This window comes from Massilia jejuensis (assembly GCF_042656795.1).
Classification (GTDB): domain Bacteria; phylum Pseudomonadota; class Gammaproteobacteria; order Burkholderiales; family Burkholderiaceae_D; genus Telluria; species Telluria jejuensis.
The window spans coordinates 1-57,671 of sequence record NZ_JBHSMS010000036.1 but is presented as its reverse complement, the minus strand read 5'-3'; the positions used below and the strand labels follow the sequence as shown (position 1 = coordinate 57,671).

Annotated in this window: 38 protein-coding genes (1 of these 38 running past the window's edge); 25 read left to right on the top strand and 13 right to left on the bottom strand. The window is 65.9% G+C overall.

Annotated features, from left to right (window positions below; genetic code table 11):
• A protein-coding gene (locus ACFPOU_RS10915) for an anti-sigma factor (RefSeq protein ID WP_379720647.1) crosses the window boundary here: on the top strand, nt 1-188 show its final stretch. 517 nt of this gene lie to the left of the window's left edge; the window shows 188 of its 705 coding nt (coding positions 518-705); its start codon lies off the left edge, out of view; it ends in the stop codon at nt 186-188.
• Between the two features lie 51 nt (nt 189-239).
• Here ACFPOU_RS10915 and ACFPOU_RS10910 read toward each other — a convergent pair whose 3' ends face one another.
• Complete coding sequence (locus tag ACFPOU_RS10910; RefSeq protein ID WP_379720644.1) at nt 240-815, bottom strand: PEP-CTERM sorting domain-containing protein; 576 nt, start codon at nt 813-815, stop codon at nt 240-242.
• Between the two features lie 22 nt (nt 816-837).
• Nucleotides 838-2,400, bottom strand: coding sequence for a DUF4331 domain-containing protein (locus tag ACFPOU_RS10905; protein ID WP_379720641.1), 1,563 nt, complete (start codon nt 2,398-2,400; stop codon nt 838-840).
• A gap of 361 nt (nt 2,401-2,761) precedes the next feature.
• Here ACFPOU_RS10905 and ACFPOU_RS10900 point away from each other — a divergent pair, with 361 nt between their 5' ends.
• The gene (locus ACFPOU_RS10900; RefSeq protein ID WP_379720638.1) at nt 2,762-3,157 is read left to right on the top strand and encodes a response regulator; all 396 of its coding nucleotides are present in this window, start codon (nt 2,762-2,764) and stop codon (nt 3,155-3,157) included.
• Between the two features lie 65 nt (nt 3,158-3,222).
• Here ACFPOU_RS10900 and ACFPOU_RS10895 read toward each other — a convergent pair whose 3' ends face one another.
• Together ACFPOU_RS10895 and ACFPOU_RS10890 are read right to left on the bottom strand one after the other, a co-directional pair.
• On the bottom strand, nt 3,223-4,404 hold the full coding sequence (locus ACFPOU_RS10895; protein ID WP_379720635.1) for a GAF domain-containing sensor histidine kinase: 1,182 nt from the start codon (nt 4,402-4,404) through the stop codon (nt 3,223-3,225).
• 80 nt (nt 4,405-4,484) lie between these two features.
• Nucleotides 4,485-5,531, bottom strand: a complete 1,047-nt coding sequence (locus tag ACFPOU_RS10890; protein WP_379720632.1) for a M29 family metallopeptidase — start codon at nt 5,529-5,531, stop codon at nt 4,485-4,487.
• Nucleotides 5,532-5,739: 208 nt separating this feature from the next.
• Between ACFPOU_RS10890 and ACFPOU_RS10885 the strand changes: the two genes are divergently transcribed.
• From ACFPOU_RS10885 to ACFPOU_RS10860, 6 genes are all read left to right on the top strand, one after another.
• Nucleotides 5,740-7,221 carry a hypothetical protein gene (locus ACFPOU_RS10885; RefSeq protein WP_379720629.1) on the top strand — a complete coding sequence of 494 codons (1,482 nt, stop codon included), beginning with the start codon at nt 5,740-5,742 and terminating at the stop codon, nt 7,219-7,221.
• Nucleotides 7,161-8,702, top strand: a complete 1,542-nt coding sequence (locus ACFPOU_RS10880; protein ID WP_379720626.1) for a hypothetical protein — start codon at nt 7,161-7,163, stop codon at nt 8,700-8,702. Before ACFPOU_RS10885 ends, ACFPOU_RS10880 begins: the two co-directional genes overlap by 61 nt.
• A gap of 15 nt (nt 8,703-8,717) precedes the next feature.
• The gene (locus ACFPOU_RS10875) at nt 8,718-9,155 is read left to right on the top strand and encodes a hypothetical protein (protein WP_379720623.1); all 438 of its coding nucleotides are present in this window, start codon (nt 8,718-8,720) and stop codon (nt 9,153-9,155) included.
• A gap of 30 nt (nt 9,156-9,185) precedes the next feature.
• On the top strand, nt 9,186-12,821 hold the full coding sequence (locus ACFPOU_RS10870) for a tubulin-like doman-containing protein (protein ID WP_379720620.1): 3,636 nt from the start codon (nt 9,186-9,188) through the stop codon (nt 12,819-12,821).
• 27 nt (nt 12,822-12,848) lie between these two features.
• A complete protein-coding gene (locus ACFPOU_RS10865; RefSeq protein WP_379720617.1) occupies nt 12,849-13,667 on the top strand; it encodes a hypothetical protein in 819 nt (272 codons plus the stop codon).
• A gap of 76 nt (nt 13,668-13,743) precedes the next feature.
• A complete protein-coding gene (locus ACFPOU_RS10860; protein WP_379720614.1) occupies nt 13,744-14,097 on the top strand; it encodes a hypothetical protein in 354 nt (117 codons plus the stop codon).
• A gap of 33 nt (nt 14,098-14,130) precedes the next feature.
• Here the strand turns inward: ACFPOU_RS10860 and ACFPOU_RS10855 are convergent, their stop codons facing one another.
• The gene (locus tag ACFPOU_RS10855) at nt 14,131-16,215 is read right to left on the bottom strand and encodes a tetratricopeptide repeat-containing diguanylate cyclase (RefSeq protein WP_379720611.1); all 2,085 of its coding nucleotides are present in this window, start codon (nt 16,213-16,215) and stop codon (nt 14,131-14,133) included.
• Between the two features lie 261 nt (nt 16,216-16,476).
• Here ACFPOU_RS10855 and ACFPOU_RS10850 point away from each other — a divergent pair, with 261 nt between their 5' ends.
• Together ACFPOU_RS10850 and ACFPOU_RS10845 are read left to right on the top strand one after the other, a co-directional pair.
• Nucleotides 16,477-18,033, top strand: coding sequence for an ATPase domain-containing protein (locus tag ACFPOU_RS10850; protein ID WP_379720608.1), 1,557 nt, complete (start codon nt 16,477-16,479; stop codon nt 18,031-18,033).
• On the top strand, nt 18,030-19,259 hold the full coding sequence (locus ACFPOU_RS10845) for a sensor histidine kinase (protein ID WP_379720605.1): 1,230 nt from the start codon (nt 18,030-18,032) through the stop codon (nt 19,257-19,259). The genes ACFPOU_RS10850 and ACFPOU_RS10845 overlap by 4 nt, the downstream gene beginning before the upstream one ends.
• 19 nt (nt 19,260-19,278) lie before the next feature.
• Here ACFPOU_RS10845 and ACFPOU_RS10840 read toward each other — a convergent pair whose 3' ends face one another.
• The 4 genes from ACFPOU_RS10840 to ACFPOU_RS10825 form a co-directional block, all read right to left on the bottom strand.
• Nucleotides 19,279-20,157: a transposase gene (locus ACFPOU_RS10840; RefSeq protein ID WP_379720602.1), complete on the bottom strand. Its 879-nt coding sequence runs from the start codon at nt 20,155-20,157 to the stop codon at nt 19,279-19,281.
• A 311-nt stretch (nt 20,158-20,468) separates the two neighbouring features.
• Nucleotides 20,469-22,139: an ABC transporter ATP-binding protein gene (locus tag ACFPOU_RS10835; protein ID WP_379721228.1), complete on the bottom strand. Its 1,671-nt coding sequence runs from the start codon at nt 22,137-22,139 to the stop codon at nt 20,469-20,471.
• Nucleotides 22,140-22,245: 106 nt separating this feature from the next.
• Nucleotides 22,246-24,009, bottom strand: coding sequence for an ABC transporter ATP-binding protein (locus ACFPOU_RS10830; protein WP_379720599.1), 1,764 nt, complete (start codon nt 24,007-24,009; stop codon nt 22,246-22,248).
• A gap of 100 nt (nt 24,010-24,109) precedes the next feature.
• Nucleotides 24,110-24,925 (bottom strand): phasin family protein, encoded by an 816-nt coding sequence (locus ACFPOU_RS10825; RefSeq protein ID WP_379720596.1) that lies wholly within the window; start codon nt 24,923-24,925, stop codon nt 24,110-24,112.
• Nucleotides 24,926-25,120: 195 nt separating this feature from the next.
• Between ACFPOU_RS10825 and ACFPOU_RS10820 the strand changes: the two genes are divergently transcribed.
• The 4 genes from ACFPOU_RS10820 to ACFPOU_RS10805 all read left to right on the top strand — a co-directional run bounded on the left by ACFPOU_RS10820 (nt 25,121) and on the right by ACFPOU_RS10805 (nt 28,435).
• Nucleotides 25,121-26,395, top strand: a complete 1,275-nt coding sequence (locus ACFPOU_RS10820) for an amidohydrolase family protein (protein ID WP_379720593.1) — start codon at nt 25,121-25,123, stop codon at nt 26,393-26,395.
• Nucleotides 26,396-26,457: 62 nt separating this feature from the next.
• Entirely contained in the window at nt 26,458-26,982 is a 525-nt protein-coding gene (locus ACFPOU_RS10815) for a GNAT family N-acetyltransferase (RefSeq protein ID WP_379720590.1), read from the top strand.
• 93 nt (nt 26,983-27,075) lie between these two features.
• On the top strand, nt 27,076-28,068 hold the full coding sequence (locus ACFPOU_RS10810) for a diacylglycerol/lipid kinase family protein (protein WP_379720587.1): 993 nt from the start codon (nt 27,076-27,078) through the stop codon (nt 28,066-28,068).
• 34 nt (nt 28,069-28,102) lie between these two features.
• Entirely contained in the window at nt 28,103-28,435 is a 333-nt protein-coding gene (locus ACFPOU_RS10805; RefSeq protein WP_379720584.1) for a response regulator, read from the top strand.
• 68 nt (nt 28,436-28,503) lie between these two features.
• Here ACFPOU_RS10805 and ACFPOU_RS10800 read toward each other — a convergent pair whose 3' ends face one another.
• On the bottom strand, nt 28,504-30,348 hold the full coding sequence (locus ACFPOU_RS10800; protein WP_379720581.1) for a glycoside hydrolase family 13 protein: 1,845 nt from the start codon (nt 30,346-30,348) through the stop codon (nt 28,504-28,506).
• A 582-nt stretch (nt 30,349-30,930) separates the two neighbouring features.
• On the opposite strand from ACFPOU_RS10800, the gene ACFPOU_RS10795 reads away from it, so the two are divergent.
• The 3 genes from ACFPOU_RS10795 to ACFPOU_RS10785 all read left to right on the top strand — a co-directional run bounded on the left by ACFPOU_RS10795 (nt 30,931) and on the right by ACFPOU_RS10785 (nt 37,382).
• Nucleotides 30,931-33,774 carry a TonB-dependent receptor gene (locus ACFPOU_RS10795; protein WP_379720578.1) on the top strand — a complete coding sequence of 948 codons (2,844 nt, stop codon included), beginning with the start codon at nt 30,931-30,933 and terminating at the stop codon, nt 33,772-33,774.
• Between the two features lie 90 nt (nt 33,775-33,864).
• Nucleotides 33,865-35,379, top strand: coding sequence for a tryptophan halogenase family protein (locus ACFPOU_RS10790; protein ID WP_379720575.1), 1,515 nt, complete (start codon nt 33,865-33,867; stop codon nt 35,377-35,379).
• Between the two features lie 164 nt (nt 35,380-35,543).
• Nucleotides 35,544-37,382 (top strand): DEAD/DEAH box helicase, encoded by a 1,839-nt coding sequence (locus tag ACFPOU_RS10785; RefSeq protein WP_379720572.1) that lies wholly within the window; start codon nt 35,544-35,546, stop codon nt 37,380-37,382.
• A gap of 58 nt (nt 37,383-37,440) precedes the next feature.
• Here the strand turns inward: ACFPOU_RS10785 and ACFPOU_RS10780 are convergent, their stop codons facing one another.
• Nucleotides 37,441-38,286, bottom strand: coding sequence for an alpha/beta hydrolase (locus ACFPOU_RS10780; protein ID WP_379720569.1), 846 nt, complete (start codon nt 38,284-38,286; stop codon nt 37,441-37,443).
• A gap of 349 nt (nt 38,287-38,635) precedes the next feature.
• On the opposite strand from ACFPOU_RS10780, the gene ACFPOU_RS10775 reads away from it, so the two are divergent.
• From ACFPOU_RS10775 to ACFPOU_RS10765, 3 genes are all read left to right on the top strand, one after another.
• Entirely contained in the window at nt 38,636-39,967 is a 1,332-nt protein-coding gene (locus tag ACFPOU_RS10775) for an MFS transporter (protein ID WP_379720566.1), read from the top strand.
• Nucleotides 39,968-40,047: 80 nt separating this feature from the next.
• Nucleotides 40,048-41,679, top strand: a complete 1,632-nt coding sequence (locus ACFPOU_RS10770) for an alpha-D-glucose phosphate-specific phosphoglucomutase (RefSeq protein WP_379720563.1) — start codon at nt 40,048-40,050, stop codon at nt 41,677-41,679.
• Nucleotides 41,680-41,702: 23 nt separating this feature from the next.
• On the top strand, nt 41,703-43,370 hold the full coding sequence (locus tag ACFPOU_RS10765; RefSeq protein WP_379720560.1) for an alpha-amylase family glycosyl hydrolase: 1,668 nt from the start codon (nt 41,703-41,705) through the stop codon (nt 43,368-43,370).
• On the opposite strand, the gene ACFPOU_RS10760 is transcribed toward ACFPOU_RS10765, so the two are convergent.
• Entirely contained in the window at nt 43,309-45,195 is a 1,887-nt protein-coding gene (locus ACFPOU_RS10760) for a sensor histidine kinase (protein ID WP_379720557.1), read from the bottom strand. The two genes, ACFPOU_RS10765 and ACFPOU_RS10760, sit on opposite strands and share 62 nt — an antisense overlap.
• A gap of 187 nt (nt 45,196-45,382) precedes the next feature.
• On the opposite strand from ACFPOU_RS10760, the gene ACFPOU_RS10755 reads away from it, so the two are divergent.
• The 4 genes from ACFPOU_RS10755 to ACFPOU_RS10740 all read left to right on the top strand — a co-directional run bounded on the left by ACFPOU_RS10755 (nt 45,383) and on the right by ACFPOU_RS10740 (nt 53,949).
• The gene (locus ACFPOU_RS10755; RefSeq protein WP_379720554.1) at nt 45,383-47,236 is read left to right on the top strand and encodes a glucokinase; all 1,854 of its coding nucleotides are present in this window, start codon (nt 45,383-45,385) and stop codon (nt 47,234-47,236) included.
• A gap of 489 nt (nt 47,237-47,725) precedes the next feature.
• A complete protein-coding gene (locus ACFPOU_RS10750; protein WP_379720551.1) occupies nt 47,726-50,569 on the top strand; it encodes a M16 family metallopeptidase in 2,844 nt (947 codons plus the stop codon).
• A 256-nt stretch (nt 50,570-50,825) separates the two neighbouring features.
• Nucleotides 50,826-52,271 carry an ATPase domain-containing protein gene (locus tag ACFPOU_RS10745; protein ID WP_379720547.1) on the top strand — a complete coding sequence of 482 codons (1,446 nt, stop codon included), beginning with the start codon at nt 50,826-50,828 and terminating at the stop codon, nt 52,269-52,271.
• On the top strand, nt 52,261-53,949 hold the full coding sequence (locus ACFPOU_RS10740; RefSeq protein ID WP_379720543.1) for a response regulator: 1,689 nt from the start codon (nt 52,261-52,263) through the stop codon (nt 53,947-53,949). The genes ACFPOU_RS10745 and ACFPOU_RS10740 overlap by 11 nt, the downstream gene beginning before the upstream one ends.
• 146 nt (nt 53,950-54,095) lie before the next feature.
• Here the strand turns inward: ACFPOU_RS10740 and ACFPOU_RS10735 are convergent, their stop codons facing one another.
• Nucleotides 54,096-56,906 carry a TonB-dependent receptor gene (locus ACFPOU_RS10735; RefSeq protein ID WP_379720540.1) on the bottom strand — a complete coding sequence of 937 codons (2,811 nt, stop codon included), beginning with the start codon at nt 56,904-56,906 and terminating at the stop codon, nt 54,096-54,098.
• A gap of 225 nt (nt 56,907-57,131) precedes the next feature.
• Here ACFPOU_RS10735 and ACFPOU_RS10730 point away from each other — a divergent pair, with 225 nt between their 5' ends.
• Nucleotides 57,132-57,611 (top strand): Lrp/AsnC family transcriptional regulator, encoded by a 480-nt coding sequence (locus tag ACFPOU_RS10730; RefSeq protein WP_379720537.1) that lies wholly within the window; start codon nt 57,132-57,134, stop codon nt 57,609-57,611.
• The last annotated feature ends 60 nt before the right edge of the window (nt 57,612-57,671 follow it).

Here is a 57,671-nt window from a genome sequence, read left to right as displayed (position 1 = left end):
CCGGCAAGCCGCGTTCGCTGGGCGTGCTGGGCGCGCGGCGGACGTTGACGCTGCCGCTGCCGGCCAGCGCGATCGGCGACGACGTGGCGGTGTTGGCGGTCAGTCTCGAGCCGGAAGGCGGCTCGCCCAATCCGGACGGCCCGAGCGGGCCGATCCTCTACAAGGGAAGCTGGGCACACGTGCTGTAACGGTGGAGGGCGCTGCCGCGCCAGCTTGCGGCAGCGCCTCCCGTCAAGGCGTCAGGATGCCTTGCGCACGGCGCGCCTGCGTACGCCCGCCAGCATGCCGATCCCGAGCAGCAGCGTCGCGATCGATGCCGGTTCCGGCACCTGCGCGGCGTCGAGGCCGATGTCGTCGAGCACCAGGTCGCCGTCGGCCGTGAAGCGCAGTTCGGTCAATCCCGTCCACATCGGCAGCGTGGCCGTGCCCAGGTCCGCCAGCGCCAGCATGGTGTCGCGCCGGCTGCTGTCGCCGAAGATGCCGGTGATGCTCAGCGTCGCGCCGGCCTCGGGGTCGAGCGCTCCCGCGACCAGGCTGGAAAAGCTGAACGGGCCGCCGCCGTCGGCCCTCAGGCTGACCGTGCTGCCGTCGATCAGGACCAGCGCGCCCGAGAACGCGCTGCCCAAGCCGTCGATCGTCAGGAAGCCGGCTGCCTCGCCGTCCAGCCGGAAACCGGCCTCGCGGTAGACGGCGCGGCCGCTGCCGTTATCGATGTCGATGAGGGAGGGATTGTCGAAGTTGACGACGGCGGCGCCGGCGACCGGGCTTGCGCCCAGGACCAGCGCCGCTGCCAGTGCACCTAATAGTTTTTTCATGTCGGTCTCCGTGAGCGGGCGCTTACTGCGCGCCCGGCAGTGGCGTGTTCAGGTAGGGGAAGCCGGCCAGGAAGGGCTGGACCGCCTGGTCGACCGCGTCGTGCAGGCGGAAGGCGGTGCTACCCAGCGGCACGGCCGACGGGTTGCAGGCTGCGCCGAAACCGAGCGCATTATTGTTCCCGTTGGCCATGCACAGGCCGCCCATGGCCACCACCAGCGAGATGTCGACCACGTCGTCCTTTGGACGGCGCCCATTCGGATAGCCCGCATTGTCGGAACCGCCGGCAAGGAGGTTGCCGACGATGCCGAGCCGGTTTTGCCGGGCAAACGGCACGGCGGCAATCGAGGTGTTCAGGCGCAGCATTTCCGAGGGCGTGGGATTGAGCGGGCGGTTGACGCCGGCGATCCCGGTCAGGAACGCCGTCACCAGGTCCTGGCGCGGCAGGTTGCGGGGCATGGCGCTGCCGGCCTGCAGGCCGAGGCCGATCTCCACCACTTTCGGCAGCGTCGGGTTGGTGACGTAGGTGGCGAACTGCCCGTCATTCTGCGGCAGCGAGCTGTTGAAGCGGTCCTTGTCGGGCAAGCCGATGATCACTTCGTTCACGAGCGGCATGCCAAGGCGCGACACCTGGACGAAAGCGCCGCCGTAGCTGACCGTGGTCTGGTGCCCGGAAGGCGGATTGGCATTGACCAGCTGGCTCTGGCGGACGCTGGCCGTGGTCCAGGTGCCGATGACCGGGTCGGCCGTGGTCTTCGACAGCAGGCAGCTCTTGTGGACTTCGACCGCGAGCGAGGTGACGTTCTTGTTGGCCAGCGGGTTCGGCGCGGCGTTGATGAGGGCCGGATCGGTGATCACGTTCAGGGGCGCGTTGATCAGGTCGAACAGCGTGCCGAGGTTGACGGCGAAGCCTTCGCGCCGCTGTCCCACGAAGACGCGTCCCGGGACCGAGCAGCCCGGAATGGCGACCGGGTGGATATGTTGGGCCGCATAGGCGGCATACTGCGGAATGGTCTTGGTGCCGATGTTGTCGACCGGCTTGTCGAAACTGGTGGCGCCGCTGCCCACGCGCGCGAGCGCGGCCGACTGGCCGCTACGGCGGTCGCCCCGGATCAGGTTCACGGTAAAGCGCTCGTTGACGTTCAGGACCGGCGAATTCGGGCCCTGCACCTGGCCCGCCTGGGTCAGTGGAATCGGTACGTTCTGGGTGCCGATCTGCAGCGCGATGCGGTTGAAGATGTTCTGGAAGCGGAACTGGAAGGTCAAGTCCTCCTTCGCATCGCCGTTGTTGTCGACGTGGATTTCGTAGATGGCATTCGGGTCCATCTTGAAATAGTTCGGCCCGCCGAACGGATCCTGCAAAGGCTGGTAGTTGGCGATCAGGGTGACATAGCCGGCGCGACCTTGTTCATAGCTGTTGAACGCATACAGATCGGTGCCGTCGACTTTCGGCTGGGTGGTGATGAACGGCGCCTCGCGGTGGCTCGAAGCCTGGGCGGGGAAGGCGGCCAGGACGGCCAGTAGGGGACAGCTTGCGGCAACGAGTAGTTCGCGGAACTTTGCACGGCGTACGGCGTGGTCAACCATGATGCGTCTCCTTGATGACTTGGTTATCAAAACAATCAAATATCGATGATGTACGCGCCCATAATGGGAAATCAGGCAGTTATATTTGCCAAATATGCGTCCTGGAGAACGTCAGGCATAAAGCATGCCACCGATGTGTTCGCCTATGAAATCGAGATCGGCATGCTAAAAAATGTAAGAATGTGTAAGATCCATCGACATGTTGCAGCAAGAAAATTTGCGCGGATCTGGAGGGAATCTATTCTTCCTGAGGGAAACTAGATGGGATGGCGCGCTTTGCCGGTTCGCGCATGGATTGCGTGTTTGAATAGGCGCAATGTCAATTTATGACACATTGCTTTTATTCATGTAGGATGCGCCGATGCTGAAAAAAGCCCTGATCGTCGACGATCTACCCTTCGATGCCGAACTAACATGCCGTGTCCTGCGCAGCTGTGACTTCGCGCATGAAGTCGTCGTTGTCTCGGACGGCGAACAAGCGCTGCGCGAACTGCACAAGACACACGACTACGATGTCGTCCTGCTCGACCTGGCGCTGCCCAAGGTCGACGGCTTCGAAGTGCTGAAAGAAATCTCTTCCAAACCCTTTCTGTCGGATATCCCCGTCATTGTCCTGTCGAGCTCGCGAAACGAGTCGGACCGCGTGCGCACGCGGGTGCTGGGGGCGGGCGATTTTGTCGAGAAAGCAATCGATTACGCCGTGTTCAAGGCCGACCTGACGCGCGCCTTGTCGCTGTATGGATTCGGCTTCGCCTGATCGAACGACGCCGCGCAAGGGCGCCGTCGTTCAGGTGCCCGCATCGCCGGCAAACGGCGAGACGATCAGCCCGCGCGCACGGGCCCCAGCCGGAACAGGAACACCGTCCTGCCGCCGCGCGAACTGACCTCGATCGATCCGTGATGCGCACGCGCGATCCGGTCGACGATGTACAGGCCCAGGCCCAGGCCTTCGCTGCCCGTACGCGAGGCCGCGCGCCAGTAAGGCTTGAACAGTCCATCGATCACGCCCTGTGCCAGTTCGCGTCCCTCGTTCGCCACCGACAGCACGAATTCCTCCCCGGCCAGCGCGGCCGCCACCTGGACCGGCGCCTGTTCGCTGCCGTGCACCAGCGCGTTCTTCAGCAGGTTCGACAGCAGCTGGGCGATGCGTTCGGGGTCGCAGCGCAAGTGCAGGCCGGGCGCGATCGCGGCCTTGATCGCGCGCTGCGGATACAGTCCGCGCATCTCGTCGACCACCTGTTCCAGCGTGGGTGTGAGGTCGGCTTCGCGCAGGCGCATCGGAATGCCGCTGCCCATACGTCCGCGCGTGAAGTCGAGCACGTCGTCGACCAGCGCGGCCATGCGGGTGGCACTGCGGCGGATGCGCTCGACGATGGTGCGCGCTTCGGGATTCGGGTGCTGGCGCGTGAGCAGGTCGGTGCCGAGCAGGATCGAGCCGAGCGGAGTGCGCAGGTCGTGGCCGAGGACGGCGATGAACTGCTCGCGCAGCTCCGCCGTCGCGCGCTCGCTCAGCAAGTCCGCCTGCGTGGTGACCAGCTTCTTGTCGGCTTCCAGCTGCTTCGACACCAGTTCGGCAAACAGGTGCATGGTCGATACCGTGACGTTGTCGGACAGGCGTGCCGGTTCCGGGTCGAGTCCGCACAGGGTGCCGAAATAGCTGCCGTCGTTGCGGAAGATGGGAATCGAAAAATAGCTCTGGAAACCGTTGATGCGCGGCGTGTCGTGTTCGCGGCAGGCCTCGCTTGCCTGCACGTTGTCGATGATGACGGCGCGGCCGCTGTCGCGCACCTCCTCGCACAAGGTGGTTTTCACATCGAGCCGGCTGCCCTGCGCGAGGCCGACGTTGAGCTTGTCGAGGACGGCGCAGGCGACCCAGTCCTCGTCGGTGACATGGGCAATGCAGACGAAACGCAGGCCCGTCATGGCGGCGACCGTTTCCAGAATCTTCGGCACCGCGCTGATTGCCTGGATCTCGTCCACGCGGCGCAAGAGGTCCTCGTCCATCCCATCCCCAACTGATTTTTATGAGCATTCAACTGCCTAGAATGCCATATTACCACCATGCAGTCATCAAATTCAACAAATTAAATGGTCCAGATTCCGTCCGCATACACCCGTTCGTCGCCCAGATACACCGCATCCGTCACGACGAACACATCGATGTGGTAGCGCGCATCCTTCCTCTTGAAGCCCGGCTTCGGATACACCCCGTGTTTCGCGCCCAGCGACAGGTGGATGCCGCACATCCGTTCATAGGTGCCGATGTCGTCGACCCGCAGCTCGCGCGTGAACGCGCGGTTCATGCCGAAGCCCAGTTCGCGCACCCAGACTTCGCCCTCGTCACGCCGGATGTTGTCGAGCACCTGCTGGAACTCGGGCGTCGCGTTTTCGGTACCGACCACGCGGCCACGCTCGACGACGATCGTCACCGGCATCAATGGCCGGTTCGACAGGTAGGAGGTATCGCCGAACACGTGGATCTGCGCGCGGCCATTGACCGCTTCCAGGTCGAGCGCCTCGGTAAACACTTCGCCGATCGGAAACTGGCCGCCGACGTTGTTCATCCCGCTGTAGTCGCCCACGTTCAGCTTGGCCGGCTCGAGGGGCGACGCGAATACCAGTTCCTCGCCGCCGCCGCAGACGCGCGCGTGCGGGGTGGCGTCGATCCGGCTTTTAAGGGCGCGGCCGACGCCGCGGAAGTAGCTCGGGTCATAGGCCAGCGCGGCGATGTAGTGCTCGCCCTGGATGCCCGGCATGCGCGACAGGTGCACGTGCTCGACCACCTTCAGGCCCAGTTTGAAAAGTTCGACGCGGATGCGGAAGGCCTCGAGCCGGAAATTGGTCGACTGCACCAGCACCACCAGGTCTTGCGGCGCCAGCGCGCGAAAGCGCGCCAGCACCCCGGCGGCGTCGGCGCGGTCGAAGTCGATGAATTCGGCCTGCGGCAAGTTGCGCCGGTAAGCCTCGACCAGGGCGCGCGCCAGGCCCGTGCGCTGGTCGAAGACCACCAGCGCGCGCTGCGCCGGGCCGTGTTCGATGGCGATCGCAAGCACGTTCGCCAGGTGCGCGGCGGCGGCGTCGACGGCATGCGCGGGCAGGTCGGGCGTGGGGGGCAGGGCAAGAACGGTCATGGGGAGGCAAGGGCGCGGATGAGGCCGACATTATACGGTCCTGTATTGGAATTGCCTCTAAAGGCGCGGATTCCGATCCCAACAGTGCCGCAGCGCGCTACCGGCCGAACGGCGCGCCGCAAACGGGCCGGGGCAGTTATGATTTAGACAGCTATGACGATCCGCGCCACGAGCGCGGCAAGCCGATTTCAATCAATTGCGGAGCACGATGACCTACCAATGGGAGACGCCGACCAGCACCTGGCTGGAAGACGACACGAGCGGACAGTTTGCACTCCAGGCGACCGAAGGCCTGGGACGCATCGACTGGCAGGCGCATGCGCGCGGCCGGCTGCCCGATTGCGCCCACTTGCTCGGCGCCTCGCTGCCGACGGCCTGCGCCTGCGCGGCCATCTATCCCGAAGGGTTTGCGTTTTGCCCGACCTGCGGCGCGCCGCTCGAACGCCTGCTTGGCCGCGCCCGGCACCAGCCCGACTGGTGGGGCGCCCCTAACGACCAGGCACTGCCGCGCCACGTGCCGCACGGCCTGCCCGTCACCTCGCTGGCGCTGGGCGACCGCCTCGAAGGCCGTCCCGCCGCGCCCCATGTCAACCGTGCCGAGCTGGCCATGCCGGCGCCGCCGAATGCCCATTGCGAATTCATCGCCGGCAGCTACGGCTTTCCCGAGCAGCGCCTGCTCGCCTTGGCGCCGGCGCGCGGCGTGCTGCAATACTGGGATCCGCTGGCCCAGCTCTGGCATGTGATGGGCGCCGAGGAAGCGGGCAGCGAACTGCGCTTTTCCGCGGGTGGCTACGGCTGGCTCCCGGCCGTCAATCCTGCGCGCGGCGAAGTCGGCATCGTGCCGCTCGATAGCGGCCTGTCGCGCCTGTGGATCAATCCGCTCAACGAAAGCTACCGCCTGGAAGTGCTGTTTGGCGGGCGCCTGGCCTCGAGCCCGGGCGTGATGCGGCGCCAGGTCGGCTGCCTGTACGTGGAGGACGGCGTACTCAACCTGCTCGATGCGCAGCTCGACTTCGTCAACGGCACCACTTTCGAATGCGCGGATGCGCCGACCACCGGCTGGATGCGTCCGATCGGCTACGACAACCGCCTGTTCTGGCTGCACGCGCAGGGCCAGCTGGTCTGGCGGCCGGGCGAATCGCCGCGCTGGACGCCGTGGCCGCGCGGCTGGACGCCGAAGCTCGATTTCGGCGGCCCCACCCAAAGCCGGGACGGGCGCCTGTGGCATATCGGCCATGACGGCCAGGCCTATTCCTTCCTCGAGCTCGGGGCCGACAATCCGCAGGTCGAGCCGATCGACGGCGCGCGCCTGGGCTTTGCCAACTTCCTGTTCCGGCGCGGCCATCCGGTGCTGGACCAGCCCTGGTCGGCCGAGCACATCGAAGACGCGGTTGCCGACGATTCCCTGGTCTTGCCGCTGCTGCGCAGTTTCAATAACAACCGCGCCCAGCCCAGCGGCCTGGTGCTGCGCTTTCACGCCTACACGGGCCGCGCCGAGGAAGCCCTGGCCGGCCGCACGATCGCGAAGACGACGATCGAATGGATCGGCAAGCGCAACGTGATCCTCGACGAGGTGGCGCGCCTGGCGCGGCCGCTCGACTGCGTGCCCTTCGTCTACGACGGCGCCCTATGGCTGCACCACCCGGACTGGAACGCGGTGCGCGGCTGGCGCCTGGAAGCGCTGTCGTGACGGCCGTGCCGGTGCGTTGCCTGTGCGCCCTCGCGCTGCTGTGCGGCTCCGGTGGCGCCGCGGCCGCGCCGCACGTGTTCCTGGTCCAGAACTCGGGCTGGATGGAACCCTTCTACAGCGATCCGGCTTCTCCATTCAAGCCGCTGGTGACCGAACTGGCGCTGGCCGTGGCGCGGCCGGGCGAGGCGCTGGTGCTGGCCGCGTTCAACCAGTCGCAGCCGAACGCGCCGTCGCCGCGGGCGCTGGTCTCGACCACGGTCGGTGGGGACACGCGCGCTGCCGTCACGCGCGCGCTGGCAGGACTCGATACCGCGCGCAAGCCGGGCGGCGCACTGGCCGACACCGACCTCGGCGAAGCGGTCGGTGCCGCCATGACGCAGGCACTGGGCGGCAGGGACGGCATCGTCTGGCTGGTCACGAACAACCGCAACAGCCCGAACAACGACCAGGCCACCGCCGCGCGCAACCGCGAGTTCTATCGTCTGATCCACGACGGCGGCAAGATCCGCACCGCGCTGGCCTTCCCGCTGCGCATGCCGGTCAAGGGCGAGCATTTCCGCGCCAACGGCCTGATGGTGTATGCGTTCGCGATCGGAGAGGGCGGGGCGCGCGCGCTGGACGGCTTGCTGGCCTCGGGCGCCGTGCGCAAGATCATCACCGGGCCGCCGGCGCGCCTCAAGCCCCTGGACCGCGACACCGTGCGCCTGGTGCCGAGAAAAGTCGAGAACGCGCCTGGCGTCACCTTCGCCATGGGCAGCAACGGCGTGCTGCGCGCCGACGTGGCGCCGCACGCGAGCTCGCCGACGGCGAAGATCGGCTGGAACATCGAAAACACGATGTACCCGTACACGATCGTCAGCGCTTCCTTGAGCGCGCGTTCCAGGCTCGGCGGCGAGAACCGCACCGTCACGCTGGGCAGCACGCGCGTGCACGGACTTGCCCCGAACCAGCCGCAGCCGCTGGGCTCGACCCTGCAGCTGCCGGTGGCCCAGCTACCCGGCAAATGGTCGGTGGCGGCCCTGCAATCCGCCGGCTCGGCCTATGTGCTGCCGGGGACGATCGAAGTGCACCTGGCCGAGCAGAAGCTGGCCTTGTCGAGCGGCTTTCGCGAGCGCATGGCGGAACTGTTCCCGGGCGACCCGCTGCCCGATATCTTCACGCCGCCCGCGCGGATCGCCGCCTCGACCGCCGTGCTGCCGATCGAGGTGCGCGTGCATTACGGCAGCGGCCCGCTGCTGGCGGCCGGCGCCGGCTTGCTGGCGCTGCTGGCGGCCGGCCTGGGCGCGGCCTACGGCTGGATGCGCCCGCGGCGCGCGCTCGTCACCGTCGAGGACGAGCAGCGCACCATGCATGCGCGCACCGGCACCGTGCAACCGATTTACGACAAGGCGGGCAATGAAGTGGCCCGCCTGAAGACCACCCTGTTCGGCCACCAGCTGATTGACCTGCGCGAAGGCGCGCAGGTCCGTCTCGGCCGCTGACCCCAAGGAAAACATATGCAAGCCCAAAACACCGCCCAGGCCGACCCGGGCTTCAAGCTCCCCGCCGACAAGGCCGCGCCCGACGATCCGCTGCCGAAAACCAGGCCCGAGACGGCGAGCAACCCGGTCGAAGTCATGCCCGGCGCGCCGGTCCCGGCCACCGACACCTCCACGCGCGACCTCGCCATCGGCGGCGCCGTCTTCCTGGTGCTGCTGGTCGTGTACTTCTTCGTCCGCAACGCCTACGTGCACCACATGGTCGTGCGCCGCGTGGCGCCGTCCACCGCCGGAAGCGCCGGCTGGCTGCTGTTCGTCGGCCTGAGCTTCCTGTCGGCAGCCGTGGTACTGGCGGTCATCAATGCCAGCAGATACCTGACCCTGGGCGTCACCGCGCCCCTGGTCGCGGTCGGCCTGGTCGCACTCGTTGCCGCCCTGGTCGTCGGCCGCCGCTAGGCGCAGCTCACAGAACTCGAAAGAACCACCATGGCAGATTTTCCCACGCTCGATCAAATGAACCGCAAATCCGAACTCAAGGTCGACCTGCGCCCGACGCTGTTCATCGGCGCCGGCGGCACCGGCATGGAAGTGATGATGCGCATCCGGCGCCGTATCCTGTCGGCGGTCTGGAACCGGCACCACCCGACCCGCGTCGAATCGATCGCCGATTTTCCGGTGGCGCGCTTCCTGCACTTCGACCTCGATTCGAATTCGATCATCGACGAAGGCAAGTCGCAGCGCACCGATCCCTGGTACGAGCTGGTCAAGCTCACCGACGAGGAGCGCCTGGTCGAGCCGCTCGACCTGCCGCAATACCACGAGTCCGACGACAGCCTGGCGCGCTTTCCCCTGATCGAAAAATGGATGCCGCTGCGTCCGAAGAAACTGCGCTCGCTCGGCATCGATCCCTCGAAAGGCGCGGGCCAGATCCGCGCGGTGGCGCGCCTGTACCTGTTCGACAAATACCCGAAGCTGCGCGGCCGCATCAAGGGCGCGCTGAACTACCTGGGCAGCAACGCCGGCATCGAGCGCAAGGAGAATTACCAGCGCCTCGGCCTGCAGGTGGACACCTCGAAGTTCCGCATCGTCGTCATCGCCTCGAACGCGGGCGGCACCGGCGCCGGCAGCGCCATCGACCTGGGCTGGATGGCGAAAGCCATCGCGCGCCAGGAAGTGGCCGACAGCCAGGTCGACCTGGTGATGTTCATGCCGTCGGGTTTCGCCAAGGCGAACAAGGAGCGCACCGAGGCCAACGCCTACGCCACCATGATGGAGCTGGAAACGACCATGCGCGACATGAACGCGCAGGTCAAGTGGATGGACCCGGACAGCATCACCGGGCGCGGCGCGCCGTTCGACGACGTCTATTTCGTCGACACCGCGAACCTGGCCAACAAGGCCACCCAGGACGTCAAGGACGTGTACCAGATGGTGGCCGACACCTTGTTCGAGGATTTCGCCTCGGCCGACTTTGCCAACCGCAAGCGCTCGGTGGCGGTGAACCAGCAGCAGCACAAGCTCGGACCGTACAACCCGCGCGTGCCGGAAGGGCGCTTCGGCGACATGCGGCTGTCGTACTCGAAGGTATATTCGGCCTTCGGCCAGGCGGTGCTCGATACCCAGCAAAGCCTGCGCGAAGACATCCGCGCCTACGAGCTGGCGGCATTGATGGTCAAGGAATTCTTCGGCCTCGTCGGGCGCGACGGCGCCCTGGCGCGCCGTGCGGGAGACCAGGAGCGCGACGCCTTCATGCGCGAGCACATGGACATGCGCGAACTGCCCTTCGACGAATTCCCCGATTTCAAGAAGGGGACGGTGGACGTGGCGCCGTTCCAGGAATACGCGCTCACGGGCCTGCTCCTGCGCGACAAGGAAGGACGCTCGCTGCTCGAACGCGTCGAAAGTAAAGTGCAGCTCGAGATGGACCGCATCATGGCCGCCTTCGACGTGCCGCAGTGGCGCGAGCGCGTGGCCGAGCTGCTGCCGAACCTGGAGCGCGACGCGATCCGCGAAGCCGGCGCCAGCGCCGAGACCAGCGAGGACCGCATCAAGCGCCACACGATCGAACTGACCGGGCGCCTGAAGACGCGGGTGCGCGAGCGCCTGTATGCGCTGCTCGACGACCGCAAGCAGGGCGGGCTCGAATTCGTGCTCTCCCTGCTCGAGCAGGTGAAGGCGCGCCTGCTGCAGCGCGATCTCGCCAATGCCGAGCGCAACGGCCGCCGCTACCGCGACATCCGCGACGCGCTGCGCACGCGCCAGGTCGAGGAGTCGCTGGGCAACCTGTCGCAGGCGTCGAGCCGCCTGTTCGGGAAAGACGCGCAGGCGCGCGAAGTGATGGCGCACCTCAAGCGCGACATCGCCGACTACCTGCGCTTCCACCTGCTGGCGGTGGCCGCCGGCCAGTCGATCGAAGTCATGCGCGGCATGTCGGCCTGGCTGGGCGAGCCGCAGTCGACCGACGAGCAGGGCAATGCGCAATGGAGCGGCATCGCCGGCGAATTCCAGGAAGGCAGGAAGCATGTGCAGGAGATCCTGCGCGCGGTCGACGGGCGCATCAGCCAGCTGCGTGCCGACGCGCGCCAGGAGCACGCCACCTACATCAAGCTGGCCGGCGACATGCAGCCGGCGCCGGTACGCCTGACAAGCGACGTCAGTGAATGGAGCGAGGAAGTGCTGCTCGAATTCGGCGGCTCCGGCAAACTGTTCCCGCAACTGGGCGACGAGCGCACCCGCGCGGACTTGTTGTTAAAGCTGTTCCGCCGCGCCCAGACCCAGCTGTCGAACACCGAGCTGCAGGGCGAGCCGGGCGACCCGTTATTGGACCGCCTGAACGCGATGACGCCGCAGGAGCGCCAGCGCGTCTTCGCCGAATGGCTGCGCAGCGCCATGCCGTGGGTGAACGCGCGCTTCTCGGCCGAGTTCACGCCCAATGCCGACCAGTTCAAGTGCTTCATCGGCGTCGGCGACGCGGCCGCCTGGCGCAAGATGGAAGGCGAGATCCGCGCCTCGGTGCCGACCGGGTATTTTCACGGCGACCTGGTCTCGGTCGTGAACACCGGCATTCCCGGGCGCGCGGTCTGCTATATCGAATTGTCGGGCTTTCCGATGACGATCCTGCGCGGCCTGCCGACCTGGCGCGCCTCGTACCAGATCGAGAACCCGAAGATCCCGACCCACCTGCACTTCGATTCGACCCGCTTTCGCCATCCGATTTCACCGTCGATGGACGAACTGAACCGCCTGGCGGACGATTACGAATGGTTCCTGCAGGCGATCGCGCTGGGCGTCATCCGCCGCAAGGCCGACCAGGGCGACCGCGAGGCGGCCTTCCAGCCGCGCGGCCAGTACCTGTTCGAGGTCGAGCCGGGTTCCGGCGAATGGCTGCAGATCGGGAATGAATATGCGATCCGCTCGAACGGCTTGCCGCCGTATTACCGCGAGCAGGTGATCGCGGCCGTGCGCAACCGTTTGACGGCGCTCGGTCCGCACCAGCTGTTGCTGCTCGCCGCGCTGATGCGCCACTACCAGCTGCGCGTCTACGAGCCGCGCCTTGAAACGGACGAGACCGGCGCCCAGCTGCCCTCGCCCTCGCTGCCGAACATTACCGCGCGCCGCCTGTACGAAGCCTGGCTGCGGCGCGCCATGGCGGCGGACCCGACGCTGTCGAACGGCGCCGTGGACGCGGCCCTGGCCGGGATCGCCGCCTGGACCGAACCGGTGCCCGATTCCGCGCTGGACGCCTATGCCTGGGAAGTCGAGCGCCCGATCGACAAGCGCGTCGTCAAGCCCGAGATCCTCGCGAACGAGGCGCGCGCCGCGGCGGCGCTGGAGGTGCGCGCGCTCGGCACGCCGGCCACCCCGGCGCCGGCCGCGATCCCCGACCCGGCGCCGGCGCCGCTGTACAAGCTCTTCGTGGCGGGCGTCCAGCGCGGGCCATTCACGCTCGACGAGGTGGCCCGGCAACTGGCGCGCGGCGAGATCGAAGCCGCCACGCGCGCCTGGGACATGGCGCAGGACCCGAAATACGGCAAATGGGGCCTGGTGTCGGACATTGCCGGCCTCCAGCCCCGGGCGCCATCGATTCCCGATCCGGACGACGGCGTCCCGGATCCGCAATAACAGGGGCGCTTCGTGCAAGAGAACCCGATGGTCCGCTGCATCCACGCCGCGTGCGGGCACGCTTTGCCGCGCCGCGTGAACTTTTGTCCGTATTGCGGGACTGCCCAGGCAGCAGGAAACACCCGGGCGCAAGCGGCGCCGCTGCCGGCGCCGTCGGCTGGCATCGCGGTCGACAGGCAGGTGCCTGCCGAAGCGGTCGTCGCGGTCGCGTCGGAAGCCAGGGCAGCGATACCGGCGCCGGCGGCGCGTGCCGAGACGGTGCCTCCTTCCACCGCCGAGCGAACGCCGGCCGCCGACCAGGCCACGCCGGCGCCAGCGCCACCGCCGCCACGTCCGCAATCGCCATTGCCCGGGGCCACGCCCGCGGCTGGCGCGCCGCGGCCGGCGCGCCGGCCGGTGCGCCTGCGCTGGTGGCTGCTGGCGCTGGCGGCGCTGTGGGCGATCTGGCTGATTGCCAAGCCGTCGAACCGGCGCATCGAGGCGCATATGGCGAAGGCGATCGCGCTGGCCGCCGAGTGCAAACCGCGCGAGGCACAGAGCGAACTGATCGCGCTGCGCGGTACGAAGGCCACGCCTGAGCAACTGCGGAAAGTGCAGACATCGCTCAACGAAGCCAGCGCCGCCTGCACCCGCAAGCGCCAGCGCGACAAGGCCTGGCGCGAAGCGAAGAGCGCGGTCGAGTCGGCGATGTCGGCTTCCGCGTTCGAGCGGGCCCGCTCGCGCCTGCGCGCCTTTACCAAACGCTGGGGCGAGGACGACGCCACGCGCGCGATGAAGGAAGATATCGACGCTCGCCAGCCTGAACATCCGCGCGCCGACGAGGTCGAAGCGGGGATGACGTACTGATTCGGGCAAGCACGCCGGCAGACAGGCGCCGCGCACACGGTGTATGCTTTCGGAAACACAATCGTAGGAGCCAAGCATGAAAACGATGACCATGTTCAGTGCGCTGCTGGTACTGGCCCTGGCCGCCGGCTGTACGCGCGACGAGGATGCGGTGGGGCCGGCGCAAAAGGCCGGCAAGGCGATCGACGAGGCCGGCGAAAAGGTCGCCGAGGGCCTGCGCGCACCGCTGGAGAAGGCCGACGAGGCTGCGAGAAAGCTGGCCGAGCGCGCCGAGCAGGAGCGCCGCGCGCTCGCCGAACGCACCGAGCAGGCACGCGAGCAGATCAAGGACGCCACCGAGGAAGCCGGCCGCGGCCTGGAAAAGGCCGCCGGCAAGGTCGGCGAGAAGGTCGAGCAGGCCGGCGAGAAGATGCAGGAAGCGGCGCGCTGAGGCGCCGTCGATGCTACGGCTCAGCGCAGATGTTCACGCGCTGGCCCGCAAATCCGGATATCCTCCCGTCACGATCGACAGGTCCACGAAGCCCGCGCGCCAGGCCTGCTCCAGGTTCTGCTCGATCTCTTCCATCGACGTGCGCCCGAAGTTGGCAAAGCCGCGCACGCCATAGGCGCGGTTGCGCCCATGTCCCTTGGCCATGTATAGCGCCATGTCGACCAGGTTGACCGCGCGTTCCCAGGGCAACGCCTCGCCGTCCGGCGCGAGCGGGTAGGGCGCGAAGCCGATCGACACGTTCACCGACAGCGTCGTGCCCTGGAATTCGATGCTGGTCTCGCTGATACCGCCCAGCAGGCGGCGCGCGACCTCGTCCAGGCCGGCGCGCGGGATCGCCGGCAGGAAGGCCAGGAATTCCTCGCCGCCCCAGCGCACGATCATGTCGGTCTCGCGCAGGATCTCGCGCAGGCTGGCGGCGATCTTGATCAGCACCGCGTCGCCGGCGCCATGGCCCCAGGTGTCGTTGATGTGCTTGAAATGGTCGACGTCCATCAGGAACAGCGCGCTGACCATTTCCTCGCCCGAGGTGCCGGCGCCGCGCTTCTCGTCGACGCGGTGCCCGCGCATGAACTCCTGGAAGTGGCGGCGGTTGTACAGGGAGGTGAGCGGATCGCGCACGCTCTGCTGCTTGAGTTCCTGGTTTTTCAGGAACAGCTGCGCATTCGCGTGGCGCACCTTGCGGTAGAGGAGGCCGACCACGAGCGATGCCAGTCCGAAGACGACGGCCAGCAGCCACCAGATGCGCTGCTGCAGGCGGCGGTTGTCGATCTCGGCCGACTTGACCTGGTTCTCGCGCTCGAGCAGCACGATCTGGCGCTGCTTCTTGTCGGCGTTGTATTTTTCCTGGAGTTCGAGCAGCGCCTGCTGGCGGCGCTTTTCGAACAGTTCATTCGACAGCGTGCGTTCGCGGTGATAGGCCACGACCGCGCCGGCATAGTCGCCCGCGCGTTCGAGCGCGCTGCCGTATTCGGCCAGGACTGCCTGCAGCTCGGGTTTGTCGCCCGTTGCCTGGAACACGTCGAGGCCGGCCTCGAAGCTGCGCTTGCCTTCCAGCAGATTGCCGGTCGACAGGTAGGCCTGGCCCAGGTTCACGCGCGCCGTGGCCAGCGCCACGTTATCGAAAATTTCCTGCGCCGCTACGATCGCCTGCAGCGAATACAGCTTCGCATTGCGGTAGTCGCGCATCTTGAGGTAGCAATCCGACAGGTTGACCAGCGAGCGCGCCACCAGCGAGCGGGCACCGATCTTGCGCTGCAGTTGGAGCGCCATCGACTGCGCCGCGAGGGCCCGGTCGAGCTGGCCAGTGTCGACCGCCAGGCCGTATTCGGTGCTTTTCAGCGTCGCCATGCGGCCCGGCGAATCGATCTGCCTGGCCGCCTCGGTCGCTTCCGCCAGGGCCTCGAAGCCCTTGTCGAATTCGCGCATCTGGCCATACAGGCGCGCCAGCGAATTGAGCACGATGACCAGGTGCACTGGCTCGCCGTGCTGGCGCGCGTAGGCCAGGATGGCCTCGGTCTTTTCGAGGGCGCGCGGAAAATTGCCATCCTCGGCGAACGACTCGGCCGACGACACGCCGGCGCGCACGCGCAGTTCGACGTCGGTGGTGGTGTCGGCCAGGCGCTCGGCTTCCCAGATCAGCGCATGCGACAGGGCCAGCTCTTTTTGCGCGTATTTGATATAGCCCTTGCGCAGCAGGCCCTTGGCCAGCGCGCCGTTGTCCTTCGCGGCGCGGCCGAATTCGATCAGCTCGTCGCAGGTGGCGAGCGCCTTTTCCTGGCGGCCGACGCCCTGGTAGGACATGCACAGCTGCGCCAGCATCTCGCCCTTGTCCTCGACGCTCGACGCACGCGCCTCGCGCTCGACGGCCAGCAGCATCGGCAGCGCGCGCTCGGGAATGAAGCGGTTGATTTCGCGGATCTCGGCCAGGCGCTCGCCCAGGGGCGCGGCAGCCTGTCCCCAGGCACAGGAGGCCGGCAGCATGGCCGCCGCCAGCAATAGCGAGGCCAGCAGCGTCGGCGTGCGACGGCGTGGCTGTCTGATCGTGCTTGCTGCCGGCATAAATGATCTTTCGAGGGAGTGGTCGGTATCGCGTGTCAACGCGCGCCCATCTGTCATTATATTCTTGTTGCAAGAAAGAAATTCCCTTTTTTTCTAACGGCTATCGCAAAAAGCGACCGCGAAACGGCGCTGTTAGCGGTCAGTTATTGTCTGTTTGCATGCATATGAGGGCTGCCCGCCTGACGGCTTCATCGCAAGCGCCTGGCGCGCGCATGGTAAGCTGACCGCCTATATAAAAAGGCAAGCTATAAGGGCAAGATGATGAACGGATTGGTAAAGACCGGCATTGCCGGACTCGACGAGGTACTGCACGGCGGCATCCCACGCAACAATAACCTGATCGTCGAGGGTCCGCCGGGTTCCGGCAAGACCACGCTGGGCCTGGGCTTCATTTATCACGGCGCACTCGATCACGACGAGCCGGGCGCCATCGTCTCGTTCGAACTCGACCCGGCCAAGCTGCTGCGCGACGCCGCCGGCTTCGACTGGGACCTGCAGGGCATGATCGACCAGGGCAAGATCAAGATCATCCAGACCAGTCCGGCCGTGCTGCTGAGCGAGTTCCGCAGCGCCGACGGCGCTTTCGCCGCTTCGCTGGTGGAGATGGGCGCCAAGCGCCTGCTGATCGACGGCCTCACGCCGCTGCGCCTGTACGCGGAGGTGAACGACATGCCCTTCCGCGAAGACGTGCACCTGCTGATCGAAGGCTTGACGCGCCTGGGCGTGACCACCATGGTCACCGCCGAAAAGGACGAGTCGATCACCGGCGTGCTGGCGCACGAGCGCTTCGTGTTCGACACCATCATCTCGCTCACGCGCGAAGAGCAGCGCCGGCGCGTGCAGCGCCGGCTGACGGTGATGAAGTCGCGCGGCCAGGACTTCATCGGCGGCAGCCACACGATGCGCATCGAGCCGGGCGTGGGCGTGCACGTCTACCGCCGCGCCCAGTCGCGCCCGCTCACCTCCGAGATCCAGCCGACCTCCGAAGAGCGCCTGTCGACCGGTTCCCCGGCCATCGACAAGATGATGGACGGCGGTATTTATAAAGGGTCCGTGACGCTGGTGAGCGGTATTTCCGGCACCGGCAAGACGGTGCTGAGCGTGCAGTTCCTGACCAACGCCATCCGTGAAGGCCACAAGACGCTGCTGGTGAGCCTCGACGAGCACCAGGCCCAGCTCACGCGCAACGCCAAGTCGCTCGGCTTCGATATCCAGGCCGCGGTCGACGCCGGCGACATGTTCATCCATTACGAGTCGCCGCTGGAACTGGAACTCGATGTCCACTTCGACCGCATCGTCAAGCTGGTCGAGGAGCACGGGATCGACTGCGTCGTCTTCGACTCGATCGCCGTCTACGAGATGACCAGCCGCAACGAAGTGGCCGACTACCTGTACGCGCTGGCGACTTTCTTCAAGAACCGCCTGGCGACGACCCTGTTCAACTACGAAAGCCCGGAACTGCTGGGCGTCTCGCAGATCAGCGAGGAACTTAAGGGCTCGCACCTGGTCGACAACATCGTGCTGCTGAACTACGTGGAGGTGTCGACCATCCTGCGCCGCGCGATCGCCGTGCCCAAGGTACGCGGCAGCCGCAACCTGCAGGTCACGCGCGAGTACACCATCGGCGTGGGCGGCCTGCTGCTGATCGACGAGAGCGACAGCGAACAGTCGGGCGCCGTCCCGCAACTGCCGTTCTCCTCGTATTACGGCCTGCTGTCGCGTTCCCCGTCGCGCCAGAGTCCCCTGATCGAGGAAGCGATGGTCAAGGGCGATCCCTTGCCGGAATCGCAGGACCTCCCGCTCGAGCAGCCCCGGTGATCACAGCCAAGCTGCCGGGCAACGCCCCGGTCGACTGGGATGACTGGGAAACGCCCTTGCGGCAGTTTACCGAAGCGACCGGGCTCGTGACCTCGGCCTACGACATCGCCGGCGTACGCCGCATCGGGCCGCAGACGGCCTCGCGCCTGGCCGGCCTGCTGGCCGGTTCGACGCTGTGGGCCGACGACGGTCCCGGCACGGCGCTCGAGCGCACGCTGGTCGCGTCCAGCTGCGCCGACGCCAGGCCCGCCTCGGCGCAGTTCGGCGGACTGCGCGTGTGCTCGCTGCCGCTGCAGCTGCGCGACCAGGTGTACGGCGTGCTGGTGTTCGGCTGGCGCTTTGCCGACTTCAGTTCACCGCTCGAATGCGAACGCATCGCCAAGCAGATCGGCCTGCCCGGGCACCTGCTGTGGAACGAGGTGCGTCTCGACGCGCCCGTGTCCGAGCAAAGGATGGGCACCTATGCCGGGCTGCTCGAAACGCTGGCCGGCACGCTCGATCGCCAGCGCGAAACCATCGACGACCTCACGCGCGTGAACCGCACGCGAGAGCTGTTCCTGGCAACCGTTTCGCACGAGATGCGTACGCCGCTGTCGGCGCTGTCGATGCGCATCGAGATGATGCTGCGCACGATCCCCGACCTGCCGCCGCAAGCCGTCAGCGGCCTGGAATCGATGCGCGTGCACGTGCGCCAGGAAGCGGCCATGGTCGATGACTTGATCGACGCCGCGCGCACGCTGACCGGCCAGATGTCGGTCAACCGCACCCAGGTCAACCTGGGCCAGGTGCTGCGCGACGCCATCTCGACGGTCGAAACCTTCGCCCACACCAAGAACATCTCGCTGCGCGTGACGCCGAGCGATTACGGCGACCGCATCCGCCTGGATGCCGACGGCCGCCGCCTGCAGCAGGTGTTCTGGAATCTGCTCTTCAATGCGACCAAGTTTACGCCCGAGGGCGGCGTGATCCGCATCGCGATCGGGCGCAGCCAGGACGTGGTGTCGATCGACATCGCCGACTCCGGCCAGGGCATCGAGCCCGAAGACCTGCCGCACGTGTTCGGCGCCTTCAACCTGCAGCAGCAAAACAACGCCACCGGCCTCGGGTTGGGCCTGTACATCGCGCGCCGCATCGTCGAGCTGCACGAAGGGACGCTGAGCGTCACCAGTGGCGGCCGCGGCCAGGGTGCGACCTTCGAAATCAGGTTGCCCGTCGGCGCCGCATAAAAACTGGTAAAAACTGGTGTCAGGTCTGACATCCGGACACGAGCTCTTCCTTAATTTCTGACGCCGTCTTCTCAAAAGCAGCCACTGCCCGGCTGACTGTTTTGGCCGACACGCCGAAAGCGTCTGCTATTTGGCCCATCGTGAACGCTGTCGACAGGTAGGCACGCGCCATTGCTTCGCTTCGGTTCGGATACCGTGACCGGTAGGCAGGAAGGGAAAGTGCCACTGCACGGCGCTCGGTCCTGACAGTCTCTACGAGGCCCTCCGAGCGCTGCAAGCGCTGGTATCCAGCAACGAACGCGTCGTCGCCCAACAGGATCTGGTGGCGGGTAGCGGCAAGCGGGCTGGCCTCGTTCATGCCCGCCAGGATAAACGCTTTATAAGCTGAAACAGCCGTCGATGGCCCGTTGCCGAACTGGCTCAGGAGCCAATCGCGATCGAACCAGCTGGGCGGGCTTTCTTGATTGACAAAGTGATGGCTGCTCCATTGCCAGTCGTCCAAGGACGATACGATTTTCGCGCGCAGTGGATTCAATACGATATAACGGGACAGTTCTAAGAGATAACGTTCTTTCTGCACCAAAATCGCTTTGTACCGGCCTTGAAACAAGTGTCCAACGAGCCTGTGTCGCCAGTTGAAATGCTGGGTGTACAAGCCGTTGAGTTGCCGCATGCCTTGCGAAAGATTCGCTTCCACGGTCTCGATCAGCAGATGGTAGTGATTGGTCATCTGGCAAAAGCTATGGATGACGAAGTGGTGGCGTTCGCATACCCGTCCAAGCACGTCGAGCCAGGCACGCCGATCGGCCTCGTTCCGATAGATCGGATTGCGCCGGTTGCCGCGTGAAGTGACATGGTAAAGGGCGCCGGGAAACTCAAGTCGAAGTGGTCGCGTCATACCGGCAACGGTACTTGATGAGCGCTTGGCGGCGCTGAGATTGCGCAGGCGTTTCTATCTTACTGCCGGGCTGCATCGGATGCGGGCCGGCAGGGCTAGAAGGCTGACGGCTGGACGGCTGGGTAATGACGGCTGGGGTCACGTCTGACATTCAGACACGAGCTCTGCCTTGCGGTCATTGCACCTTCTTCATCGCAGACTGCCTGTTTGGCTGAAATTACATACCGCTTGCACAGGTTCAATTTACGGTTGAGGCCGTGTCTGAATGTCAGACCTGACACCAGCCGTTTGACACCAGCCGTCTCAGCCATTCACACGGCCAGTTGCTGCAACAGATACAACCTCTGATACAAGCCACCCTCGATGCGCATCAGATCCGCATGCGCCCCCGATTCCGCGATGCGCCCGTGGTTCAGGACCACGATCCGGTCGGCGTCGCGAATCGTCGATAGCCGGTGCGCGATCGCGATGATCGTCACGTGGCCGCGCAACTCGTCCAGCGCTTCCTGCACGATCTGTTCGGTCGCGCTGTCGATGCGCGAGGTCGCTTCGTCCAGCAGCAGGATGCGCGGCTCGCCGGCAAGCGCCCGCGCGATCGCGATCAGCTGCTTCTGGCCCGAGGACAGGCGCGAGCCGCCTTCGCCGAGCGAAGTCTCGTAGCCTTCTTCCAGCGCCGCGATGAAGTCGTGCGCGTGCGCCGCGCGTGCGGCCGTCTCGATCCGCTCCAGCGGCAGGCCACGCCCCATGTCGATGTTCTCGCGCGCCGACGCCGCCAGGATGAACGGGTCCTGCGGCACCAGCCCGACTTCGTCGCGGAAGTGTTCGTTGTCGATGCCGGCGATCGGTTCGCCGCAGATCTCGATGCGCCCGGTCCCCGCCGGGTAGTAGCGCAGCAGCAGCGACAGCAAGGTCGACTTGCCGCTGCCGGTATGGCCGACGATGCCGAAGAAGGCGCCTTGCGGGATGTCGAGCGAGATGTCGTGCAGGACGTTCTGGCCCGCGACATAGGCAAAGCTCACGCCTTGCACCCGCACGGCCGGGGCGTCGGGTCGCGCCTGCAAGCGCGTGCCGAGGGCGCGGCCGGCCGCGTGTTCGGCCGCGCCGGCTTCGTCGAGCAGGGTCGAGACGCGTGCCGTGGCGACGATTGCCTGCTGCAGGCCGCTGAACTGCATCGTGATCTGGATGAGCGGCTCGACCACGCGCGCGATATAGCTGATGAAGGCGTACAGCACGCCGACTTCGACCGCGCCAATTTCGCGCCGGCCGAAAGAGAAGATGACGACCGCCAGCAGGATCACGTTGAGCATGTCCAGCGCGGGACGCAAGAGAAATGCGTTGGCCTTCAGCTCGGACAGGCGCGCGCGGTAGTGCCTGTCGTTGGTGGCGGCGAAGCGCTCGCCGAAGCGGCCGGCCGCATTGCTGGCCTGGAGCACGGCCATGCCGCCGATCGATTCGGCCATCTGGCCGTTGATCTCGCTTCTCAGCCCCCGTGCGCGCGTCACCGCGGGGGCCGAGAGGCGCTGATACAGCCAGACGATGACCAGCACGGCCGGCAACAGGGCCAGCACGATCAGCATCAGGCGCCAGTCGAGCCAGGCCATGGCGATCATGGTGCCGACCAGGACGATGCTCGAGTCGAGCAGGACGAACAGCACCTGGATATACAGGGTCTTCACCGCTTCGGTGTCGTTCGTCACGCGGCTCACCAGCTGGCCCGTGATGGCGCGATCGAAAAAAGCCATCGGCAGGCGCATCACATGGCCGTAGACCCATTCGCGCAGGCGGCGCACCGAGCGCATCGCCATGCCGGACAGGCGGATCAGCTGCAGGTAGCGCAGCCACGAAGCGGCCCAGCCGGAGACGAGCACGCCGCCCAGCAGCAGCGCCATGCGCGTCCAGTCCGCATTGCGCGGCAGCAGGTGGTCGTCGATCAGGGCCTTGCCCAGGATCGGCCCGATCACTTCCAGGCCGGCGGCCAGCATCAGCCACAGCGTCGCCAGCACGAGCTGGCGCCGGTCCGGCCAGGCGGCGCGGCGCAGCAGCGAGGCCGCTTGCGTGAGCTGGGCACGGCCGGCTTTGTCGGGTTGGTTAGCTTGCGTCAAGGCTGGCCTCCAGCTGTTGGTAGCGCCACTGGCTGGCGTACCAGCCGTCCAGGGCGAGCAGGGTGTCGTGGTCGCCCGATTCGACGATCCGGCCGTCTTTCAGCACCACGATCTGGTCGGCATCGGCGACCGCAGACAGGCGGTGGCTGGCGATGATGGCCATCAGCCCTGGCCGCGCGGCGCGCAGCGCGGCCAGGTGTTCGAGGATGCGCGTCTCGGTGCCGGTATCGACCGCGGACAACGCGTCATCGAGCAGCAGCAGCGAACTCTCGGCCAGCAGCGAACGGGCGATGGCCACGCGCTGGCGCTGGCCGCCCGAGAGCGTGATGCCTTTCTCGCCGACCGGCGTGTCGTAGCCCTGCGGGAAACGCAGGATGTCGTCGTGGATCGCGGCCATGTCGGCCGCCCTTTCGATGTCGGCGCGGCTTGCGCCGGGGCGGGCGAGGGCGATGTTCTCGGCGATGCTGGCCGAGAACAGGAACGATTCCTGCGGCACCCAGCTGGTCGCGGCGCGCAGCGCATCGAGCTTGTAGGCGCTCAAGGAATGCCCGCCCCAGCTCACACTGCCCGATTGCGGCGTGGCCTGGCGCAGCAGCAGGCGCAAGAGCGTCGACTTGCCGGCGCCGGTCGGGCCGACCAGGCCGAGCGTCATGCCGGGCCGCAGCACGACCGAGACGCCGTCGAGCGCCGGACGTGCGGCTTCCCCGTCCAGGAGGCCGTAGGCGTAGCGCACGTCGCGCAGCACCAGCGAGCCGTCCTCGATGCGCGTGAGCGCGCCTTCGTCGCGCACCGTCAGCGGCGCGTCGAGCATCGGCTGCAGGCGCGCCAGGCCCGCGCGGCCGCGTTCGATCAGCGAGAGCACCCAGCCGGCCGCGAACATCGGCCAGATCAGCTGGCCGAGGTACATCGTAAAGCTGGTCAGCGCGCCGATGGTCAGCTGGTTGTTCCAGACCAGGTAGCCGCCCAGGCCCAAGGTGAGCGTGCTGGCGGCGGTGAGCGTCAGGCCGACCGCCGGCTCGTAAGCCGCTTCCCATTTCTGGGCGTCGAGGCTGGCCTCGGCGGCCTTGCCGGCCAGGACCGAGAACTGGTTTGCGCTGCGGGTTTCCAGGCCGAGGGCGCGCACGGTGCGCACGCCCGAGAGCGATTCCTGCACATGGTCGTTCAGGGCCGAGAATCGCTTCAGGGAATCCGTCTCGGCCGTGTGGATGTGGCGCGAGATGGTCCAGAAGGCCAGGCCCATGAGCGGGAAGGGCAGCAACGCGATCAGCGCCAGGCGGTAATCGACGCCGAGCAGCATCACGCCCAGCACCATCACCAGCGTCAGGGTGCCGTCGAAGCCGGCCAGCATGGCTTCGCCAGCGGCCATCTCGATGGCGTCGATGTCGTTGGTGGCCAGTGCCATCAGGTCGCCGGTGCGCTGTTTGTGATAAAAAGCCGGGCCTTGCGCCGACAGGCGCGCGTACAGGCGCATGCGCAGTTCGACGCCGAGGCGATACGCCGCGCCATACAGGCGGATGCGCCAGCTCACGCGCAGCACGTAGATCGCCACGCCCAGGCCCAGCAGCTGCATGATCTGCACCATGAGCTCCTGGCCCGACAAGCTGTGCGCGGCCAGGCCGTCGATCATGGCGCCGACTTTTCTGGGCACCCAGACCGTGCACACGGCCACGCCGACGAGCATCACCGCCGACGAGGCATAGGCTTTCCAGTGGCGCAGGACGAAGCTGCCGACCAGGCTTGCTAGAAGCATGACATTCCTTGGATTGGCGCCCGCGGAAATAAAAAAGCGGGCCGAAGCCCGCTAGTTTACTTTTTTTACGCTCCAGGCGCAGCGCGCCTCGAGAACCGGATCAGTTCTGCTTGCGGCGGCCCTTGGTGCCGCGGATTTCCGTGACCCTGGTCGTCGTGGTGGTGTTGGCCACCGGCGGCGCGGCGTCGACCGGCTCGACCTTCGGCAGTTCGATCTCGACCGAGACTTCGACCGGCACGCTGGCGGCGACCGGATGCGGCGGCGTATCCGGCATGTCGGCCATTTCGCGCGCGGCCTGGGCGATCGCCGTCTGCGCCGAGCCTGGCTCGATGTCGGAGGTAACGATCGAGAAGCCGGCCGGCGCGCTCTGCGCTGCGCTCTCCGGTTCAGCGGCGGAAGCAGGGGCAGCAGCAGCAGGAGCAGGAGCAGGAGCAGGAGCAGCAGCAGCAGCAGGAGCAGGAGCAGCGACGGCAGCCGCCTCTTGCGCCGCCGCCGCCGGCGCTGCTTCAGGAGCGTCAGGCGTGATGCTGGCCACCGCCGCCTGCACGGTTTGCTGCGCCGCGGCGGCATTCGACGTGGCGATGGCGTTCAGGGCGTCGACGCTATAGCTGCGCAGCGGCGTGACGCTGGCGCCGGCGGCGATCGAAAACAGCTCGCGGCTATAGTCGAACATCGATTGCAGGTGTTGCTGCGACTGCGAGCCGAGCGCGAGCAGGTCGCGCGGGTCGCGCAAGGCCAGCAACTGGTGCGCGGCGGCGGTCGACTTTTCGATGGCGGTTCGCGACGCGTTGAGCTGGAGTGCAATCAAGCGGCCGGTCTGGTCGAGCGCCTGGTCGCTGAGATTGCGGATCAGGTTGAATCCATTGTCGATCTGGGTCAGGCGAGCTGCGGAGAACTGTTCTGGAAGTGAAGTCATCGTGATTCCCTATTCGTTCGGTTATGGCGCACTGCAACATAACTAGTGTAGTCCCGATGTTGAGCGCTGCCAATCGAATTCTACGAAATCAGTGTCAGCGCAATATTGCAATGCAGCATGAATATCTTCGAACGCCAGAAACTGGTTCGTGCGCGTTGGAAATCGTACAATCATCCGATCTGAACAGGAGTTTCCATGGACCTAGTCATCCGCAATGCCAGCCTGGCCGACGGCCGCCGCGGGATCGATATCGGCGTGCTCGGCGAGCGCATCGCCGCCGTCGAACCGTGCCTGTCCGTACAGGGCGCACGCGAAATCGATGCCGCCGGGGACCTCGTCACGCCGCCCTTCGTCGATGCCCATTTCCACATGGACGCGACACTCAGTTACGGCTTGCCGCGCGTTAACGAATCAGGAACTTTGCTTGAGGGAATCGCTCTTTGGGGCGAACTCAAGCCGCAGCTGGCGCAAGAAGCCTTGGTCGAACGGGCGTTGCATTATTGCGACTGGGCAGTTGCGCGCGGCTTGCTGGCGATCCGCACCCACGTCGATATCTGCGACGACCGCCTGCTTGCGGTCGAGGCCCTGCTGGAAGTAAAGCGCCGGGTGGCGCCGTATATCGACATGCAGCTGGTCGCCTTTCCACAAGACGGCCTGCTGCGCAGCCCCGGCGCCTTCGACAACCTCAAGCGCGCGGTCGGCATGGGCGTGGACGTGGTCGGCGGCATCCCCCACTTCGAGCGCACGATGGCGCAGGGGGCGGAATCGGTGCGGCTGCTGTGCGAATTCGCGGCCGAGCGTGGCTTGCGCGTGGACATGCATTGCGACGAGACCGACGACCCGCTGTCGCGCCACATCGAGACGCTGGCCTATGAAACCTGGCGCCTCGGGCTGCAGGGCAGGGTGGCCGGTTCGCACCTGACCTCGATGCATTCGATGGACAATTATTATGTGAGCAAACTGCTGCCGCTGATCAAGGAGTCGGGCGTGGCGGCGATCGCCAATCCGCTGATCAACATCACCCTGCAGGGCCGTCACGACACCTATCCCCGGCGGCGCGGCATGACGCGCGTGCCCGAATTGCTGGCGGCCGGCGTCGACGTCGCCTTCGGCCACGACTGCGTGATGGACCCCTGGTACGGTCTCGGTTCGGGCGACATGCTGGAAGTGGCGCACATGGGCTTGCACGTGGCCCAGATGACGGGGCAGGAGGCCATGCGCCAGTGCTTCCTTGCCGTTACCGAGACGCCGGCGCGCATCCTCGGGATCGAGGGCTACGGCATCCGCCCCGGCTGCAATGCGGACCTGGTGCTGCTTGACGCATCCGGCCCGGTCGAGGCAATCCGCCTGCGCGCCGCGCGCCGCGCCGTGGTGCGCCGCGGGCGGATCGTGGCCGAGGCGCCGCGTGCAGCGGTGCGCCTGCACCTGGAAGGACGTCCGGCGGCGGTCGATTTTCGTATGGAGCGCTGAGCGCGGCGGCGCGAATGCTAGAATCGCCAGCTTGTTTATTCAGCCATCCGCATCGAGCAGCCGTGAAAGATATCCAGATCCGCCCCGCCACCAGCGCCGACTTCGAGGCCATGTGGAACATCTTCAGTGCCCACGTGGGCGCCGGGGAGTCCTACCCGTTCGAGCTCGATACCACGCGCGAGGCGGTCCAGCTCTACTGGTTCGGCAACGGCGTCACGAGCCGCGTCGCGGCGCTGGGCGAGCGCATCGTCGGCATGTACCGCGTGGTGCCGAACCAGCTCGGGCGCGGACGCCACATCGCCAACGCCTCCTACATGGTCAGCCCGACCGCGCAGGGCGTCGGCGTGGGCCGCCTGCTGGGCGAGCACAGCCTGCTCGAGGCGCGCAGCCAGGGCTACCTGGCGATGCAGTTCAACTATGTGGTCAGCACCAACGTCGCCGCCGTCATGCTATGGAAGAAGCTGGGCTTTTCCATTGTCGGCACACTGCCCAAGGCCTTCCGCCACAGGCGGCTGGGGTATGTCGATGCCTACATCATGTATCAGTTATTGCAGGATCCGGACCATTGGCCGACGGCCGACGAGTAAGCTTTCCGGCGCCGGCCAGCGGTGCAGCACCCGGCTGCGCGCGATGGTAGGATGATTGTCAGTTCGATCACCCACGAAAGCAGCCTCTCCTCCATGCAACCCGCCGAACCTGGTCCGACCGCAGCCTTCTACGTCGTCCTGAACGCCGGCTCCGGCCATTCCGAAACCGCCCTGCGCGAATCCACGATCCGCGACGGGTTGCAGGAGGCAGGCCGCACCTGCCATCTCGAGATCGTCGACGATCCCGCCAGGCTGTGCGACATCGCACGGCGCATGGCGGTGCTGGCCAAGGAAAACGGCGGCGTCGTGGTCGCGGCCGGCGGCGACGGCACCATCAATACGGTCGCGCACGAGGCGGTGCGCCAGGGCTGCCTGTTCGGCGTGCTGCCGCAAGGGACATTCAACTATTTCGGCCGCACCCACGGGATTCCCGAAGACCTGACCGATGCCGTGCGCGCGCTGCTGGGTGCCCGCGTCACGCCGGTCCAGATCGGCATGGTCAACGACCGCATCTTCCTCGTCAACGCCAGCGTCGGCCTGTATCCGCAGCTGCTCGAGGCGCGCGAGCACGACAAGCGCCAGTACGGCCGCAGCCGCATGGTCGCCATCTATTCGGCGCTCAAGACCGCGCTCGGACGTTACCGCCCGCTGCGCATCTCGATGGAGGCCGAAGGCATCACGCGCAAGATCCGCACGCCGACCCTGTTTATCGGGAACAACCGGCTGCAGATGGAGCAGGTCGGCATGGAACCGCTGACCGTGGCGGTCGAGGAGGGCGAACTGGCGGCGATCGCGCCGCGCTCGGTCGGCAAACTCGGCATGATCGGCCTGTTGCTGCGCGGCGCGCTCGGGCGCCTGGGCGAGGCCGAGAACGTGGTCGCCTTTTCGTTCAAGCGCCTGACGGTGAAACACGCCGCGCTATCGCCGCGCCGGCGCATCAAGGTCGCTACCGACGGCGAGGTGACGCGCATGCGCATGCCGCTCGAGTTTCGCGTGGTCGAAGGGCGCCTGCTATTGCTCAAGCCAGTGGCCGGGTCCGCATCCGGCGCGCCGGCGAACGCACGCGCGCAGGCGGATCCGGCCTGAAGGCCCCCGTGCGGCTTGTGTGGGAAAATGCACAATGCCTACCCGACCGGATTTCGCGGCGCTGTTCGCGGCCTCGCCCTACCCCTGCCTGCCGATCGATGCCGGTTTCACGCTCCTCGCCGCCAATCCCGCCTACCTGCGCGCGCAGCCCGCGACTGCCGGCGCGGTACTGATCGCCGTGACCGGCTACGGCCTGGAAGGCGACCGCCAGCGCACGCTGGCGGCAGGCTCCGGTCATCACCTGGTCAAGCCGCTCGATACCAGGCAGCTGTTCCGGATACTCGAGCAGGTGTCAGGCGCGACGCCACGGCCGGGCGGAGCCTGGCACCGATCCCGCTGCGGAAGACCTCCATCCCGCCGAGCGTAGTTCCCACCCCTTGAAACCGCCACGCAGGCCAGGACGGCCGCAAGCGAGGGTGAGCAGGGAAGACTGCATCAGGCGCCCGGCAGTTCGATGACGAGCGTCGCCTTCGGCGCCAGGCGCAGTTCGCGCCCCAGGTCGACCGTCTTGCCGCTCAGGATGTCGACGCCGGAAGGGGTTCCCTTCAGCATCTCCTGGAAGCGCGCGGTCGGCAAGACCATCTCTGTTGGATTGTTGTTCATCGCGACCATGATGCGCTTGTTGTCGCTATAGCGGAAATAGACCCAGGTGTTGTCCTGCGGGCCGAAATGCATCAGCTTGCCGGTGTGGATGACCGGCTCGCCCTTGCGCCAGGTAGCCAGCTTGCGCACCAGCGCCTGCGCTTCGCGCTGGCGCGCGCCCAGGCCCCTGCCGCTGAAGGCATCGACCTTGTCGCCGGCCCAGCCGCCGGGAAAATCGATGCGGTAGGCGGCGTCGTCGCGCTCCTTCGTCGGGCTCGTCATCAGGATTTCGTCGCCGGTGTAGAACTGCGGGATGCGCGGCATCGTCATCAGGAACACCATGTTCATGCGGTAGCGGTCGAAGTCTTCGCCGACGACGCTGTACATGCGCGCCATGTCGTGGTTGCCGCCGAAGAGGACAAGTTTGTCCGGCTCCGGATACAGGTGGTCGAGCGAGAGCATCTCGTAGACGCCGGTGAACCCCTTGCCGGGGCTGCCGAGGGCGCCGCGCATGGTTTCCACCAACGGGAAATCCATCAGGCTCGGGAGCGAGGAGGTATAGCCGTCGAAATTGACCTTGCCGCGCTGCCAGCGCGCCACCACCGGGGGCAGCGTGCTCCATTCCTCGCCCACCATGTTCAGGTTCGGGTACTCGCGCATCAGGCGCCTGGTGTACTCGGTCAGGAAGGCGCCGTCGGAATAGCCGTAGGTATCGATCCGCAGGCCCGACAGGCCGGCGTATTCGATCCACCAGATGTTGTTCTGGATGAGGTAATTGGCCACCAGCGGGTTGGTCTGGTTCAGGTCCGGCATCGATTCGACGAACCAGCCGGCCGTGAAGTTGCGGCTGTCGGCCTGCGCGGCGTACTTGTCCTGCACCGCGACGCGGTGGTGGGCGGTGGGTACGAACTGGCCGCCGTAGTTGATCCAGTCGGGCGTGGGCAGGTCCTTCATCCACCAGTGGTGCTTGCCGATGTGCGAGAGCACCACGTCCTGGATCAGGCCGATGCCGCGCTTCCTGGCCTCGTTCGACAGGCGCACGAAGTCTTCGTTGCTGCCGTAGCGCGGGTCGATCCGGTAGTGGTTCGTGGCCGCATAGCCGTGGTACGAGTAGGCCGGCATGTCGTTCTCGACCAGGGGCGTGGGCCAGAGCTGGGTGAAGCCGAGACCGGCGATGTAGTCGAGGCGGCCGATCGCGCCCTGGATGTCGCCGCCATGGCGTCCGCCCGGGTTCTTGCGGTCGGCCCTTTCCAGCATGCCGGGCACGCTGTCGTTGGATGGATCGCCGTTGGCGAAGCGGTCCGGCATGATCTGGTAGATGGCGTCGCCGTTGGAGAAGCCCCGGCGCGCGCCGGAGCCGGGCGCGCGGGCGCGCAACTGGTAGGGATGGCGCAGGCTGGCGCCGCCGCCCTCGAACACGATGTCGAAGCTGCCCGCTTGCGCATCCGGCGCGATCTCGAGGTCGATGAACAGGTAGTTCGCATTCGGCACCCGCGTGCTCGACGCGATGCGCACGCCGGGATAGTCGACGGCCGGCTGCATGCGGCCGATCCCGGCGCCATGCACCATCAGCTGCACGCTTTTATGCTGCATGCCGGTCCACCAGAAGGGCGGTTCGAGGTGCTCGATGGCCGGCGCGGCCAGGGCACGGTGAAGAAAGACGGTCGCGAGGAAAAGTGTTGCAAAACAGCGTCGCATGGCAGGCTTCGGCTAAAAAGAGGTAACAAAAATCCCAATCGGGACCGCAAAGTAGTCTCGCTACATATCGAATGACGGTGAAGGCAACACTTCATTCTATGACGAGGCAAGAATACTATACACAACCCCACATATCAATTCATCGATATTGCTAGTTTAAGTACATATCTCGGTTTGGACGCGCGTGTTGCCCAAGCCGTTCGACGCAGGCGATTCAGGCGATGCGTCGAGCCTCCACGCCGCCCGAACACGCCGCGATACCAATGACATCGATACCATCCGGAAAACCGCACCAAAATAGTGCATTTACGCACTAACTTGGTGAAATGCAAGCTGCATGTAGTCCAACTACACATGCATACCGAAAGGTTTGTAGCCGCGATACAACGCCCGGGCGTTTCACTCTATGTAAACGAGAGTAAAACGTGGGAATCAGGTAGTGTGATTGAACTCCCGTTGACAGTGCATCTAGTTTTAGTACAGAATTCTTGCCAGAACGTCTAAAAAGACGTTGAATCTGGATCCCGTGCCGTGGCTGTTGCTGTTTTTCGGGAAATTACATAGTTTGATCTGAGGGGACACATGAAATTCTTCGCAAACAAGCGCGCCGCGAACACGGCCGGCCTTGCATTCCCGCTGAGCCCAGTTGCGGCCGGCTGCACCATCTTCCTGATGGCCCTGGGCAGCGCCCAGGCGCAACAGGCCACCACGACCGACGTTGCGCCGAACACGGCCGTCGCCACCGGCGAGAACGCCACCGTCAGCACGACCGCGACCCCGGTCACGACGGTGCGCGTCACCGGTATCCGCAAGGGTATCGAAGCGGCGATCTCGATTAAGAAAAATTCGACCTCGATCGTCGAGGCCATTTCGGCCGAAGACATCGGCAAGCTGCCTGACCAGAGCGTCGCCGAATCGATCTCGCGCCTGCCTGGCGTGTCCGCCCAGCGCGGCCGCAGCTCCGGCAAGGCCGCCGAAATCTCGGTGCGCGGCCTGTCGCCAAGCTTCAACGGCACCCTGCTCAACGGCCGCGAAATGGCCTCGACCGGCAACGCCCGCTCGCCCGAGTTCGACCTGTTCCCGGCCGAACTGATGGGTTCCATCGTCATCTACAAGACTCCGGACGCTTCCGTCATCGGCCAGGGCCTGGCCTCGACCATCGACCTGCGCACGGTGCAGCCGCTCGACTTTGGCAAGCGCACCGTCGCCGTCAGCTACAAGAAGAGCCGCCTCGGCGTGAAACAGCGCGACGGCCTGCCGGAAGGCGACGGCGACCGCTACACCCTGTCCTATATCGACCAGTTCGCGAACCGCACCATCGGCGTGGCCATGGGCTTTACCCGCTATGAAGAAATGGGGGGCGGCCAGACCACGTTCAACTCGTGGGGCACCGGCAACCTGAAGTACAACGGCGCCGACGTCAAGGTTCCTGGCGGCTTCGGTTACGACACCGTCGTCGATTCGCATAACCGCGACGGCGCCTTCGCTTCGCTGCAGTTCCGCCCCAACAAAAACTTCAAGTCGACCGTCGACCTGTTCTATTCGGCTGGCGAAACCGGCCAGAAGAAGACTGGCTTCGAAGGCGGCGTGGCCTTCAACGGCGGCGGCGCCTACGAGCGCCAGCACGTGCTGAGCACCGCCACCGTGTCGAACGGCGTCGCCACCAGCGGCACCCTGACCGACTGGAAAGGTGTCGTCCGTAACCATTACGAAGGCGCGGAAGACGACCTCAAGTCGATCGGCTGGAGCAATGAACTGAAATTCGGCGAGTGGACCACGGTGGCCGACCTGACCTGGTCGAAGGCGACCAAGCAGAGCTCGCGCTACGAGACCTATGCCGGCCTGGCCGGCACTGCCCAGGATACCCTGCGCTTCAGCGGCTTCGACGGCGGCAATGTCACACAGGTGCGCTACACCCCGGGCTCGAACTATGCCGACCGTAACGTCGCTCGCCTGACCGACGTCATGGGCTGGTCCGGCGGCGCGAGCTCGCCGCAGGCCGGCTACCTCGCGCAGCCGTATGTCGAAGACGAGCTCAAGGCGATTCGCCTGACGGCCAGGAAGGCGGTCGAATGGGGCCCGGTTGTCGCTACGACCTACGGCTTCAACCACACCGCGCGCGACAAGACGCGTACCGGCGCCGAAGGCCGTCTGATGATCAAGGGCGGCAACCCGTTCGGCGCCGTGACGATGCCAGGCAACGACACGGCGCAGGCGGGTTCCTCGGGCATCACGGTGGCATCGTGGGACCCACGCGGCTCGCTCGGTTCTATCTATGAGCTGGCCGACAAGGTCGATGCGGACATCTACAACAAGTTCTGGGACGTCCAGGAGCGCATCAACACCGCCTATGCGATGGGCGACCTGAATGGCGAGCTGTTCGGCCTGTCCTACCGTGGTAACGTCGGTGTGCAGGCAGTGCACACCGACCAGCGCGGCGGCGGCTACGAAGTCGACAAGGGCCGTTGCGTCGGCAACACGGCGCAAACCTGCCCGGCGCAGCGTGTAACCGGAGGCGACAAGTACTGGGACGTACTGCCAAGCCTGAACATGTCGTTCGACCTGCGCGACGACCAGGTGCTGCGCCTGGGCGTGGCGAAGACGCTCTCGCGCGCCGGCCTGGACCAATTGCGCGCCGGCCAGAACTTCGGTCTCGCCACCAACGGCTTGTCGATTCTTACCGGCAGCGGCGGCAATCCAGTGCTCAAGCCGTACCGCGCCAAGTCCGCCGACGTGTCGTACGAAAAGTACTTCGGCAACAAGGGCTATGTCAGCGCCGCTGCGTTCTACAAGAAGCTCGACACCTACATCTACACGTCGGGCCGCGACTTCGACTTCGCGTCGTTGGTGACGCCATCGACGCCGTTGCCGAAAAACGGCAGCACGCTGGGCCGGTTCAGCCAGCCGCGCAATGGCACAGGCGGCAACATCTACGGCTACGAGCTGGCAGTGAACCTGCCGTTCTCGATGGCCACGTCTTACCTGGATGGGTTCGGCGTAATGGTCAACCACTCGGACACCAAGAGCGGCATCGACCTGCCGCGTGACGGCTTCCCGAACGTGACGGGCAACTCGGTGCGCATCCCTCTGCCGGGACTGTCGCGCAAGGTGACCAACCTGCGCCTGTACTACGAAAAGGCCGGCTTCCAGGTTGCAGCCGCAGCGCGCAAGCGTTCCAGCTTCCTGGGCAGCGTGCCGGACTTCCAGGACAACGCGCAACTGACCTTCATCAAGGGCGAGACCGTCGTCGACCTCCAGGCATCGTACGAAATCCAGCGCGGCTGGCTCAAGGGCACGAGCCTGTTCGTGCAAGCCCAGAACTGGAACAACGCACCGTTCCTCGAGTACACCGACGACGAGAACAATCCGTCCAACCGTCGCGACTACGGCCGTACCTACCACTTCGGCGCAAGCTACAAGTTCTGATGTAAGTAGGGCTACAATGCAACCCCTGACGGCTCGCGCCTCAGGGGTTGTTTTTACTTGCGGACCCGGGTCCGCTCACGGGGCAGGGATATGCAACAACACGAACCAATCAAGGACATCGTCATCGTCGGCGGCGGCACGGCCGGCTGGATGACGGCCACCGCGCTGGCCACCATTCTCAACGGCCGCTACAACATCCGCCTGGTCGAGTCGGACGAGATCGGCATCGTCGGCGTCGGCGAAGCGACCATCCCGATGATCCAGCGCTTCAACCGGATCGTCGGCATCGACGAGCAGGAATTCATGCGCGCGACCCAGGGCAGCTTCAAGCTCGGCGTCGAGTTCGTCAACTGGGGCCGCGTGGGCGAGCGCTACATGCACGGCTTCGGGCGCCTCGGGCAGGACCTGGCGACCGTCCCCTTCGAGCAGTACTGGCTCAAGATGCGCCGCCTCGGCAAGGCCGCCGCGCTGGAAGAGTATTCGATCGCGCGCATGGCGGCCAAGGCGGGCAAGTTCATGCCGGCGCGCCATGACGTGCCCAATTCCCCATTGGCCGACATCGCCTACGCCTACCATTTCGACGCCAGCCTGTACGCGCGCTACCTGCGCAAGATCTCCGAGTCGCGCGGCGTCACGCGCATCGAAGGCAAGATCGTGCGCACCACCCGGCGCGAGGGGGACGGCTTCGTCACCGCGGTCGAGCTCGAAGACGGCACCAGCGTCGGTGGCGAACTCTTCATCGACTGCTCGGGCTTTCGCGGCATCCTGATCGAGCAGGCCCTGGAAACGGGCTACGAGGACTGGACCGGTTGGCTGCCGGCCGACCGCGCGCTGGCCGTGCCCTGCGAAGCGGTGCCGGCGATGACGCCGTTCACGCGCGCGACCGCCCACAAATCGGGCTGGCAGTGGCGCATTCCGCTGCAGCACCGTACCGGCAATGGCCACGTCTATTGCAGCCGCTTCATCAGCGACGACGAGGCGGCGAGCACGCTGCTTGCCAACCTGGACGGCAAGGCGCTGGCCGAGCCGCGCCTGATCAAGTTCCAGACCGGGATGAGGAAGCAGGCCTGGAACCGCAACGTGGTCGCCATCGGCCTGGCCGGCGGCTTCCTCGAGCCGATCGAATCGACCAGCATCCACCTGATCCAGTCGGCGATCCAGCGCCTGATCGACTTCTTCCCGGACCGCAGCTTCAACGCGACCGAGCGCAGCGAATTCAATCGGCAGTCGCGTTTCGAGTACGAGCGCATCCGCGACTTCATCGTGCTGCACTACCACCTGAACCAGCGCACCGATTCGCCCTACTGGCTCGAGTGCGCCAATATGGCCATTCCCGAGACGCTGCGCCAGAAGATGGACCAGTACCGCGCCGGCGGGCGCGTGGTCCGGGTCGACAACGAGCTGTTCTCGGAAGTCGGCTGGGCCCAGGTGTTCGAAGGGCAGAACATGCCGGTCGAGCGCTATCACCCGCTGGTCGACGTCCAGTCGGAAGCCGACATCGCCGAGTATCTCGACAGCGTGCGCGGGGTGATCGCCAAGTGCGTCGCCGTCATGCCCACGCACGAGGAATACATCAAGCGCCACTGCGCGGCGCCCAGGCTGTAAACAGCGTTCTTTCAAGCAGCCCCATGCGTCGATGGCGCATGGGGCTGCGTTTTTTTTTTCGGCAGTCCGCCGGCAGGTTTGCCGGGCTGTTTTTCAAATTATGCCCGCCCGTCCCCGACGAGGGAGTAAACTGGCGGTTTAGTATCGTTTTTCGAAAGTCATCCATGTCCGACACCCCACTCCCAACGTTTTCCGAACTGAACATCCCGGCGCCGATCCTGAAGGCGCTCAAGGACGTCGGCTACGAGACGCCGTCGCCGATCCAGGCCGCCACGATTCCCCTGTTGATGGAAGGCCGCGACGTACTGGGACAGGCGCAGACGGGAACCGGCAAGACCGCGGCTTTCGCGCTGCCGGTCCTGGCGCGCATCGACACCAAGCAGTCCACGCCGCAGGCGCTGGTGCTGGCCCCGACGCGCGAACTGGCGATCCAGGTCGCCGAGGCGTTCCAGAGCTACGCCGCGCATATGAAGAATTTCGCCGTGCTGCCGATCTACGGCGGCCAGAGCTATGGCCCGCAGCTGCAGGCGCTGCGCCGCGGCGTGCAGGTCATCGTCGGTACGCCAGGCCGGGTGATCGACCACATCCAGAAGGGCTCGCTCGACCTCTCCCAGCTCAAGACGCTGGTCCTGGACGAAGCCGACGAGATGCTGCGCATGGGCTTCATCGACGACGTCGAGCAGATCCTGCAGCAGATTCCGGGAGAGCGCCAGATCGCGCTGTTCTCGGCCACCATGCCGTCCGCGATCAAGCGCATCGCCAAGACCTACCTGCGCGACCCGGCCGAAGTCACCGTCGCCGCCAAGACCGGCACCGCCGACAACATCACCCAGCGCTACTGGCTGGTATCGGGCATGCAGAAGCTCGAGGCGCTCACCCGCATCCTGGAGGCCGAGCCTTTCGACGGCATGATCATCTTCGCGCGCACCAAGCTCGGTACCGAGGAACTGGCGACCAAGCTCCAGGCGCGCGGTTTCGCCGCCGTCGCCATCAACGGCGACATGGCCCAGCAGGCGCGCGAACGCACCATCGAGCAGCTCAAGAACGGCAAGATCGACATCCTGGTCGCCACCGACGTCGCCGCGCGCGGCCTGGATGTCGAGCGTATCAGCCACGTCATCAACTACGACGTGCCGTCGGACCCGGAAAGCTACACCCACCGCATCGGCCGCACCGGGCGCGCGGGCCGCAGCGGCGACGCCATCCTGTTCATCACGCCGCGCGAGCGCAGCCTTCTGAAAGCCATCGAGCGCGCCACGCGCCAGCCGGTCGCGCAGCTGACCCTGCCGACCATCAAGGCCGTCAACGACGTGCGCATCGCCAAGTTCAAGGACCAGATTGCCGAGACGCTCGCCGCCGGCGGCCTGGAACAGTTCCGTTCCCTGATCGAGGAATTCGAGCAGGAGCAGAACGTGCCGGCGGTCGACATCGCCGCCGCCCTGGCCAAGCTGGGCCGTGGCGACGTGCCGCTGCTGCTGGAAAAGCAGGATCGCGAGCCCAAGGCGGCCACCTGGGAGGAGCGTCCTGCGCGCACCGACTTCGTCGAGCGCCTGCCGCGTGCGCCGCGTGACGACGGTCCCGCGCGCGCGCCGCGCGAGGCCGGCTTCAAGAAGGAGCGCGTCGCACGCGCGCCGGACGAAGGCATGGCCACCTTCCGCATCGAAGTGGGCCACGCCAACGGGGTCAAGCCGGGCAATATCGTCGGTGCGATCGCCAACGAAGCCAATATCGATGCCAAGCACATCGGCCGCATCGAGATCTACGACGACTTCAGCACCCTGGACCTGCCGGCCGACTTGCCGCCGGACCTGCTCGACCACCTGAAGACCGTGTGGGTCGCCGGCCAGCAGCTCAACATCACGCGCGACGGCGAAACGCCGCCGCCGAAGAAGACGGCCGGCGCCAGGAAGCCTTTTGCGGGCGGCGACCGTCGCGTCGGCGAGAAGCCGGGATTCAAGGCGGACAAGCCGCCGTTCAAGAAGGCCAGGCCGAAGGCGCCGTGATTGCTGCCCGGGCCGCGACGAGGCCCGGCGCGTGCCGGTGTGCGCCGCGCGTGCCGCGCTACCGGCGCGGTCCGAACATCCACAACAGTGCCGCGCGCAGCTCGCCGCTCCAGAACCCCTCGTCGTGCTTCGCTTCCGGCACGATCCTGAGCACGGTGGCGTCCACGGGATGGCCGCTGGCGCGCACCACGCCCGCCATGCGTTCGGCGTCCGGCACCATCGACTCGCCTTCCATCCCGCCCATCAGCATGTACACGCGTGCGTCCTTCGGCAACGGGCGGCTGGCGACGAAGTCGAAGGAAGCCGGCGCCGTCCAGTAGGCGGGCGAGAACACGCCGGCCTTGCCGAATACCTGCGGGTACCGGACGATCGCGTAGTGCGAGGCCAGGCCGCCCATCGAGCTGCCCATGATGGCGGTGTCGAGCCGGCCGGGCAGGGTGCGGTAGCGGGCGTCGATCAGGGGCTTGAGCGTCTTGACGATGAAGTCCGTGTACTGCCGGCCTTCGGCCCGACCGAAGCGCGGGTGGTCCCAGGCGTTCAGTTCGGTCATGCGCTTGTCGGCGCCGTTATCGATGCCGACCACGATCAGCTCCAGCTTGCCTTCCCGGCTCAGGGCGTCGAGCGTCTCGTCGACCTTCCACTCGGCGGCATAGGCCGTGGCCTCGTCGAACAGGTTCTGGCCGTCGTGCATGTACAGCACCGGGTAGCGTTTCTTCGAGGTGGCGTAACCAGGCGGCAGGTACAGGCGCAGCTGGCGCTTGCGGTCCAGGCCCGGGATTGCGATCTGCTCGGGCGGCCGGTGCACGCCGGGCAGGGCGGTCGACGCCTTGGCCGCCGGAGCGGCATCGGCCGCGACGGCCGGCGCGGCGAGCAGCGCGGCCAGGAGCAGGAGGGAGGTACGCATGTTCACGGTTTCCTTTGTCGTAGTGCGCTATTTAGTGGGAAGCGGCCGGCGCCGGCGCTGCATGTCGAGCATCTCGTCCCCGTGTCCTTATCTGTTATTTGACTACAAAGCGCGCCACGAATGCGGCGAACGTGGCGATTTTACTATGCCCCTTTCGAATTGACACTCGGAATGCGGCATGTTATTTTGCTACAAATTCACTACGCAACAGCCCGTTCTCATGGCCTCCGGACGGGAACGCTCCCCAGCCACTTACCCGACCCCTGCAGCGCGCCGGGCGTCGACGGCGGCACGCGGCGCGTTTGCCACATATACAAAGCCCGCTGAATCCGGGCCATTGGGGACATACATGGACATGCATACCAAGGCGCTCAAACCGCGCCTGTCGTTCTGGCAGTTATGGAACATGAGCTTCGGCTTCTTCGGCATCCAGTTCGGCTTCGCGCTGCAAAACGCCAATACCAGCCGCATCTTCTCGACGCTCGGGGCCAATCCCGACGACCTGGCGCTGTTCTGGCTGGCCGCGCCGGTCACGGGCCTGCTGGTACAGCCGATCATCGGCTATATGAGCGACAACACCTGGCACCCGAAATGGGGCCGCCGCCGTCCGTTCTTCTTCGTCGGCGCGCTGCTGGCGATGATCGCGATGTTCCTGATGCCCAATTCCTCGGTGCTGTGGATGGCCGTGGCGGTGCTGTGGCTGATGGATGCCGCGATCAACGTCTCGATGGAGCCGTTCCGCGCCTTTGTCGGCGACAAGCTCGATGTCTCGCAGCAGACCGCGGGCTATGCGATGCAAACCTTCTTCATCGGCTGCGGCGCGGTGATCGCCTCGCTGCTGCCGACCATCTTCACGAGCATGGGTGTCTCGAACGTGCCGCTCGACGGCAGCATTCCGGAAACCGTGCGCTACTCGTTCTACGCCGGCGCGCTGGTGTTCATGGCCGCCGTCAGCTGGACCGTGTTTACCGCCGACGAGCTGCCGCCCGCCGATATGGCCGCCTTCGACAGCGAGCGCAAACGTGCGCGCAACCTGGGCGTGGCCGTCGCCGAGATCCTGAGCGGCTTCGCCAGGATGCCGAAGACGATGGTGCAGCTCGCTTTCGTGCAGTTCTTCACCTGGATCGCCCTGTTCGCGATGTGGATCTACACCGGCAGCGCGATCGCCGACTCGGTCTACGGCACCCGCGACGCCCAGTCGGCCGCCTTCCAGGACGCCGGCAACTGGGTCGGCATCATGTTCGCGGTCTACAGCGGCGTCTCGGCACTGGCCGCCTTCATCCTGCCGGTCTTCGCGCGCGCCACCAGCCGCAAGACGGTGCACGCCACCTGCCTGGCCATCGGCGGCATCAGCCTGGCCAGCATCGTCTTCATCTCCAGCCGCGAGATGCTGATGCTGCCGATGGTCGGCGTCGGCATCGCCTGGGCCAGCATCCTGACGATGCCGTATGCGATCCTGGCGGGCGCGCTGCCGGCCAGGCGCATGGGTTATTTCATGGGCCTGTTTAACTTCTTCGTCGTCATTCCGCAGATCGTCAGCGGCCTGCTGCTCGGCTTCGTGACCCGCGAATTCTTCCAGGGTCATACCGTGCAGACGCTGGCGCTGGGCGGGGCCTGCATGCTGCTGGCCGCCGTGCTGACGCTGGCGGTGACGGACCAGGCGCCGAAAGCCACCGCCTGAGGCCTGCGCCATGCTTTCCGCTCCCGGCGTATCGTAACGTTTTATCAACAAACGATGCGCATTCATTACGGGAGCCAAGCATGACGATTCAGACCGTGGCAACGACGCCATTTGCCGGACAGCGTCCGGGCACCTCCGGCCTGCGCAAGAAGGTGAGCGAGTTCCAGCAGCCCGGCTACCTCGAGAATTTTGTCGAAGCGATTTTCCTGACCCTGGGCGACTGCGGCGGCCGCACCCTGGTGGTGGGCGGCGACGGCCGCTATTTCAACCGCGACGCGATCCAGACCATCCTGCGCATGGCCGCCGCCCACGGCGTGGCGCGCATACTGGTCGGGCAGGGCGGCATCCTCTCGACCCCGGCCGTGAGCTGTGTGATCCGCAAGCACGCCGCGTTCGGCGGCATCGTGCTCTCGGCCAGCCACAATCCGGGCGGCCCGAGCGGCGATTTCGGCATCAAGTACAACATCGAGAACGGCGGTCCCGCGCCCGAGAAATTCACCGAAGCGGTCTTCGCCATGACGCAATCGCTGTCGGCCTACCGCATCAGCGACATGCCGCCCGTGAACCTCGACGCCATCGGCACGTACCGGTTGGAAGGCATGCGGGTCGAGGTCATCGATCCGGTGGCGGACTACGCCGAGCTGATGGAGCGCCTGTTCGACTTCGACGCCATCCGCGCGCTGTTCAAGCGCGGTTTCAGGATGAAATTCGACGGCATGTGCGCCGTTTCCGGCCCTTACGCCAAGGCCATCGTCGAAGGCATGCTCGGCGCGCCCGCGGGCACCGTCATCAACGGCGAGCCGCTGGAAGACTTCGGCGGCCACCATCCCGACCCGAACCCGGTCAACGCGGCCGAACTGATCGCGCTGATGGATGGCCGCAACGCACCGGACTTCGGCGCCGCGTCCGACGGCGACGGCGACCGCAACATGATCGTCGGCCGCGGCCTGGCCGTCACGCCGTCCGACAGCCTGGCCATCATCGCGGCCAACGCCAGGCTGGCGCCCGGTTACGCGGCCGGCCTGCAGGGCATCGCCCGCTCGATGCCGACCTCGATGGCGGCCGACCGCGTGGCCGAGGCGCTCGGCATTGCCTGCTTCGAGACGCCCACCGGCTGGAAATACTTCGGCAACCTGATGGATGCCGGCATGGTCACGCTCTGCGGCGAGGAAAGCTACGGCACCGGATCGAGCCATGTGCGCGAGAAGGATGGGCTGTGGGCCGTGCTGTTCTGGCTGAACATGCTGGCCGCCACCGGCAAATCGGTCGAGCAGGTGGTGAGCGAACACTGGGCCCGCTTCGGGCGCAATTACTATTCGCGCCACGACTACGAAGCTGTCGACGCCGGCGCCGCCGACGCCATGATGACGGCGCTGCGCGAGGCGCTCCCGGCACTGGCCGGCCGGACCCTGGGCGCATACCGCGTGGCCCTGGCCGACGATTTCGTCTACACCGACCCGGTCGACGGCTCGGTCGCCGCGCGCCAGGGCGTGCGCATCGTCATGAGCGACGGTTCGCGCATCGTGTTCCGCTTGTCCGGCACCGGCACCGAAGGCGCCACCGTCCGTCTCTACCTTGAACGCTACGAAGCCGACCCGGCGCGCCACCATCTCGACACCCAGCAAGCGCTGGCCGGCCTGGCGGCGATCGCCGAAGACCTGTCCCAACTGCGCCGGCGCAGCGGCCGCCAGCAGCCGAGCGTCGTCACCTGATCCACCCTTACAGGAACCACCGCATGAAACCATCCGCACTTGCCGTTTCCCTCATGTTCGCCTTCGGCGCCGCGCACGCGGCGCCCGCGCCGTGGGCGGCGCCCAGCAAACCGTTCGTCTGGGAGAACGCGACCGTCTACTTCCTGCTGACGGACCGCTTCAACAACGGCAACCCGGATAACGATAACGCCTATGGCCGCAAGAACGATGCGGCCGTCCTGCGCGGCTTCATGGGCGGCGACTTCGCCGGCATCACGGCCAAGATCAAGGAGGGTTATTTCAAGGAGCTGGGCGTGACCGCCTTGTGGATCACGCCGCCGGTCGAGCAGATCCACGCCGGCACCGACGAGGGCACCGGCAAGAGCTACGGCTTCCACGGCTACTGGGCGCGCGATTTCACCGCGATCGACGCCAACCTCGGCACCGAGGAAGACTTGCGCACGCTGGTCGATACCGCCCACCAGAACGGCCTGCGCGTGCTGTTCGACGTCGTGCTCAATCACACCGGTCCGGTCACCGGCAGCGATCCGGTCTGGCCGGCCGAGTGGGTGCGTACCGGCCCGGCCTGCACCTACAAGGATGCGCGCACGACCATCGACTGCACGCTGGTGAAAAACCTGCCCGACATCCTGACGAACAGCGACAAGCCGGTGGCGCTGCCACCCGCGCTGGTGGCGAAATGGAAGAAGGAAGGGCGCTACGAGCGCGAAGTGAAAGAGCTTGACGCCTTCTTCAAGCGCACCGGCTACCCGCGCGCGCCGCGCTACTACCTGGTCAAATGGCATGCCGACTGGGTGCGCAAGTACGGCATCGACGGCTTTCGCGCCGACACCGTCAAGCACACCGAGCCGGGTGTGTGGAAAGACCTGAAAAAAGTCGCCAGCGGCGCCTTCGAGGACTGGAAGAAGGCCAATCCGTCGAAGAAGCTGGGCGATACGCCGTTCTACATGACGGCCGAAGTCTACGGCTACGGTATCGAGCATGGCCGCGCCTACGACTTGGGCGGCATGACGGTGGACTATCCGGCGCAGGGCTTCGACAGCCTGATCAACTTCGCGATGAAGACCGATGCGGCCGGGAGCTACGAGCAGCTCTTCAGCGCGTATTCGAAGGCGCTGCACGGCCCGCTGAAGGGCTATTCGGTGCTCAACTACCTCAGCTCGCACGACGACGGCCAGCCCTACGATGCGCTGCGCCAGCGGCCCTACGAGTCGGCCAACAAGCTGCTGCTCGCGCCCGGCGCGGTGCAGATCTACTACGGCGACGAGACGGCGCGCCTGCTGAAGGTGGACGGCGCCGAAGGCGATGCCACGCTGCGCTCGTTCATGAACTGGGACGAACTGGCGTCGAACGCCCAGCGCGGCCTGAACCGCGTGCGCGACGTGCGCGAGCACTGGGCCAGGCTCGGGAAATTCCGCGAGGCCCATCCCGCGGTCGGCGCCGGCGTGCACCGCATGATCCAGCACTACCCGTACATCTTCAAGCGCACCTGGGAACAGGGCGAGCTGACCGATCGCGTCGTCGTCGCGCTGGGCCTGCCGGTCGACAAGCCCACCGCCGTGCCGGTCACCGGCGTGTTCATGGATGGCCAGACCGTGCGCGACTGGTATTCGGGGAAGACGGCGATCGTCAAGGGGGGAAAGGTGCAGTTCGATGCGCGCAATCCGGTGGTGCTGATCGGGCAGGAGTAGCGTCCGCGGCCGGTTGCGAGGCCGGGGCGGCCACGTCGGCCCCGGCCAGGGGCAGGCACACCCTGAACGCGCTTCCGCTGCCCAGGCCCTGGCTGTGCGCGCCGATGGTCCCGCCGTGCAAATGCACCAGGCCCCGTGCGATCGACAATCCCAGTCCCAGTCCGCCCTGGGCGCGGTCGAGCGTGGTCGGCCCTTGCGTCAGCGAGTCGAAGATGAAAGGCATCACCTCCGGCTCGATGCCGGCGCCCGTATCGCTGACCTCGATCACGGCCGTGCTGCCGGCAACGGTGTTGCGGACCGTGATCGTGCCGCCGGCAGGCGTGTACTTCATCGCGTTCGTCAACAGGTTGTCGAACACTTGCTCGAGCCGGGTGCGGTCGCCCAGGACCCAGGCTTCCTGCGTGGCGACGGACCAGGCGTGCTGGCCGTTCTCCGACATCATGCGGGCCTGGCAGCACAATCCGAGGATCTCGCCGATGTCGACCGGCAGCCGTTGCAGCGTGACCTTGCCCGACATGACGCGCCTGACATCGAGCAGGTCGTCCAGGATATGCGTCAGGTGGCGCAGCTGGCGGTCGACGATTTCCCAGGCCTTTTCCTTGCGGGCGGGCGCGAGATTGGGCAAGCGGACCACCGACGCGGCGCCGCTGATGGCCGCCAGCGGATTGCGCAGCTCATGGCTGAGCATGGAAACGAAATGATCCTTCGCCTCGCTCTGCGCTTCGGCTTGCTGCCTGGCGGCGCGCTCGTTGGCCAGGAGTCGTTCGCGTTCCGCTTCGAGCGCGACACGGGCGGCGCTTTCCTGCGTGAGCGCCAGGCCCGTGTCGTGCAATACCGCCAGCAGCGTATTGACTTCCTTTAAACGGGAAGGCGCCACCGGCACCATCTTCTCGTGCGCCAGGGCTTGCGCGGCCGAGGTGGCGTCGCGCAGCGACTTGTCGATGCGGCGGCCGACAAACACGGCGATGCCGACCGCGCCGCCCAGCACGCTCAGCAAGGCCAGCGCGGCGTAGAACGTCGTCACCCGCGCGGCGTGCTCGACTTCGGCCACCGGCAGGCCGATCGCCACCGTCCAGCCGGTCAGCGCGGAACGCACGAACACGTCATAGACGTCGACGCCGTCGCGCGTCATGTGGCGCAACATGCCGCTGGTCCCCTGGCGCGACGCGCCGTACAGGGCAGGGTTGACCCTGCTGCCGACAAGCCTGTCCGCATTCACATTACGCGCGATCGATATGCCGTTGGCGTCGAATACGCCGATGATCCAGCCCGCCTGCAGCGTGTTCTTGTGAAAAATCCTGTTGAAATAGTGGGGATCGAAGATCTGCGTGATCACGTATTTTTTCCCCAGCGCCGCGGGCACGGGCACGTTGACCGAGACCACCCCGCGCTTCGACCTCGTCCCGAAGAAGTAGCCGCCGACGCTGGTCGCCTGGGCATCGTAGGCCTTGGCCGCCCAGCTTCCCGAGTTGACGGCCAGGGGCGTGCCATACGGGACGAGCGTGTTTACCACGCCTTTGCCGGCGTAGTCGGCGATCATGGTCCAGCTCAGCGGCGAGGTGCGCGTGGCCGACAGCAGCCGGTGCAGTTCGGCGAAATCTTCCGCCTGGATACTGGGCGAGTTCACCACGGTCCGGATCGATGCCTCGGCCGCCATGATTTCGCTGTCGATCAGCAGGGAGGTCGAATGCGCAATTTCGGCAACGCGCTGGATGCGCGATTCGCGCTCCGACTGCAGCAGCATGTACAAGCCTGACAACGACAGGAATGCGACCGGAACGACGATCGCGGCGAGCATCAGTAGCAAATAAGTTCGTGTCTTCATCGTGCTCCATCGCAGCTGGTGAGCAACCCAGCTGGCGATGGCTGAAATGTTGCGAAAGCGGGCATCGTATCACTCAACCGTGGTGCCGATCCGGCACCGGCGGCGAATGATTGGCCCCTCGACGGTTTCGTAACAATCAAACAATGCTATGCTGTGCGGCTTGGAGGTATCCCAGCCGCGAGCAGCGATGATCACTGAACCAGACACCGAACACAAATCCAGCCGTGCTTCCTACGCCGATGGCCCGCGCCTATTGGCCGATATCGGCGCGACGCACGCCCGCTTCACGCTCGAGACCGCGCCTGGCGTGTTCCGCCAGACGGCGGTCCTGCGCTGCGACGACTACAGCGGCATCGTGCAGCTGCTGAACACTTACCTGGCCGAGCAGAAGGGCGAGCGCATCACGCACGCGGCCTTTGCCATGGCCAACCCGGTCAGCGGCGACCTAGTGCGCATGACCAACCGCGACTGGCAGTTCTCGACCGACGAAGTACGGCGTGCGATGGGCTGGTCGACCCTGGTCGTGGTCAACGACTTCACGGCCCTGGCGATGGCGCTGCCGGGCCTGGGCGCTGGCGACGTGCTGCAGATCGGCGGCGGCAAGCCGGCGCCGCACGCGGTGGCGGGCGTGCTCGGCGCCGGCACCGGGCTAGGCGTCTCGGGCGTGATCCCGACGGCAGACGGTTTCGTCACCTTGGGGAGCGAAGGCGGCCACGTCAACTTCGCACCCAGCGACGAGCGCGAGTTCGCGATCCTGCAGTACGCCTGGCGCGAGTGGCCGCACGTGTCGAACGAGCGCATCCTGTCCGGCCCCGGCATGGAGCTGGTGTACCGCGCGCTGGCCGAGCGCAACGGCGTGGAAGCGCCCGCGCGCACGGCCGCCGAGATCGTCGCCTGCGCGATCGAAGACCGCGATGCGCTTTGCCTGGAAGTGCTCGAATGCTTCGCCGGCATGCTGGGTAGCGCCGCGGCGAATCTCGCGGTGACGCTGGGCGCCTTCGGCGGCATATTCATTGGCGGCGGCATCGTGCCGCGTATCGCCCAGTGGTTCGCCACGTCGCCGTTCCGGGCGCGCTTCGAAGCCAAGGGACGCTTCACCGACTACCTGGCGCAGATCCCGACCTATGTGATCATGACGCCCAATCCCGCCCTGCGCGGCGTGTCGACGATTTTGTCCGAGCACCTGCGCGGGCGCAGCGGCGCCAACACGCTGATGGAACGCGTGCAGCACCTGCAGCATGAGCTCTCGCCGGCCGAGCAGCGCGTTGCCGCGCTGGTGCTCGAACATCCGCGCAAGGTGCTGTCCGAGCCGATCGCCGAGATCGCGCGCCTGGCCGATGTCAGCCAGCCGACCGTGATCCGCTTTTGCCGTTCGCTCGGCTTCCAGGGACTGGCTGAATTCAAGCTGAAGTTCGCCGGCAGCCTGACCGGTTCGATCCCGGTGCGCCACAGCCAGGTGCGCATGAGCGACAGCACCCACGATCTGTCGGCCAAGGTAATCGACAACACCGTCTCGGCGATCCTGAAATTCCGCGACAGCCTGGACGTGCACGCGCTCGACCGCGCGATCGCGATGCTGAAAAATGCCGGCAAGGTCGAGTTCTACGCGATGGGCAATGCCCGCGTCGTCGCGCTCGACGGCCAGCACAAATTCTTCCGCTTCCGCATTCCGACCACGGCCCACGGCGACGCCCACCTGTTCCAGCTGGCCGCCGAACTGCTCAAGCCGAACGACGTCGTGATCGCGATTTCGACGGCCGGGCAGGCGCCCGAGCTGCTCGCCGCCGTCGACGCCGCACGCCGCGTGGGTGCGAGCGTGATCGCCATCACCAGCAGCAAGTCGGCGCTGGCGAAGCGGGCGGACGTGTGCCTGGCGGTCGACCATGCCGAAGACAGCACGATCTTCCTGTCGATGATTTCGCGCATCCTGCAGCTGCTCCTGATCGACATCATGGCGGTCGGCATTTCGCTGGGGGCGCAGGCGGAACAGGACGGCGATATCGAGGCGCGCAAGCTGCTCATTTCGCACCTGGACATGTGAAGAACGAGACTAACCGACCGCCGATCGTTCTATTCAAAAAAAGCTGGTGTCAGGTCTGACATTTGGACACGACCTCAACCGCAAGTCGCGAGCAACTAGCCAAGCCAATACCGAGATATTGTTGAGCTTGTGTCTAAATGTCAGACCTGGCCCCAGCTGCGCAGCTGCGTGGCCTGACATGTGGACCCACGACCTCAACCGCAAGTCGCGAGCGCCTAGCTAAGCTAATACCAAGATATTGTTGAGCTTGTGTCTGAATGTCAGACCTGGCCCCAGCTGTGGGCCTCAGCTGCGTGGCCCCAGCTGCGAGCACCTAGCCAAGCCAGCACCGAGATATTGTTGAGCTTGTGTCTAAATGTCAGACCTGGCCCCAGCTGTGCAGCTGTGCCAGCTGTTGCTTTCACGTTGTAGCAACCAGGAAACTGCAATATGATCCAGAGCCCAGGTGCGCCGCACCGACCGTTCATCCTATTGTGAGGATCTGATTGCATGAAGCGTTTCCCTTCGACCCTGTTGCTGGCCGCCTGTATCGCGTCGACCCTGCACGCTCACGCTCACGCACACGCCGCGACGCCGAGCCAGGCGGCCTCCAGGGCGGCGCTGAAAGTGGATTTCCAGAAGTTCACGCTGCCAAACGGGCTGGAAGTGATTTTCCATATCGACCGTTCCGATCCTGTCGTTGCCGTGAACCTGACGGCGCACGTGGGCTCGAGCAGGGAAAAGGCCGGACGCACCGGCTTCGCGCACCTGTTCGAACACCTGCTGTTCCTCGAGTCGGAAAACCTCGGCAAGGGCGGCCTCGATAAAATGAGCGCGCGCATCGGCGGCTCCGGCGCCAACGGGTCGACCTCGCAAGACCGCACCAATTACCTGCAAACGGTCCCCAAGGACGCGCTCGAAAAAATGATCTGGGCTGAAGCCGATAAACTCGGCTGGTTCATCAACACGGTCACCGATCCCGTGCTGGCCAAGGAAAAACAGGTCGTCAAGAACGAAAAGCGCCAGGGCGTGGACAATGCGCCTTACGGTCATACGCGCTACGTCATCAACAAGGCGCTGTATCCCGCCGACCATCCATACAACTGGCAAGTCATCGGCTCGCTGGAAGACTTGCAGAATGCGCAGCTGGAGGACGTCAAGGAATTCTTCCGCCTGTGGTACGTGCCGAACAATGTGACCCTGGTGCTGGCAGGCGACTTCGATCCGGTCCAGGCGCGCAAATGGGTCGAGAAGTATTTTTCCGAGATCAAGCGCGGCGATCCGATCAAGGCCATGGCAAAGCGCCCGGGTGTAGTCAAGCAAACCGTCAAACTGGCCCACGAAGACAATTTCGCGAAGTTACCCGAGCTGACGATGGCCTGGCCGACTGTCGAAGACCTGCACCCGGACGCCTATGCGCTCGAAGTGCTGGCCGAATACCTGTCCCAGACCAAGCGCGCGCCGTTCTACAAGGTGCTGGTCGAAGACGGCAAGCTGGCGCCCGCCGTCCAGATCGGCAACCAGACGTCCGAATTGGCGGGCCAGTTCATGCTGCGCATTCGCGCCTTCGAAGGCAAACCGCTCGACGAGGTGGCCGCCGCGGTCGACCAGGCCTTCGCCAAGTTCGAACAGGAAGGCATTTCCGAGAAAGACCTGAACAGGATCAAGGCCGGCCTCGAAACCCGTTTCTATAACGCGGTGTCGAGCGTGCTCGGCAAATCGGCGCTGCTCGCCGAATACAATTACCTGAACGGCAATCCGGGGTACGTCGCCGAAAGCGTCAAGAAAACCCTGGCGGTCACTTCAGCCGACGTGCGGCGCGTGTATGCCGCCTATATCAAGGGCAAACCTTTTGTGGCCACCAGCTTCGTCCCGAAAGGCAAGCTTTCGCTGGCCCTGTCCGGATCGGGCAAGGCCGAAGTTGTCGAAGAGAAGGTGGTGCAGGGGGCGGAGAATGCCATCGACGCCAGCGCGAACGCGGCCTATGCCAGGACCCCGTCCGCGTTCGACCGCAGCAAGGAGCCGGCCTATGGCGCAACGCCTGCCGTGAAGGTGCCGCAAGTGTGGCAAACCACGCTGTCGAACGGCATGCGCGTGGTGGGTATCGAAAACAAGGAAGTGCCGCTGGTGCAATTCGATATCGCCATCGACGGCGGCCTGCTGCTCGACCGCATCGACAAGGTGGGCGTGGCCAACCTGATGGCGCGCATGATGACGCAGGGCACTGCCAGCAAGACCCCGCAAGAGCTGGAAGAAGCGATCCTGCAATTGGGCGCGACGATCAATGTGGCCGCACGTACCGAGGATGTGCGCATCAGCGTGACGACCCTGGCGCGCAATTACGAGGCCACCCTGGCCCTGGTCCAGGAAATCCTGCTGCAGCCGCGCTGGGACGAGAAGGAATTCGCCCTCATCAAGCAAAGCGTGCTGAGCCAGATTCGCCAGCAGGAAGCCGATCCGAACGCGCTGGCCAGCAACAATTTCGCCAAGCTGATCTATGCGAAAGACGATCTCCGTTCGCGCAATATCCTCGGCACTGCCGAGACCGTCAATGCGATCAGCATCGACGACCTGAAGGGATACTACCGCGCTAACCTGTCGCCATCGGTGGCGCGCATGCACGTGGTCGGCGCCTTGCCGAAGGCCGCGATCGCGCGTTCGCTCGCCGGACTCAGCCGCGAGTGGAAGGCAAAGGAAGTCGCGCTGCCGGCGGCGTCCGGCGCGGCCGGCCAGGCGCCCGGCAAAGTCTATTTCGTCGACGTGCCGGATGCCAAGCAATCGGTGCTGCAGGTCGGCTACCGCGCGCTGGCGGTCACCGACCCGGACTACTATCCGGCCACGGTGATGAACTACATCCTGGGCGGCGGTGGTTTCGCTTCGCGCCTGACCCAGCAGTTGCGCGAAGGGCAGGGCTACACCTATGGAATCAATTCGAATTTCTCGGGCAGCAAGAGCGCCGGACCCTTCATCATCGCCAGCGGCGTGCGCAGCAATGTCACGCTCGAGTCGACCCAGCTGGTGAAAAAGATCCTGCAGGACTACCCGGCGACCTATTCGGCGGCCGACCTGGAAACGACCAAGAACTTCCTCGTCAAGAGTAATGCGCGCGCCTTCGAGACGTCGGCGGCCAAGCTGGCCATGCTCGACAACATCAGCAAGTACGGCTGGCGTGCCGACTACGTCAAGGAACGTGAGCAGATCGTCAAGGCCATGACGCTGCCGCAGGTGCAGGCCTTGTCGCAGAAGTATCTCGATCCGTCGAAGATGGTCTGGCTGGTGGTCGGCGATGGCAAGACCCAGCTGCCGCGCATGAAGGCGCTGGGCTACGACGAGCCAGTGGTGATCGGCAAGTAGTCATGCCGAGGGCCGGCACGCCAATCGCGTTCGATGGGTGCCGGCGAGCCGATGCGACCTGGTGTGCTGTTGAGACCGTGTCTAAATGTCAGACCTGACACCAGGGGTTGCCAGGGGTTGAGCGGGATTGCAGATATAAATATTGCCGCACTCCATTGTTAATACATAAATAACTAATGCCATCTGCATAATTTATAATCGCGTCACGACCGTCGAACGGTACTTGCAGCGCTACTAAATTTTGAAAGAGGCGGCCATGGAGCCCTATATTGAACGAGTACCGACGGGCATCCCCGAACTCGATGCCGTCTTGCGGGGCGGCCTGATCCGCCAGCGGGTGCACCTGATCGAAGGCCGCCCAGGCACGGGCAAGACGACCCTCGGCCTGCGTTACCTCATCCATGGGGCGTCGATCGGCCACAGTTGCCTGTACCTGACGCTCTCGGAAAGCAAGGAAGAGCTGCAGGCGACGGTGGCGAGCCATGGCTGGAGCCTGGAGGGCATCGGGATCGAGGAGATCATGCCGGTGCCGCCCGAGACGAGTCCCTCCCAGACCATCCTGCTGCCGACCGATACCGAACTGTCGGCGCTGGTGGGCCGCATCGCCGACCGGATCGCCGCCAGCGGGGCGGACCGGGTGGTGATCGATTCGATGGTCGAGGTGCGCCTGCTGGCACGCGACAGCGCGCATTACCGGCGCCAGATCATCGACCTGCGCCAGCGTCTGGCGCAATCCAAGGCCACCGTGATCCTGCTCGACGACCTCACCGCCGACGGCCGCGAATTCGAATTGCAGAGCGCCGTGCATGGCGTGGTGACGCTCGAGCAGCTCGAACGCAGCTTCGGCGCGGCGCGCCGGCGCCTGCGCGTGGTCAAGCTGCGCGGCGGCGACTTCCAGAGCGGCTGGCACGATTACGTGATCAGGAAGAGCGAGATCCTGGTGTTCCCGAGCCTGATCGCGCAAGAGCACAAGCGCGACGACGACGCGCTCGATATCCTGAGCAAGGTCGACAGTCTCGACCGCCTGGTGGGCGGCCCCCTGGTGGCGGGCAGTTCGACGATGCTGCTGGGACCGTCGGGCGTCGGCAAGTCCACGCTGGCCCTGCAGTACGCCCTGTCCGCCGTCGAAAGCGGCTACCACGTCGGTTACTTCACCTTCGACGAATCGGAAGTGATGCTGCGCTCGCGCGTGATCGGGCACATGCACGAGGAAGGCGCCCCCGACGAGCAGCGCCGCTTCCACCTGCGCCGAGTCAATCCGTCGCGCATCTCGCCCGGCGAATTCATCTGGAACGTGCGCCGCAGCGTCGAAGACCAGGGCGTGCGCCTGATTATCATCGACTGCATCAATTCTTACCTCGATGTCATCCGCGAGGAAAAATCGCTATTGCTGCAGATGAACGAGCTGTTCTCGTACCTCAGCAACATGAACGTGACCTCGATCATCGTGGGCGCCCATTCGGCGCGCCTCGACACCTCGAAGGAACCCGACGCGCTCAGCATCATCACCGACAATATCATCTCGCTGCGCTACTACGAGCACGACAACGTCGTGTGCAAGGCCATCTGCGCCCTCAAGCGCCGCCATGGCCGCCACGAGCACGATGTGCGGGTCCTGCACCTGACCGATGCCGGCGTCGAGATCGGCGAGCGCGTCCAGGTCCCGTTGGACGAGGCCGGGGTGAGCTCCCTTGAGTTCTAAGGACGATGCCGGCACGCCGGCGGCGTCGGCCGCCATCGCGGTCGTGTTCGCCCCGGTCGCGGGCGACGAGGCCGCCTTGCGCCTCTTGCTCGAGGCCGAAGGCGTGGTCGTGCGAGCATGCGGCGATGCCGCCGGTTTTTATGCCAGCCTGGACGAGAACGCCTGGTGCGCCATCGTCACCGAAGAGGGGCTGGACCGCTGTTCCCTCCACGGCCTCGACGCCAGCTTGCGGCGCCAGCCGGCCTGGTCGAACCTGCCCTTCCTCACGCTCGCCGGCCGCGCCAGGGCCGAGGTCGACAGCAACCGTTTCGCGCGCCTGGCGCGCATCGGCAACATCACCCTGATCGAACGCCCGACCTCGCGCGAGGTCTTGCTGATGTCGATCCGCTCGGCCTTGCGCACGCGCCGCCTGCAGTTCGCCATGCGCGAGCAGTGGCGCGCCCTGGAGCAGCATGCCAGCGCACTGGAAGCGGCCGTCGAGGAACGCACGCGTTCGCTCGAGCGCGAGGTGAGCGAGCGGCGCCGCGTCGAGCGGGCCCTGGCCGAGGCGCGCCGGCTCGAGTCGCTGGGCCGCCTGACGGGCGGCGTGGCGCACGACTTCAACAACATCCTGCAGGTGATCTCCGGTTCGGAAACCTTGTTGCGCATGCTGCTGGCGAAAGAGCCGAACCCGCGCCTCGAGCGCTCGCTCGACAGCATCCGCCGCGCGTGCGCGCACGGCGGCGCATTGACCCAGCAATTGCTGGCCTATGCGCGGCGCCAGCCCCTGAACAACGTCGTCCTCGACCTGCACCTGTATCTGAACGCGAGCGCCGACCTGCTGCGCGATGCCGTCGGCGCGCCGGTCGAACTGACCCTGCACGTTCCGCACGACCTGTGGCCGGTGTCGGTCGATCCCGCCCAGCTCGACGCGGCGTTGCTGAACCTGGCCGCCAATGCGCGCGATGCGATGCCCGGGGGCGGCCAGCTGGTGCTGGCCGCGCGCAATACGCGCCTGCCCGATGACGCCTGGCCGGAGGCCGGCGGCCTGGCCGGCGACTACGCCTGCATCACCGTGACCGACGACGGCGAAGGCATGTCCGAGAAGACGGCGCGCCAGGCCTTCGAGCCCTTTTTCACGACCAAGGCGGTGGGCAAGGGCACCGGCCTGGGCCTGTCGCAGGTATACGGCTTCGCCAGCCAGAGCGGCGGCCTGGCCTTCATCCGGCGCGAGCCCGTGGGCACCACGGTCGGCATCCTGCTGCCGCGCTGCGCCGGCGAGGCGCCGGCTGCGCTGGCCGTGCCGTCGGAAGCACCGCCGCATTCGCTGGCGGGCGTGCGCATCCTGTGCGTCGAAGACGATCCGGTGGTGGCCGAAACGATGTCGTCGCTGCTGGCCGTGCTCGACGCCGACATCACGGTCGTCGACAGCGCCGACGCCGCCGTGCAGGCCGACTTCAGCACGGTCGACCTGGTCCTGTCGGATGTCATGATGCCGGGCAGGCTCGACGGCATTGGACTGGTGAACTGGCTCGCCACCCACCATCCGCGCCTGCCCGTGGTGCTCACCAGCGGGTACATGGTCGATCCGGGACGCCTGCGGACGCTGCAGATCCAGTTCCTGCGCAAACCGTACACCGTCAGCGCGCTGATCAACGCCATCGCGCTCGCGCTGGGGCGTCCCGGCCAGTCCGGCTGAATCCCCGACACTCCCGGAGACTCCCGCGCGCCGGCGCAAGGCCCCGGCAAAAGGTGGACTACCGGACCGGCGCTCCCCCTGACGCGGCGTTCCGGTGCCGCCTGCGCCGCATGGGCGGCAGCCGGCGGCGCCGCCCCGGCCCGGGCTTATCTGTACGCGTAGGTCGCGCTCACGTAGAAGAAGCGCCCGCGCGGATCGGCATAGCTGACGTCGTAACCACCGAGGAAGTTCGAGGTCAGGTTGGTGTAGGGCGGGTCGCGGTCGGCCAGGTTTTTCACGCCCAGCGCGAGCTTGGTATTCCGGAAGCCGGAATAGCCCAGCTGCAGGTCGACCGTCTGGTAGGCGGAGACCTTGCGCTGCGGCGTGCCGGCTGGCGCCAGGTTGGCCAGGGCATCCTTGTAGGCCTTCTGGTAGTTGTGCAGCAGGGTCGCGGCGTACGGGCCGGACTCCCAGCTGATGCCGGCGTTGTGCTTCCAGCGCAGCACCACGCCGCCGGAGGCGTTCAAGGCCCGGTCGAGGGCGCTGGTATAGCTGCCGTCCGGTCCCTGCGTGTCGTATTTATGCATGTAGGTGCCCGACAGGCGCAGGTTGACGCGATTGCGCTCGCCGAAGCGCAGGCGGTAGACGCCATCGAGATCGACGCCGGCGACCTTGGTCCTGAACAGGTTGGCGTTGGTCTGGACGATCGATTCGATCGGCCCGACGCCGGCCGGGTTGCCGTCGGCCGCGCCGCGGTTGATGAACTGGGCAAATTGCGCGGTGCGCTCGGCGTTGGCCAGGAAGTAGACCGACGACAGGCCGCCGACGACGATCGCATCCTTCAGGTCGATGCGGAAGGCGTCCAGGCTGATCGAGGCGTTCTTCACCGGCTCCCACACCACGCCGGCCGTGATCGAGAGCGACTTCTCGGGCTTCAGGTTCGGATTGCCGCCGGTGATGGTGGAGAACTGGAAGTTGCAGTCGCGCGGGGCGCCGGTCGCCAGGGTCGGGCAGCGCAGGTAGTCGCGCGAGCCGTTGCCGGTGATGCCGGTGGCCTGCGGCGTGTACAGGTCGGTCAGCGAGGGCGCGCGGAAGCCCTTGCCGACGGCCGAGCGCAGCAGCAGGCTGTCGACCGGCTGCCAGCGCAGCGACGCTTTCGGATTGACCGTGTGGCCCACGCCCTGGTAGCGGTCGTAGCGCACCGCCACGTCGGCATCGAGCTTGGCCAGGATCGGGACGCCCAGCTCGGCGTACAGCGAGCCGACGTTGCGTGCGCCGACGACCGGGAAGGCATTGCCGCCCAGGCCGGCGATGTCGCCGGTCTGGATCGCGACCGAAGGATCGTAGGCGAACTTTTCGCGGCGCAGTTCGGCGCCCAGGGCCATGCCGACGGCGCCGGCGGGCAGGGTGAAGAGCTCGCGCGAACCCTTGATGTCGACCGAGGTGGTCGAGGTCTTCGATGCGTAACTGGTGCCGCGGAACTCGCCGGCGCGCACCGCTTCGAGGGCGGCCGCATCGGCTGTCTCGCCGAACGGGTTGATCACGCCGCTGTTAAAGATCGGCAGCACCTTCGAATACTGCGCATAGCCCGTCAGCAGGTTTTGGTGCACCTTGCTCTGGCTGTAGAGAACGGCCGAATCCATGTCCCAGCCGGCCAGCGTGGCGCGCGCACCGACGACCAGGCGCGCATTCTCGGACACGTCGAGCGTGTTGCGCTCGCCGTTGGCGACGTCGCGGTAGTTCAGCAGCAGCGGCAGCCCGGACAGGCCGTTCGCGGCGGCGAAGGCGGCCGGGTAATAGCGGCTGCTCGGGACCAGGATGAAACCGCCGCGCCCGATGTTGGTGCCGTACTTGGCGGCCATGCCGGGGTACTGGGCGATCAGCTGCTGGAACGCCGGCACGTAGGGATTGCTGGCGGTGGTAACCGCGTTATAGGCCAGCGGTACGGCCTGCGTGGTGGAGGTGATCTTGTTCTTCGTGAAGCCCGATTCGAAATAGGCTTCGGCCTCGTCCGCCAGGCGCATGCGGCCGTTGGCCATGAAGCTGGCCTTTTCCAGGTCCGGCTGGAGCGACACGAACGGACTATTGTCGAAGGTGCAGCGCGTGCTCGAGAAGGGCGACACCAGCGACACCGGGCCGCAGTTGGGCAGCGCCGGATTGGCCAGCGTGCCGCGGCTGTTCAGCACGACGTTGGCGGGAAAGGCGATCGAGGACGTATAGTCGTTCTGCTCGGCGACATTCAGGCGCCGCGCGAAGGCGCGTTCGGAACCGAGGATACGGTCGGTTTTCTGGAAGCTGGCGCTGGCCGTCAGGTTCCAACCGTCTTCGGCGAAGCGGCCGAAGCCGCCGAACACCGAGGCCTTGCGATCGTGCCCCAGGCCGTCGCTCGTTTGCCCGTAAGTGGCGGTCGCCTCGATGCCGGTGAAGTCCTTGCGCAGGATGAAGTTGACGACGCCGGCGATGGCGTCGGAGCCGTACACGGCCGAGGCGCCGTCCTTCAAGACCTCGACCCGCTCGATCGCCGACAGCGGGATGCTGTTGACGTCGACCGACGAACCGGCCGCGCCGGCGGAGCCGCCGCCGTACACCGACACGCGCCGTCCATTCACCAGCACCAGCGTGCGTGCCCCACCCAGGCCGCGCAGCGAGACCGTGGCGATGCTGCCGCCGCCGTAGCCCGAGGCATTCGCCACCGTGGTGGCGCTGCCCGCGCTCGAGAGCGAACTGAGTTGCTTGACCAGTTCCTCGGTCGAGGAGGCGCCGCTGCGCTCGATGTCCTCGCGTTTCAGGATCTGCACCGGCAGCGCGGTTTCGCCATCGATGCGCTTGATCGAGGAGCCGGTGACGAGCACGCGCGCCATCGCCGGCGCGGCGCCGTCGGTGCTTTGCGCCAGCGCCGCTTGCGGCAGCGCGAGCGTGCCGAAGACGCCTGCGAGCAGCAGGGCAAGGGGTTTCAAATGCGGGGTGGGAACGGACATGCGGGACGACTCCTCGATGATGTTGGGATGGGATTGATGGCGATGATGGGGATGGCGCGCCGTCAGTCCTACCCGGCGCGGGTACCGTCATTGTTGCTTTTTTGTTTGAGTTATAAAAATTATAGGCTTTCGCTATCGGAAAATTTTGCTATATTGAAACGACTCCGGGAACGCTTTTGGAACAATCGTTTCGTCGGAAGGACATTGTTGGAATAGGTAAGTCGCATGAACAAGCCGCGCGTCAAGCTGGACCGGATCGACCGCCGCATTCTGGAAGAGCTGCAACTGGACGCGCGCCTGTCGAGCGCCGACCTGGCCGAACGCGTGTCGCTGACGACTTCGCCATGTTGGCGCCGCGTCAAGCGGCTCGAAGAGGAGGGTTTGATCAGCGGTTACCATGCACGCCTCAATGCCGGGCGCCTGGGTTACCAGGTCATGGCGATCGTCCAGGTCTCGCTCGACAAGAAGGACACGCAAAGCCTGCAGGCCTTCGAGGCGGCGGTGCAGGAAATCCCGCAGGTGCTGGCCTGCTTCCGGATCTCGGGACGCTACGACCACCAATTGATCGTGGTCGCCGAGGACCTCGAAGCCTACGGCGTCTTTTCGGGTAACTACATCAATAGCCTGCCGAGCGTGAAGGAAGTATATACCTCGTTCGTGCTCAAGGAAGTCAAGGCGGCGACCAACCCGCCCCTGCCGGGCTAGGGTGTGTCTGACTGAACGAAATTGAGTCCAGGAGGTCAGAAGGCGATGAGCCGAACTGAC

Coding starts and splice junctions, on each gene's coding strand:
- ACFPOU_RS10910 (WP_379720644.1), bottom strand. CDS start 815: ATGAAAAAACTATTAGGTGCACTGGCAGCGGCGCTGGTCCTGGGCGCA.
- ACFPOU_RS10905 (WP_379720641.1), bottom strand. CDS start 2,400: ATGGTTGACCACGCCGTACGCCGTGCAAAGTTCCGCGAACTACTCGTT.
- ACFPOU_RS10900 (WP_379720638.1), top strand. CDS start 2,762: ATGCTGAAAAAAGCCCTGATCGTCGACGATCTACCCTTCGATGCCGAA.
- ACFPOU_RS10895 (WP_379720635.1), bottom strand. CDS start 4,404: ATGGACGAGGACCTCTTGCGCCGCGTGGACGAGATCCAGGCAATCAGC.
- ACFPOU_RS10890 (WP_379720632.1), bottom strand. CDS start 5,531: ATGACCGTTCTTGCCCTGCCCCCCACGCCCGACCTGCCCGCGCATGCC.
- ACFPOU_RS10885 (WP_379720629.1), top strand. CDS start 5,740: ATGACCTACCAATGGGAGACGCCGACCAGCACCTGGCTGGAAGACGAC.
- ACFPOU_RS10880 (WP_379720626.1), top strand. CDS start 7,161: ATGGCTGCACCACCCGGACTGGAACGCGGTGCGCGGCTGGCGCCTGGA.
- ACFPOU_RS10875 (WP_379720623.1), top strand. CDS start 8,718: ATGCAAGCCCAAAACACCGCCCAGGCCGACCCGGGCTTCAAGCTCCCC.
- ACFPOU_RS10870 (WP_379720620.1), top strand. CDS start 9,186: ATGGCAGATTTTCCCACGCTCGATCAAATGAACCGCAAATCCGAACTC.
- ACFPOU_RS10865 (WP_379720617.1), top strand. CDS start 12,849: ATGGTCCGCTGCATCCACGCCGCGTGCGGGCACGCTTTGCCGCGCCGC.
- ACFPOU_RS10860 (WP_379720614.1), top strand. CDS start 13,744: ATGAAAACGATGACCATGTTCAGTGCGCTGCTGGTACTGGCCCTGGCC.
- ACFPOU_RS10855 (WP_379720611.1), bottom strand. CDS start 16,215: ATGCCGGCAGCAAGCACGATCAGACAGCCACGCCGTCGCACGCCGACG.
- ACFPOU_RS10850 (WP_379720608.1), top strand. CDS start 16,477: ATGAACGGATTGGTAAAGACCGGCATTGCCGGACTCGACGAGGTACTG.
- ACFPOU_RS10840 (WP_379720602.1), bottom strand. CDS start 20,157: ATGACGCGACCACTTCGACTTGAGTTTCCCGGCGCCCTTTACCATGTC.
- ACFPOU_RS10835 (WP_379721228.1), bottom strand. CDS start 22,139: ATGCTGGCCGCCGGCCTGGAAGTGATCGGGCCGATCCTGGGCAAGGCC.
- ACFPOU_RS10830 (WP_379720599.1), bottom strand. CDS start 24,009: ATGCTTCTAGCAAGCCTGGTCGGCAGCTTCGTCCTGCGCCACTGGAAA.
- ACFPOU_RS10825 (WP_379720596.1), bottom strand. CDS start 24,925: ATGACTTCACTTCCAGAACAGTTCTCCGCAGCTCGCCTGACCCAGATC.
- ACFPOU_RS10820 (WP_379720593.1), top strand. CDS start 25,121: ATGGACCTAGTCATCCGCAATGCCAGCCTGGCCGACGGCCGCCGCGGG.
- ACFPOU_RS10810 (WP_379720587.1), top strand. CDS start 27,076: ATGCAACCCGCCGAACCTGGTCCGACCGCAGCCTTCTACGTCGTCCTG.
- ACFPOU_RS10805 (WP_379720584.1), top strand. CDS start 28,103: ATGCCTACCCGACCGGATTTCGCGGCGCTGTTCGCGGCCTCGCCCTAC.
- ACFPOU_RS10800 (WP_379720581.1), bottom strand. CDS start 30,348: ATGCGACGCTGTTTTGCAACACTTTTCCTCGCGACCGTCTTTCTTCAC.
- ACFPOU_RS10795 (WP_379720578.1), top strand. CDS start 30,931: ATGAAATTCTTCGCAAACAAGCGCGCCGCGAACACGGCCGGCCTTGCA.
- ACFPOU_RS10790 (WP_379720575.1), top strand. CDS start 33,865: ATGCAACAACACGAACCAATCAAGGACATCGTCATCGTCGGCGGCGGC.
- ACFPOU_RS10785 (WP_379720572.1), top strand. CDS start 35,544: ATGTCCGACACCCCACTCCCAACGTTTTCCGAACTGAACATCCCGGCG.
- ACFPOU_RS10780 (WP_379720569.1), bottom strand. CDS start 38,286: ATGCGTACCTCCCTCCTGCTCCTGGCCGCGCTGCTCGCCGCGCCGGCC.
- ACFPOU_RS10775 (WP_379720566.1), top strand. CDS start 38,636: ATGGACATGCATACCAAGGCGCTCAAACCGCGCCTGTCGTTCTGGCAG.
- ACFPOU_RS10770 (WP_379720563.1), top strand. CDS start 40,048: ATGACGATTCAGACCGTGGCAACGACGCCATTTGCCGGACAGCGTCCG.
- ACFPOU_RS10765 (WP_379720560.1), top strand. CDS start 41,703: ATGAAACCATCCGCACTTGCCGTTTCCCTCATGTTCGCCTTCGGCGCC.
- ACFPOU_RS10760 (WP_379720557.1), bottom strand. CDS start 45,195: ATGAAGACACGAACTTATTTGCTACTGATGCTCGCCGCGATCGTCGTT.
- ACFPOU_RS10755 (WP_379720554.1), top strand. CDS start 45,383: ATGATCACTGAACCAGACACCGAACACAAATCCAGCCGTGCTTCCTAC.
- ACFPOU_RS10750 (WP_379720551.1), top strand. CDS start 47,726: ATGAAGCGTTTCCCTTCGACCCTGTTGCTGGCCGCCTGTATCGCGTCG.
- ACFPOU_RS10745 (WP_379720547.1), top strand. CDS start 50,826: ATGGAGCCCTATATTGAACGAGTACCGACGGGCATCCCCGAACTCGAT.
- ACFPOU_RS10735 (WP_379720540.1), bottom strand. CDS start 56,906: ATGTCCGTTCCCACCCCGCATTTGAAACCCCTTGCCCTGCTGCTCGCA.
- ACFPOU_RS10730 (WP_379720537.1), top strand. CDS start 57,132: ATGAACAAGCCGCGCGTCAAGCTGGACCGGATCGACCGCCGCATTCTG.